This is a genomic window from Aetokthonos hydrillicola CCALA 1050 (assembly GCF_017591665.1).
GTDB lineage: Bacteria > Cyanobacteriota > Cyanobacteriia > Cyanobacteriales > Nostocaceae > Aetokthonos > Aetokthonos hydrillicola.
This window is the reverse complement of the sequence record NZ_JAAKGC010000064.1, coordinates 1-44,856: the sequence shown is the minus strand read 5'-3', so window position 1 is coordinate 44,856 and position 44,856 is coordinate 1. Positions and strand designations below refer to the sequence as shown.

At 40.1% G+C, this 44,856-nt stretch carries 36 protein-coding genes, 1 tRNA gene and 5 pseudogenes; 17 read left to right on the top strand and 25 right to left on the bottom strand.

The genetic code is table 11. The features are described 5' to 3' along the window. From G4P69_RS25575 to G4P69_RS25565, 3 genes and pseudogenes are all read left to right on the top strand, one after another. Positions 1-353: pseudogene (locus G4P69_RS25575) on the top strand (photosystem II D2 protein (photosystem q(a) protein)); the annotation flags it as partial. After that, positions 337-1,722: a photosystem II reaction center protein CP43 gene (gene psbC, locus G4P69_RS25570; protein ID WP_208342908.1), complete on the top strand. Its 1,386-nt coding sequence runs from the start codon at positions 337-339 to the stop codon at positions 1,720-1,722. The pseudogene G4P69_RS25575 and the gene psbC, both read left to right, overlap by 17 nt. 291 nt (positions 1,723-2,013) lie before the next feature. Next, positions 2,014-3,090, top strand: coding sequence for a fatty acid desaturase (locus G4P69_RS25565; RefSeq protein ID WP_208342902.1), 1,077 nt, complete (start codon positions 2,014-2,016; stop codon positions 3,088-3,090). A 144-nt stretch (positions 3,091-3,234) separates the two neighbouring features. Here the strand turns inward: G4P69_RS25565 and G4P69_RS25560 are convergent, their stop codons facing one another. Beyond that, positions 3,235-4,524, bottom strand: a complete 1,290-nt coding sequence (locus G4P69_RS25560; RefSeq protein WP_208342901.1) for a Glu/Leu/Phe/Val family dehydrogenase — start codon at positions 4,522-4,524, stop codon at positions 3,235-3,237. Positions 4,525-4,889: 365 nt separating this feature from the next. Here G4P69_RS25560 and msrB point away from each other — a divergent pair, with 365 nt between their 5' ends. The 3 genes and pseudogenes from msrB to G4P69_RS25545 form a co-directional block, all read left to right on the top strand. Next, a complete protein-coding gene (gene msrB / locus G4P69_RS25555) occupies positions 4,890-5,297 on the top strand; it encodes a peptide-methionine (R)-S-oxide reductase MsrB (protein ID WP_208342900.1) in 408 nt (135 codons plus the stop codon). A gap of 414 nt (positions 5,298-5,711) precedes the next feature. After that, positions 5,712-6,245, top strand: a complete 534-nt coding sequence (gene infC, locus G4P69_RS25550; protein WP_208342899.1) for a translation initiation factor IF-3 — start codon at positions 5,712-5,714, stop codon at positions 6,243-6,245. A 286-nt stretch (positions 6,246-6,531) separates the two neighbouring features. Continuing rightward, a pseudogene (locus tag G4P69_RS25545) lies at positions 6,532-6,809 on the top strand (hypothetical protein); the annotation flags it as partial. An 11-nt stretch (positions 6,810-6,820) separates the two neighbouring features. Here G4P69_RS25545 and G4P69_RS25540 read toward each other — a convergent pair. Then, positions 6,821-7,117, bottom strand: a complete 297-nt coding sequence (locus tag G4P69_RS25540; RefSeq protein ID WP_208342896.1) for a type II toxin-antitoxin system RelE/ParE family toxin — start codon at positions 7,115-7,117, stop codon at positions 6,821-6,823. Beyond that, a complete protein-coding gene (locus G4P69_RS25535) occupies positions 7,114-7,338 on the bottom strand; it encodes an addiction module protein (protein WP_208342895.1) in 225 nt (74 codons plus the stop codon). The genes G4P69_RS25540 and G4P69_RS25535 overlap by 4 nt, the downstream gene beginning before the upstream one ends. Positions 7,339-7,613: 275 nt before the next feature. On the opposite strand from G4P69_RS25535, the gene G4P69_RS25530 reads away from it, so the two are divergent. Together G4P69_RS25530 and G4P69_RS25525 are read left to right on the top strand one after the other, a co-directional pair. Then, positions 7,614-10,574 (top strand): MFS transporter, encoded by a 2,961-nt coding sequence (locus G4P69_RS25530; RefSeq protein WP_208342894.1) that lies wholly within the window; start codon positions 7,614-7,616, stop codon positions 10,572-10,574. Positions 10,575-10,645: 71 nt separating this feature from the next. After that, a complete protein-coding gene (locus tag G4P69_RS25525) occupies positions 10,646-11,020 on the top strand; it encodes a hypothetical protein (RefSeq protein WP_208342893.1) in 375 nt (124 codons plus the stop codon). Positions 11,021-11,046: 26 nt separating this feature from the next. On the opposite strand, the gene G4P69_RS25520 is transcribed toward G4P69_RS25525, so the two are convergent. The 3 genes from G4P69_RS25520 to G4P69_RS25510 all read right to left on the bottom strand — a co-directional run bounded on the left by G4P69_RS25520 (position 11,047) and on the right by G4P69_RS25510 (position 13,250). Further along, entirely contained in the window at positions 11,047-11,343 is a 297-nt protein-coding gene (locus G4P69_RS25520; RefSeq protein ID WP_208342892.1) for a type II toxin-antitoxin system RelE/ParE family toxin, read from the bottom strand. After that, positions 11,340-11,606, bottom strand: coding sequence for a ribbon-helix-helix domain-containing protein (locus G4P69_RS25515; RefSeq protein WP_208342891.1), 267 nt, complete (start codon positions 11,604-11,606; stop codon positions 11,340-11,342). The genes G4P69_RS25520 and G4P69_RS25515 overlap by 4 nt, the downstream gene beginning before the upstream one ends. A gap of 144 nt (positions 11,607-11,750) precedes the next feature. Further along, positions 11,751-13,250 (bottom strand): amidase, encoded by a 1,500-nt coding sequence (locus G4P69_RS25510; protein ID WP_208342918.1) that lies wholly within the window; start codon positions 13,248-13,250, stop codon positions 11,751-11,753. A gap of 90 nt (positions 13,251-13,340) precedes the next feature. On the opposite strand from G4P69_RS25510, the gene G4P69_RS25505 reads away from it, so the two are divergent. The 3 genes from G4P69_RS25505 (at position 13,341) to G4P69_RS25495 (ending at position 18,461) form a co-directional block, all read left to right on the top strand. After that, positions 13,341-13,931: a TetR/AcrR family transcriptional regulator gene (locus G4P69_RS25505; protein ID WP_208352083.1), complete on the top strand. Its 591-nt coding sequence runs from the start codon at positions 13,341-13,343 to the stop codon at positions 13,929-13,931. A gap of 82 nt (positions 13,932-14,013) precedes the next feature. Then, positions 14,014-14,829, top strand: a complete 816-nt coding sequence (locus tag G4P69_RS25500; protein ID WP_208346688.1) for an MOSC domain-containing protein — start codon at positions 14,014-14,016, stop codon at positions 14,827-14,829. Between the two features lie 137 nt (positions 14,830-14,966). Beyond that, on the top strand, positions 14,967-18,461 hold the full coding sequence (locus G4P69_RS25495) for a DUF7379 domain-containing protein (protein ID WP_208352079.1): 3,495 nt from the start codon (positions 14,967-14,969) through the stop codon (positions 18,459-18,461). 100 nt (positions 18,462-18,561) lie between these two features. Here G4P69_RS25495 and G4P69_RS40910 read toward each other — a convergent pair. From G4P69_RS40910 to G4P69_RS25475, 5 genes and pseudogenes are all read right to left on the bottom strand, one after another. Further along, positions 18,562-18,852: pseudogene (locus G4P69_RS40910) on the bottom strand (tetratricopeptide repeat protein); the annotation flags it as partial. Positions 18,853-18,861: 9 nt separating this feature from the next. Beyond that, positions 18,862-19,011: pseudogene (locus G4P69_RS40905) on the bottom strand (ATP-binding protein); the annotation flags it as partial. An 82-nt stretch (positions 19,012-19,093) separates the two neighbouring features. After that, positions 19,094-19,318 (bottom strand): hypothetical protein, encoded by a 225-nt coding sequence (locus G4P69_RS25485; RefSeq protein ID WP_208352072.1) that lies wholly within the window; start codon positions 19,316-19,318, stop codon positions 19,094-19,096. Then, complete coding sequence (locus G4P69_RS25480) at positions 19,315-19,701, bottom strand: GIY-YIG nuclease family protein (RefSeq protein ID WP_243903056.1); 387 nt, start codon at positions 19,699-19,701, stop codon at positions 19,315-19,317. Before G4P69_RS25480 ends, G4P69_RS25485 begins: the two co-directional genes overlap by 4 nt. Before the next feature lie 52 nt (positions 19,702-19,753). Continuing rightward, on the bottom strand, positions 19,754-19,891 hold the full coding sequence (locus G4P69_RS25475; protein ID WP_208352089.1) for a P-loop NTPase family protein: 138 nt from the start codon (positions 19,889-19,891) through the stop codon (positions 19,754-19,756). 416 nt (positions 19,892-20,307) lie between these two features. Between G4P69_RS25475 and G4P69_RS40900 the strand changes: the two are divergent. Further along, positions 20,308-20,472 (top strand): annotated as a pseudogene (locus G4P69_RS40900) (IS701 family transposase); the annotation flags it as partial. A gap of 227 nt (positions 20,473-20,699) precedes the next feature. Here G4P69_RS40900 and G4P69_RS25470 read toward each other — a convergent pair. The 11 genes from G4P69_RS25470 to G4P69_RS25420 form a co-directional block, all read right to left on the bottom strand. Beyond that, the gene (locus tag G4P69_RS25470) at positions 20,700-21,506 is read right to left on the bottom strand and encodes a DUF928 domain-containing protein (RefSeq protein ID WP_208352071.1); all 807 of its coding nucleotides are present in this window, start codon (positions 21,504-21,506) and stop codon (positions 20,700-20,702) included. 48 nt (positions 21,507-21,554) lie between these two features. Then, positions 21,555-24,065: a CHASE2 domain-containing protein gene (locus G4P69_RS25465; protein WP_208352068.1), complete on the bottom strand. Its 2,511-nt coding sequence runs from the start codon at positions 24,063-24,065 to the stop codon at positions 21,555-21,557. 361 nt (positions 24,066-24,426) lie between these two features. Then, entirely contained in the window at positions 24,427-24,927 is a 501-nt protein-coding gene (locus tag G4P69_RS25460; protein WP_208352061.1) for a hypothetical protein, read from the bottom strand. Between the two features lie 285 nt (positions 24,928-25,212). Beyond that, positions 25,213-25,521 carry a hypothetical protein gene (locus G4P69_RS25455; RefSeq protein WP_208352059.1) on the bottom strand — a complete coding sequence of 103 codons (309 nt, stop codon included), beginning with the start codon at positions 25,519-25,521 and terminating at the stop codon, positions 25,213-25,215. 165 nt (positions 25,522-25,686) lie between these two features. After that, positions 25,687-27,150, bottom strand: coding sequence for a DUF1822 family protein (locus G4P69_RS25450; protein WP_208352057.1), 1,464 nt, complete (start codon positions 27,148-27,150; stop codon positions 25,687-25,689). A gap of 50 nt (positions 27,151-27,200) precedes the next feature. Continuing rightward, positions 27,201-28,547, bottom strand: a complete 1,347-nt coding sequence (locus G4P69_RS25445) for a sigma-70 RNA polymerase sigma factor region 4 domain-containing protein (RefSeq protein WP_208352055.1) — start codon at positions 28,545-28,547, stop codon at positions 27,201-27,203. A gap of 288 nt (positions 28,548-28,835) precedes the next feature. Continuing rightward, the gene (locus G4P69_RS25440) at positions 28,836-32,171 is read right to left on the bottom strand and encodes a CHAT domain-containing tetratricopeptide repeat protein (protein WP_208352053.1); all 3,336 of its coding nucleotides are present in this window, start codon (positions 32,169-32,171) and stop codon (positions 28,836-28,838) included. 217 nt (positions 32,172-32,388) lie between these two features. Continuing rightward, positions 32,389-32,613, bottom strand: coding sequence for a hypothetical protein (locus G4P69_RS25435; protein ID WP_208352050.1), 225 nt, complete (start codon positions 32,611-32,613; stop codon positions 32,389-32,391). A 16-nt stretch (positions 32,614-32,629) separates the two neighbouring features. Next, on the bottom strand, positions 32,630-33,778 hold the full coding sequence (locus G4P69_RS25430) for a site-specific integrase (RefSeq protein WP_208352047.1): 1,149 nt from the start codon (positions 33,776-33,778) through the stop codon (positions 32,630-32,632). Positions 33,779-34,057: 279 nt separating this feature from the next. Beyond that, positions 34,058-34,130 (bottom strand) — tRNA-Phe (locus G4P69_RS25425). A gap of 202 nt (positions 34,131-34,332) precedes the next feature. Next, the gene (locus tag G4P69_RS25420) at positions 34,333-35,178 is read right to left on the bottom strand and encodes a DUF4231 domain-containing protein (protein ID WP_208352042.1); all 846 of its coding nucleotides are present in this window, start codon (positions 35,176-35,178) and stop codon (positions 34,333-34,335) included. A gap of 349 nt (positions 35,179-35,527) precedes the next feature. On the opposite strand from G4P69_RS25420, the gene G4P69_RS25415 reads away from it, so the two are divergent. Genes G4P69_RS25415 through G4P69_RS25400 form a run of 4 tightly spaced genes read left to right on the top strand, consistent with a single transcriptional unit; the run spans position 35,528 to position 39,163 of the window. After that, on the top strand, positions 35,528-36,532 hold the full coding sequence (locus G4P69_RS25415; protein ID WP_208352039.1) for a metal ABC transporter solute-binding protein, Zn/Mn family: 1,005 nt from the start codon (positions 35,528-35,530) through the stop codon (positions 36,530-36,532). 6 nt (positions 36,533-36,538) lie between these two features. Next, positions 36,539-37,378 (top strand): metal ABC transporter ATP-binding protein, encoded by an 840-nt coding sequence (locus G4P69_RS25410; protein ID WP_208352029.1) that lies wholly within the window; start codon positions 36,539-36,541, stop codon positions 37,376-37,378. Further along, entirely contained in the window at positions 37,350-38,255 is a 906-nt protein-coding gene (locus tag G4P69_RS25405; RefSeq protein WP_208352027.1) for a metal ABC transporter permease, read from the top strand. Before G4P69_RS25410 ends, G4P69_RS25405 begins: the two co-directional genes overlap by 29 nt. Before the next feature lie 29 nt (positions 38,256-38,284). Further along, a complete protein-coding gene (locus G4P69_RS25400) occupies positions 38,285-39,163 on the top strand; it encodes a metal ABC transporter permease (protein ID WP_208352025.1) in 879 nt (292 codons plus the stop codon). A gap of 65 nt (positions 39,164-39,228) precedes the next feature. Here G4P69_RS25400 and G4P69_RS25395 read toward each other — a convergent pair whose 3' ends face one another. Continuing rightward, positions 39,229-39,834, bottom strand: a complete 606-nt coding sequence (locus G4P69_RS25395) for a hypothetical protein (protein ID WP_208352023.1) — start codon at positions 39,832-39,834, stop codon at positions 39,229-39,231. 366 nt (positions 39,835-40,200) lie between these two features. Between G4P69_RS25395 and G4P69_RS25390 the strand changes: the two genes are divergently transcribed. Then, on the top strand, positions 40,201-41,961 hold the full coding sequence (locus tag G4P69_RS25390; RefSeq protein ID WP_208352021.1) for an iron uptake porin: 1,761 nt from the start codon (positions 40,201-40,203) through the stop codon (positions 41,959-41,961). 278 nt (positions 41,962-42,239) lie between these two features. Here the strand turns inward: G4P69_RS25390 and G4P69_RS25385 are convergent, their stop codons facing one another. Further along, the gene (locus G4P69_RS25385) at positions 42,240-44,453 is read right to left on the bottom strand and encodes an NACHT domain-containing protein (RefSeq protein WP_208352018.1); all 2,214 of its coding nucleotides are present in this window, start codon (positions 44,451-44,453) and stop codon (positions 42,240-42,242) included. 106 nt (positions 44,454-44,559) lie between these two features. Then, the coding region (locus tag G4P69_RS25380; RefSeq protein WP_208352016.1) for a tyrosine-type recombinase/integrase at positions 44,560-44,856 on the bottom strand (297 nt) is incomplete at its 5' end.

Here is a 44,856-nt window from a genome sequence, read left to right as displayed (position 1 = left end):
ACCCAACCCAAGCGGAAGAAACCTACTCAATGGTGACCGCAAACCGTTTCTGGTCACAGATCTTCGGTATTGCCTTCTCCAACAAGCGCTGGTTACACTTCTTCATGTTGTTTGTACCAGTTACAGGCTTGTGGATGAGCGCAGTTGGGATTGTGGGATTAGCGCTGAACCTGCGGGCTTACGACTTCGTATCGCAAGAATTGCGAGCAGCAGAAGACCCAGAGTTTGAAACTTTCTATACAAAGAACATTTTACTGAACGAGGGCATCCGCGCTTGGATGGCTCCTCAAGATCAGCCTCACGAACAATTTGTATTCCCTGAAGAGGTACTACCACGTGGTAACGCTCTCTAATAGATCCATAAATTTGGGGGGTCGCGACCAAGACTCCACCGGCTTTGCTTGGTGGGCTGGTAACGCCCGTTTGATAAACCTTTCCGGTAAACTACTGGGTGCTCACGTTGCCCATGCTGGTTTGATTGTATTCTGGGCTGGAGCGATGACTTTATTTGAAGTCGCTCACTTCATTCCTGAAAAGCCCATGTATGAGCAAGGCTTGATCCTCCTACCTCACCTTGCTACTTTGGGATGGGGCGTTGGTCCTGGTGGTGAAGTTATTGACACCTTCCCATACTTTGTCGTCGGTGTACTGCACTTAATTTCCTCAGCTGTACTCGGCTTTGGTGGTATATATCACGCAGTTCGTGGACCAGAAACCTTAGAAGAGTATTCCTCATTCTTTGGTTACGACTGGAAAGACAAGAACAAAATGACAACCATCATCGGGTTCCACCTGATCATCTTGGGATCTGGAGCCTTATTGTTGGTACTCAAAGCAATGTTCTTTGGTGGTGTATATGATACCTGGGCACCTGGTGGTGGTGATGTTCGTGTTATCACTAACCCGACGCTCAACCCAGCCGTAATCTTTGGTTATTTGGTGAAAGCTCCCTTCGGTGGCGAAGGATGGATCATCAGTGTAGATAACCTAGAAGATATCATCGGTGGTCACATTTGGCTTGCCTTGATTTGTATTAGTGGTGGTATTTTCCACATCCTCACCAAGCCTTTTGGTTGGGCACGTCGTGCTTTCATTTGGTCTGGTGAAGCTTACCTGTCTTACAGCTTAGGCGCTTTGTCTATGATGGGCTTTATCGCCTCTGTAATGGTGTGGTTTAACAATACCGCTTACCCAAGCGAATTCTATGGTCCTACTGGTCCTGAAGCTTCTCAAGCTCAAGCTTTAACCTTCTTAATCCGTGACCAACGCTTAGGTGCTAACGTTGGTTCTGCTCAAGGTCCAACAGGCTTAGGTAAATACTTGATGCGTTCTCCTACCGGTGAAATTATCTTCGGTGGTGAAACCATGCGCTTCTGGGATTTCCGTGGTCCTTGGTTAGAGCCTCTACGTGGTCCTAACGGTCTTGACTTGGATAAAATCAAGAACGATATTCAGCCTTGGCAAGCTCGTCGCGCTGCTGAATACATGACTCACGCTCCTCTAGGTTCTCTGAACTCCGTTGGTGGCGTGGCTACTGAAATCAACTCCTTCAACTACGTATCTCCTCGTGCGTGGTTAGCAACTTCTCACTTCGTGTTAGGTTTCTTCTTCCTCATTGGTCACCTGTGGCATGCTGGACGCGCTCGTGCTGCGGCTGGTGGTTTTGAGAAAGGTATCGATCGCGAAACCGAACCAGTATTGTTCATGAAGGAACTTGACTAAGTTTTAACAAAAGAACTCAGGAGACAGGAATCAGAATTCAGAATTACCCGAGAGCAACCAGCTGACTCGTCTTGTGGTTTAAATCCCCATCATCTTGATTCTGACTCCTGAATTCTTACTTCTGAATTCTTTTTTTAGATTTCTTTCATCACTGATGTTATAACGAAGCTCCTGTGTTAAAGCAGGAGCTTTTTTTCTGCGCTGCAATAAAGTTAACATAGCTGCCACCATTAATGGTATGTTAAGAATCTTGTCTTTTTATTCCAGTTGGCGGTAGTAGCTATAAATAAAATGTCGATTGATCTAACTCAAAATCAGAGGTTTGAACCCCCTCAGACTACACCAGAACTTCCCTTTACCCTTAAAGATTTAAAAGAAGCGATTCCTAGCTACTGCTTTGCACCTTGTGTGAGTAAATCTCTTGCCTACTTTTTTATTGATGTAGGAATCATTAGTGGACTCTATGCGATCGCCCACGCGCTAGACTCTTGGTTTTTTTGGCCTATTTTTTGGTTAATGCAGGGAACGATGTTCTGGGCATTATTTGTCGTCGGACATGACTGTGGACACCGTTCCTTTTCCAAATACACTTGGCTCAACGATTTGGTCGGTCATCTTGCCCATACCCCCTTGCTCGTTCCTTTCCACGGTTGGCGCATCAGTCATCGCACCCACCATAACAATACAGCCAGTCTCGAACATGATGAAAGCTGGTATCCAGTCAAACAATCGATCTATGAGAAAATGACCTGGTATGAAAAATTGCTTCGCTTTGAGTTACCCATGCTCATTGCCTACCCTATCTATCTGTTTACACGTTCACCTGAACGAGAAGGGGGAGGGGGTTCTCATTTTCTGCCCAGTAGTCCCCTATTTCGTCCTTCAGAGAAATGGGATGTGATCACCAGTAGCATCTGCTGGATACTGATGGTGACTTTACTGAGTTTCCTGACTTATCAATGGGGCTGGTTATGGCTGTTGAAATACTATTTGGTACCCTACATTGTTTTTGTCATCTGGCTAGACTTAGTGACTTTTTTACACCATACAGAGTTAGATATTCCTTGGTACCGTGGGAAAGATTGGTATTTTCTCAAAGGTGCTCTATCTACCATTGATCGCGATTATGGATTCATCAATCCCATCCACCACAACATCGGTACCCACGTCGCTCATCACATTTTTCTCAATATTCCTCACTACCATTTGAAGACAGCAACCGAAGCGATTAAGCCAATTTTAGGAGATTACTACCGAAAATCGGATCAGCCTATTTTCAAAGCTTTCTGGCACTCTAAAAATCATTGTCATTACGTCCCTAACTCGGGAGGAACCGTCTACTACCAGACAAAAACCCCCCTTGACTAATTGAAAAACTCCACCCTTTGTGGGTGGAGTTTTTGGGCATGGGGCATGGGGAAGAAATTTCCAATGCCTTGTGCCTAGGCTGCGGGGTTGCGTACAACCTGCACCCACAACCGAATGGATTCGAGCGCCGCTTTCAAAGAAAATTTAAGGATACAAGCCTCTGTCGAGAAGAGCTTGAGCCACACGACCAACACCTAAAGTGTAAGCTGCAAGCCTTATTGAAATTTGCCGTACCTTCGACTGTTGGATCACCTGACGGTAAGCTTGTACCATCAACTGTTCCAATTCCCTATTGACACGCTCCTCATCCCAAAATACATACGAAAGTCCCTGCACCCACTCAAGATAACTAACGACAACACCACCAGCGTTAGCCAAAATATCTGGCAGCACTGTCACACCTCGAGCTTCTAGAGCTTTATTTGCCTGGAGATTGATTGGACCATTAGCCGCTTCAGCAATAATATTGGCTTGTACCTGATTCACATTTTCCTCTGTGATCTGGTTTTCTAAAGCTGCTGGAATAAGTACATCGCAGGGTAAAGTTAGCAGTTCAGCATTACTAATTGGTTCAGCATTAGGGAAACCAACAACACTCCTATGATTATGTGCAGCATAAGCTTTCAAAGCAAGAATATCTAAACCAGCCTCACAAAAGACTCCACCAGAGCCTGTCGATACTGCTATTACTTTCGCTCCTGCTTCGTACAGTAATAAAGCCGCCGCACTTCCTACATTCCCGAAACCCTGAATTGCGACTCGCGTTCCCTTGAGAGATTTGCCTAAATCAGCAAGCGCCTCACGGACGATGATGAATACACCGCGTCCAGTTGCCATTTCTCGTCCTCGTGAACCACCAATCGAAATAGGCTTACCAGTTACAACTCCTGGAACGGCATGACCCATATTTACTGAGTAGGTATCCATCATCCAAGCCATTTCACGTGCAGACGTACCCATATCTGGTGCTGGAATGTCCACTGACGGACCAATATCTTTAATCAATTCACTGATGTAGCGACGAGTCATACGCTCTAGTTCGCCAACACTGTAAAGTTTTGGATCTATAGCAATACCTCCTTTTGCACCACCGTAAGGAATACCTAACAGCGCACATTTCCAGGTCATTAGCATTGCTAAAGATGATACCTCTCGCAACGTCACACTCGGATGGTAACGAATGCCACCTTTATAGGGACCTAAAATATCGCAGTGCTGTACACGGTGTCCGGCAAAGACTTGCACTTCACCGTTATCTCGTTTTACTGGAATCGAGACTGTGACAACTTTGCGTGGCTTGCTCAGTATCTCTACAATACTTCCATCAAGCTTTAATTCACGCGCTGCTTCCTCCAGATAACTACAGGCTTGATCAAATGGACAAATGTGCGCTGGAGAAGCATTCTCTAGCGGTAACAAGGAAGTTGACATCATAAAATTTTTCTGGCGGTATCTCCGCTCCCCGGATATGTATCCCTAGCGTAACTTCTTTTCTTTGAAAAAATTGAATTTTGTAGTTTTTGTTACATTTTAAAGAGCATTTACATGATATATAATTCACTCTTAGGAAGATGCTTATTGCTGCTTAACAAAATCTCTTTGTCAGTAATTGATTCTGACTTCTAACTCCTGACTCCTGAATTCTGTCTTCTGACTCCTTCTTCAATAGTTCGGTAATAGCGATTGAAATGTTCGGAAAACTGTTTGCGAAGTACGAGTGTTTTCGTTCATCCTAGTAGTTGAGCCAATTCACTGACTAGCTGGTGGTTAAGTATCGGCACTTTAAAAATAGAGGCTATATGACAACTTCAAAGAAAGAGTTTGAAATTAATAAGACCGAGCAAGAGTGGCGCGAAATTTTGACGCCAGAACAGTACAAAGTGATGCGTGAACACGGCACAGAACGCGCTTGTACTAGCCCACTGGATAAGAATTATGGTGAAGGTAGTTATGAATGCGCTGCTTGTGGGCAGAAACTTTTTACGTCAGAAACAAAATTTAACAGTGGTACAGGATGGCCTAGTTTTTACACTCCGGTAGAAGGAGCGATCGGCTCATCTGTAGATAAATCCTTTTTTATGACGAGAACAGAAGTGCATTGCAGCCGTTGCGGCGGACATCTGGGTCATGTGTTTGACGACGGTCCCGCACCTACTGGAAAACGTTACTGCATCAACGGTGTTGCTTTAAAATTTATTCCAGAGTAATTTCTATTGCTAGAGCATTAGTAAAGTCAATTAGGGGAGGGGTTTCTATATCCCCTGCCCTTATCAGGCACGGTAGTTGATTCATGTGCTATCATATGAGCAATCCGAAGGAGATACCCGTGCCTCGCTTGGAGGATCTGCGTCGATACGTAGCGTCTCCACCAGGAGACGGACTTTTGGCAACGCCCTCTTTGACGCATGTGGTCAGTCCTAGGACATCTAGAGATAGGAATGTTAAGGCTGATGAAGTCTTAAGAATCTCCGTGTATTTAGCCCGGAGAGTGTCAAGAATTAGCTACTCTAGAATATAGAGGCTCCTTTATTTTATCTCCTCAGCGATTTAACTATTTTTTTGCTGAGGTGTGCCATTCTAGATCAAGCCAAATTCTTAACAAAGAGCTCCCACAAATCATAATGTCTGTGATTGAGAAAAAAAGAAGTCGAGATCTCCCCCAAATAAACGAACGAATTCGCTTCCCAAAAATTCGGGTTATTGACACTGACGGTAGCCAGCTGGGGATCATAACCCCGCAGGAAGCACTCCAACTAGCTGAAGAAAAAGAGCTGGATCTTGTGCTGCTTAGCGATAAGGCTGACCCACCGGTTTGTCGAATCATGGATTATGGGAAATACAAGTTTGAACAAGAAAAGAAAGCGCGTGAAGCCCGCAAAAAACAGCACACAGCCGATGTAAAAGAAGTCAAAATGCGCTACAAGATAGAAGAACACGACTATAACGTGCGTGTTAAGCAAGCTGAGCGCTTTCTTAAAGATGGTGATAAAGTCAAAGCGACTGTGATGTTCCGTGGTCGAGAAATTCAACACAGTGACTTAGCAGAAGAGTTGCTCAAAAGGATGGCATCGGACTTAGAGGCTGTTGGGGAAGTTCAACAAGCACCTAAGAAAGAGGGGAGAAATATGATGATGCTCATCTCTCCTAAAAAGTAGGAGTTGCAAACAAAATCTGAGCTTATTAAAACAATAGTACCACACTTTAGCGTTCTAGTAAAGTGTGGTATTTATTTTAGGAATGTCAGTAAATCCCAAATTCCTAGCGAGGAAACCCTCCTGAATTCTGACTCCTGACTCCTTCTTTAAAGAATTTTCTCAAAATCAATAATCCTGAGTGCTGAGTGGGAACAATAAAAAATACTCAGTTACTCAGGATTTTTACCATTTCTAGGGGACTAGCACTCGACCAAACTTTTCAGCCAAAGGGTGACTACTCCAGCTTATGGAACTAAAAAAACACTGGTCTACTGGAAACAGAGGGGCTCTATCACGACTACTACAGTGGGTCAATCTTCGACCAGAGGAAAGCGATCGCACTCTACTAATGTTCGCTTTTTATGGAGCATTGTTAGTTTTTTCTATTCTTGGTTGCAAAAAGCTTTTCTCTTAAGTCAGGTGATAGTGGCGATCGCGCCAGCGATGTTCGTCCCATTGGTTTTATTAAGTTGGGGAATCCAAGTTTCACAGCGGACAGTCGTTGCAATCTTTCTATTAGGTTTAGTACTTTGCCCTTAGCTCCGTTTCTGCCATCCTTTTGGATTTCTGCTACCGTGGAAAACTGCTGTAACAATTACTCGACTCGAAATAATCCGGTAGTAGACAGCATAAGGGAAACGTTTCACAACTGCTCGTCTAACATCGCGGTAAACAACAGGATAGGATTCAGGAAGAAGGCAAATAAAATTTAGCGTCTCGTCAATGCAGTCTAAAAATTGATCGCCTAGTCCTAATTGTTGGCTTTCATACCAATTATATACCTCATCTAATTCGTCGCGTACTTCTGGACGAAATACTAATGCGTAATTCATTCTTGATTGCGGATAGAAGCTCTAATCTCTTGCCATGTCATTACATTATCAGGATTAGCTTGGCTATCAGTGATTCGGCGATCAAGTTCTTGCTTTTGCTGATCGGTTAGTTCGGGATATGCTTGCTCAGTCGCAATACTATCCCAGATTGCTTGTACTAAGAGAATCCGGTCTTCAACGTTTAAGGACATTATCTGGTTTAACGTAGCTGTGATATCCATACAACAAGATGTTTTAGGGTCAGCAAGCGTTTGATACATCTCAAATATAGCTTACCGCAAACTGCCTCCCCTACATTAAAATTTCTTAACATAGCTGTAAATATTAGCCTCGACTTATTTATCGAGTATTCCACCTTAAGAAGAATTGCAAGACTCAATAATTTTGAGTGCTGGGTGGGAACAATAATAAATACTCAGTTACTCAGGATTTTTACCATTTCTAGGGGACTAGTACTCGACCAAATCTTTCAGCCAAAGGGTGACTACTCCAGCTTATGGAACTTAAAAAACACTGGTCTACTGGAAACAGAGGGACTCTATCACGACTACTACAGTGGGTAAATCTTCGACCAGAGGAAAGCGATCGCACTTTATTAATGTTCGCTTTTTATACTTTCACGTCTATAGGGTTACGTTGGTCTGAAGATAGTACAGTGGCGCTGTTTTTGGATCAATACGGCGCTAAATTTCTCCCATTAATTTATATTGCCAATGCAGTCATTGGAGCATTGTTAGTTTTCTTATATTCTTGGCTGCAAAAAGTTTTGCCCCTACGTCAGGTGATAGTCGCGATCGCGCCAGCGATGTTCGTCCCATTAGTTTTATTAAGTTGGGGAACCCAAGTTTCACAGTGGACAGTCATTACAATCTTTCTATTACGGCTGTGGGTAGACGCCTTTTATGTCGTCAACGATCTCAATACCTCAATTGTCGCCAATCAACTCTTTAATATTCGTGAGATTAAACGCGCCTACCCACTAATTAGCAGCGGTATGTTGCTAGCTGACATTATTAGCGGTTTTAGCTTACCAATTCTTGTGCAATTTGTGGGACTTAATAAGGTTATTATGCCAATTTCTAGTGTGTTCATAGCACTAGGAGCAATCATTCTCTGGCATTTAAGTAACGACTATAAACAAGTTTTTCCCAATGCTCCACACAAAAAGATTTCACAGGTGCAGCATCTTCAGCCAAGACGCCAACTTTTAAATCCCTTATTAAAGCACTATGCATTATTGTTGTTTGTGTTTTTTGCTTTCCTACAAGTGCTAGGAGTGTTAATAGATTTTCAGTATCTGACTAAGCTAGAGACCAATTTTAACGACAAAGATATTGCCAGCTTTTTAGGTTTATTTGGTGGAATTGCAGGTGTGTGTGAACTGGGAATGCAATGGATGATCTCCAGCCGAGTACTTGAACGGTTCGGCGTATTTGTAACGATTACTGCTTTACCTGCTAGTGTATTTATCTTATTAGCATTAACAACTCCTTTATTAGGTTTATTTTCCACAAATCAATTGCAGGGATTATTGTGGGGTCTAGTCATTCTCAAATTTTTAGATGAGTTGTTACGTTACACCTTTGTCGCTAGTAGCAGACCATTACTATTTCATCCAATCCCAGAAAAAATTCGCAGCTATGTACAGACATTATCTGGAGGTGTTGCAGAAGCCATCGGTGCAGGGATAGCTGGTGCAGTTATTTTAGTTACTTTATGGTTTTTTAGGCCGTTTCCAAATTTTCTATTGCTTATAGAAACTGCAATTCTGGGTTTGATATGTACAGGAATAGTTTGGTTAATACAAACACGCTATGTTAACTTATTAGTCTTAAGTGCAGGACAGGGTAAGTTGAATGCAAAAGAAGTTGATTTACGAGCATTCAAACAAGCTGTTATCAAAACTCTTGGTGAAAAAGGCAATGAGGCTGAGCAACGTTCTTCTATTCAGATGTTGGCTGAAATTGATCCCAAGGGCGTAGGAGAATTTTTAGCACCTCTACTCATTAAATTACCGCCTTCTTTACAGCAAACTAGTTTAGAGGTGATGTTAACTAAAGGCGCAAATCCCGCTTATTTCCCTGAAGTTCGGACTTTGTTAGAACAGCAGCAATTCACCTTGACGCCGGAGGTTTTTGCTTTAGCCATACGTTATATATGGCTTTTTGAACAAAATCCAGATTTAGGGCAATTAGAAAAGTACCTCAAACAGCCTCAAAACTCACTTATCCGTGCTACCGCTGCCGCCTTACTATTGCGTCGAGGAACACCAATGCAGTCATCTGGTGCAATGCAAATTTTACGGCGAATGCTGACTCACAAACAAGAACGGGAAAGAGTCAATGCAGTTAAAGCTTTAACAGACGCAGTTTATTTGCAGGCGCTACGGATTCACATACCAAATTTGTTACAAGATGAGTCTTTACGAGTACGGTGCGCAGTATTGGAAATGATTGGTGCAAATCATTTGGAGGAATACTATTCAGCACTTATTAGAGGGCTTTATTACAAGTCAACTCGAATGACAGCTATGGGTGTACTAGCAGGACTGGAGAATGAAATTTTACCAAGGCTCACGAAATTAGCTACCAATATTTACAAACCGCAAGTTGTAAGGATGTATGCTTGGCGTACCATTGGTCAAATTCCCACTCTAGAAGCAATAGATACTTTGTGGTTCAACTTGGAAAGTTTTAGGGGTACAACTAGAGATCATATTCTTCGTACTTTACTTCAAAAACGTCAATATGAGGAAGTAACCAGTTTGGTAGATCAATTGCATAGTAAAGTAGAAGCATTAATTAAACAAGAATTCTACTTCTTGAGTGAGATCTATGCCGCTTATACAGAGCTTCAAGCAGAAAATTACCAATCAGGAGAGAGGTTTAATATTGTCTGTCAGTTATTGCAACGCGCACTTCTAGAAGTTGAAATTGATGTTAAAGAGCGATTTTTGCTTTTATTGAAGCTCCTTTATCCTCAAGACAAGATTCAAGCAGCAGCGCTTAATCTCCGCTCTCAATCAGGGGTAAACTTAGCACGAGGATTAGAAATTTTAGAACATACTGTTAATTTGCAAAGCAAGTCAGTGTTGCTGAATATTCTAGATCAGCGCCCACCCCGCGAAAAGTTACAAAAACTTATCGAAAAAGGTATCGCGAAATATCAACCGCTGAGGATAGGCGATCGCACCCGAAATTTAGTAAAGCAGAGAGAGTCACTTTCTGATTGGGGAATTGCGTGCTGTTTTCATTTTGCTCAAGTTGCCCATATTCGACTACCAAGCGAGCAAATTTTAGCAACTCTACGTCATCCTACAGGCTTTGTACGAGAAGCAGCAATTTCGTACTTAAGTGTAGCTTCACCGAATGTTCTACAACAACTTCTACCCCAATTACAAAATGATCCACATCCTTTAATAGTCAGGCAAGTTAGGGAGTTAATTGGGAAGTGTTAGTAGAAAGAATACAGGAGTCAGGAGTCAGAATTTTTGAAAAATCCGGAAAAAATTGTTTGGGAATATGTACTATGGCAGATTTAAATGGTGATTGGTTGGGAACTTACTGGCAAAGTGGAACCCCAACTCGCTTTGAGGCAACTTTCGTTCAGAGCAAGAATAGTTTAAGTGGTTCTATTTTGGATGATAACTATTTAGGAGAAGCTTCAGTCAGTGGTGAAGTAATTGGGCGTAGTATCAACTTTACTAAATGCTATTTAATAACATCACCTCATCCAGTTAAATACATAGGCACACTTTCAGAAGACGAAAATTATATACAGGGAAAGTGGACTATAAACCCTAGATGCTTTGGTGTCTGGGAAGCCAGACGAAGTGGAGAGAATCTGATTGTAGATTTGCAAACTCGACTCCAACAGCAATTTAAGGTGTCAGGAGTGCATTAACAGTCTAAGCGGCGTATCCCGTATGCTTACTCATCAGCAAATAAAGATTCTAAATCTTGACGACCGCTAATTATTCGTAAAATTTCAATACCATCATCAATATCTTTATACAAAATGATATATTTATCTAAGGGTAAGCCACGTAAATCAGCTCTAATATGAGCATAACTACGTCCCATATTAGGAAATTTGGCTAGATTATGACACTTTTTATTGAATTCTCGAAAAAGTTTTTCCCCAGCTTCAAGATTAACGTCCAGAAAGTAGTCTGCAATCTGATTTAAATCCCTGCTTGCCGATGGTGAAATAATGTAATTACTCATTCTTTTTCTTGACGAGCTTTCTTGAATCTATCGAGTATCTCCATTACGACAGTCTCACCGTCTAACCCTTCACCACGTTCTAGTTCTGCAACTGCAAGATCAACTTTTTGTCGTGTTTCTTCTACCCAATCCGTATATTCCGAATGCAATTTTTCAAATAATCTAAACGCTACATCCACTATTTCCTCGGGTGAATTATATTTACCACTTTCAATTTGCGATTGAATTAGTTTTTCTTGTTCAGGTTTGAGTTGAATATTCATATTCTTTTAATTTTGCTTATCTTGACATGATTCAGGAAGAAGGCAAATAAAATTTATCCTCTCGTCCTAATTGTTGGCTTTCATTCCAATTATATGCCTCATCTAATTCGTCGCGCACTTCTGGAAAAAATACTAGTGCGTAATTCATTCTTGGTTCCTGGCTAGTTCGTAACTTGATGGATTTTTGAATCCCCCGATTATATTATCAATCTTTTGAGCAATTGCTAACATTTCCATCTCTCTCCATCGCTTACCTACAATTTGCATTCCCATTGGTAAACCATTGTGAGTCTGACCAATAGGAATTACGATCGCAGGGTGTCCGCTAAGATTAAATGGCATTGTGTATGCTCCGTTAGCAATCCCGTGAGGATAAAGTTTACCGTCAATCTCAACTGCACTCCAAGCTGGGCGATGGGTAAACGCAGTGGTAGCTGCAACGGGAACGAGCCATACATCCCAGGGTTCTAATGCTTGATCCATTTGAACGGTTACGCGATCGCGTTCTGTAAGTGCTTCAAAATATCCCCTGAGGCTGGGATTTAATAACTCAGGTAAAAATCGGCTGAAGTCTCCCAATTTTCGTAATTGTTTGTCACCTTGGGTTGCAGTTCGAAATATTAACTCTAAACTCCGACGAATATTGTATCTATCCTTCGGTTGGGCATAATTGTTGACGTATGCTGCCATCCGAGAATAGAGGTTAATGATATAGGAAATATCAAAGTTCTGGGGAAGCCAACGTTCAATTTGCGCACCTGTTTGGGCTAATTTATTAGCGATCGCATTCATTGCCGTTTTTGTTTCCCTACTCACGGGAACCTCTGTCCATTGATCAATCCAAGCTATTTTGAGATTTTGCCAAGACTTACCTGAAGGTGTATCGAGAGGAATGGGCGGTACATCTGGACGACGAATATCCGCACCTGCAATTAATGAAAAACACAGTCGGATATCTTCCAAAGAACGGGCAAAACAACCCACAGTCATCATTTGTCGCAGACAGATTGGCATTACTGGTACCTCTGGAATTGTTCCCGCTGTGGAAATACGGCGATCAGTTGGTTTTAAACCGTATACGCCGCAGAAATGAGCTGGCTGACGTACCGAACCCGCGAAATCGTTACCTAAATCTAACGCTGAAAAACCAGATGCAACCGCAGCAGCGCTACCTCCAGAACTACCGCCCGGCGTGTATTCAATATTCCAAGGATTATTCACCCTTGGGAAGAGGGAATTGGTACTTTGATAATCACCCGCCAATTCTGCCATATTTGTTTTTCCCACAATTACTGCTCCTGCAGCTCGTAATCTAGCAACCGCAGTAGCATCTTGTTGCGGAACATAATCTTTAAGGGGAATATATCCCGCAGTAGTACGTAGTCCTTCTGTTTCAAAAATATCTTTAATCGTGATAGGAACGCCATGTAAAGCACCCCAATTCTCTCCCCTCGCCAAAGCTTCATCTGCAAGCTTGGCTCTACTGCGAGCATGACCTTCATCCAAGGTGCAAATGGCATTCAATCTGGAGTTATGTTTGGCGATTTGAGCTAGGTAAGCATCGAGAACTTCCACAGACGAAACTTCCCTCTCTCGAATCATCTGGGCTAATTGATGAGCATTTGCAAAGGTTAAGTTAGTCATCATCGAATTTTCGATTTGTGATAAAGTTAATTATATTCACTTTTAGTTAATTGTGTTAACTAATTTGATTAGTTAATTACGAATCCTTCTATGGGTCGTCCAGTTAAAGAAAAATCGTTAACACAGCAGGATGTGATTAATGCTGCGATCGCGTGCTTAGATAAAGAAGGAGAAACTGCTTTAGGTGTAAATCGGGTAGCACGGGAATTGGGGATTAAACCTCCTGGGATCTACAAGCATGTTGATGGAAACACAGGATTGCGACGATCTGTGGCTTTGGCTATTTGGCGTAGCTATTTGGTGGAGTGCAAACAACAAACTATTGGGATTACAGAACCTCGCGATTTATTCCGTACAGCAGCGATCGCAACCCGAAACTTTGCGCGATCGCATCCCTCCAGATACGCTGTAATGATGCAGTATCAAATGAGACCTACTGATGCAGAAGAGGCAGAAATTATCCAAGAGTCCTTGCAGTTGTTCCAGAAGTCGCTACAACTATACGAATTGAATGATAATGCCTTAATTGATGTGATGCGAATGGTTAATGCGGCAATTTATGGTTTTATTATGAGAGAACAGTCGGAATTGATGACACTTAACCGTTCTGCGGATGAAAGCTATGAAGTTATGTTGGATGCGCTAATTGTGGCGATCACACATATTCAGGGTAATATATGATGTCTCTCTGCTTTGGGCGGCTAGCACCTAACAACGGAGGAAATCAAATAAGGATAATAAATGAATGTCTCATGAGTTACTTATGACTGATGTGATTCCTACAGTTTCAAGATTATTAATTTATCCAATTAAATCTTTAGATGGAGTTTGCGTTGAGAACATAAATGTTCTTAGAAGTGGTGCTTTGAAACATGACCGCGAGTTTGCTATCTTTAACAAATCTGGTCAATTCGTAAATGGTAAGCTTGATGCTCGAGTTCATGCCTTACGCTCTAAGTTCGAGATTGAAACCAATACTGTTGCTCTGCAGGCTCAGGGAACAGATAGTACACACATATTTCATATTGAAAAAGATCGGGAAGCACTTGAAGAGTGGCTTGGTGAATACTTTGGTTTTGCAGTAGAAATAAAACAAAATGTCGACACGGGCTTTCCAGATGATACCGTATCTCCTGGTCCAACCATCATCAGCACAGCAACACTAGAAGCGATCGCCTCCTGGTACCCCGGACTTGACGTTGAAGAAATTCGCTCACGTTTTCGCGCCAACATCGAAATTTCAGGTGTCCCTGCTTTCTGGGAAGATCGGCTTTTTGCAGAACCAGAAGAAACGGTTAATTTCCAGATTGGAGAGGTAAAGTTTATGGGTATCAATCCTTGCCAGCGCTGTGTGGTAATTACTCGTGATTCCCAGACTGGAGAGGTTTATCCAAACTTCCAAAAAACTTTTGTGGCACAACGGCAAGCAACTTTACCCGAATGGGCACAGCGTTCACGATTTAACCACTTCTACAGATTAGCAATCAATACGCGGCTACCAGCTTCTGAAGGAGGAAAAACGATCTCTATAGGTGATCAAGTTATATTCCGAAAAACGGCAGGCTCAAGATGTATCTAAGGATAGATCATAATATCTGCCGGTTCAGCCATTGCTTTACAACTCCTCACACGCCCACAAGCGTTGCGACAGGGATGGTACACGAGCCGTGGGTGTCGCCTATCTCATTACCCATTCATTCAGCTAGGAGAACAACTGTGACCAAAAAAATTTATGCGTTATTAGTTGGTATTGATAATTACCATCCTCAATCGAGAGGGGTGAATTCGCTTCAGGGTTGCGTCAATGACATTGTAGCAATAGAAAAATACTTACATCAGCGAATAGCTACTGATAAAAAATGGGAATTAGTTGAAAAGAAGCTAACTAATGATTTAGCAACACGTCAAGCGGTTATCGACGGCTTTTTGCAACATCTATGCCAAGCTGGCAGCGAAGATGTCGTATTGTTTTATTATGCGGGTCACGGTTCCTACGAAAAAGCGCCAGATGTTTTTCGGAGCCAAGAACGAGATGGTAAAATTGAAACTTTAGTTTGCTATGACAGCCGTACACCACAAGGTCGAGATTTAGCAGATAAGGAATTAAGCTATTTAATAGAGCAAGTAGCAAAAAACAACCCCCACATCCTGATTATTTTGGATTCTTGTCACTCTGGTACTGCAACAAGAGATCCAGAAGTTGTGGAACGTCAAACAAATTCAGATGGAACAGTAAGAGATTTAAAAGATTTTATTTTTCCCGAAGAATGGGCACGTCATCGATTAAGCGATAGTTACCAGGTACCCAGACACGTAGCAATTGCTGCTTGTCGTGACATTCAAACAGCGAAAGAGTATAAAGACTCAAATGGTCAACGTCGTGGTGCTTTTTCTTATTTTTTAACTGAAGCTCTACAGCGTACAAATGGTAGTTTATCCTATACGAATTTAGTTCAAGATATTAATGCTTTGATAACCGGTAAAGTTAAAGACCAGTCACCCCAAATAGAAGCAATATCTGATGACTCAATACAACCTTTCTTAGGAGGTGCAGTAGGAGACCCTATAAATTACTTTCCTTTTGTCTATGATAGCAATACTCATAAAAATTGGGTAATTAAGGGCGGTCTTTTACATGGTATTCGTTCCACATCTGATGGTGAGACTTTTTTAGCTATTTTTCCTCAAGGAACTGAACTAGAAAAGTTACGGGAATTTGACAGTGCTATTTGCAAAGCAAAGCTTACTCAGGTATTTACAGAAGTGAGTATTGCTGAAATTAGCGGTGACAGCAGCAAATTATCTGAAGATCGACCTTATTGGGCAATTGTAACCGCAGTACCACTACCCAAGTTAAAGGTATATTTTCAAGGTGATGCTCAAGCTGTTGAACTAGCTCGTAAAGAACTTTCAACAGCTAATGCTAGTGAACCTTCTTTATTTGTTCGAGAGACCCAATCCTTGACTGATGCTGATTATTATATAGAGGCAATTAATAGTCAGTACTGGATTAAGCAGCCTACTGATAAACAGGCATTAGTAGCACCAGTTCCAGATGTACCCGATAACCAAGGTTATACCCAAAAAGCAGCAAACACAACAATCAAACGTTTAGAGCATATTGCACGTTGGAAGAATATTCTGGAATTGAAAACACCACCAACTAGTCAAATTAAAACTGGTGATGTGGAAATGGAAGTGATTATCACTTCAGGAGATAACAAATATTCATCAAAAACAGAAACTTCTGCGCTGCGAGGAGAATATACTTGGAAAGATAATAAGTGTGAACCACCACGGGTAGAAATCAAAATTAAGAATAATAGCGAGGAAGACTTGTATTTTCAAGTCCTAGAATTAGCTCAGAGCTTCCTAATAGGAAATGCTGGCTTCTTTGAGGAAAGAAGCAGTATACTTATACCTAAAAAATCTGAAATTACTAATGCTAAAAAATTAAAGATAACAATTAATAAAAAATATTTGGGAAGTGGAGTGACTGAATATGATACGATCTTAAAACTAATTGTCAGTACTAAAGAATTCAATCCAAGTTTACTAGAACAACCTGCATTAGATTCTCCACCTCCAGTAAACCGCTCATCAGGTTTATCTGGTACTCTCAACCGTTTGATGAACAACGTTTATACTCGTGAAACTGAGTCAGAAGACGACGAATATATCGATAATTGGATGACTCAAGAAGTTAAAATTACTCTGCTAAAACCACCTGGTGGAGTGGAAATAAAAGAGTCTCAATCAACTAATTTACTACCCGGTGTCGAGTTACACGGACATTTAGATTTTAAGGGTAAATTTAGTTTTAACGCTTTACCTCCAATTAGTCGGGATGTGAACAGTAACTTAATACCGCCTATTTTCTTACAAGACCAAACTAGTCTTCAAAGAGACGGAAAGAAGCAATTTGAACCCTACGAATTTAACATAACTCGCAGCCTTGATTCCTTCCGCGTTTTAGAAATTGCTGATGTGCAAAATCACAAAAGTGTAACTTCGGAAAACCCGATAAGATTATTGATTGATAAACCATTATCATCAGACGAACATATCTTACCCATAGCTTATGATGGAGAATTTTTCTTACCTTTGGGTAAAGCTGAGACAATAAATGGTAAGACACAAATTACTATAGAACGTTTACCCGAACCAACAGTTAATAGTCGCAGTTTGCAAGGTTCAATTAAAATACTTTTTCAAAAAGTATTTTACGAAAGTGGGGGTAAGCAATTGGGTGTAAAATTTGACTACCCACTTTTAAGAATTGCAAACGTCTCCGACAGCGGACGGGTGAAGTATAATGCCAACACTAAGGAAATTCAAACACAAATTGCCTCAGCCAATAAGATTCTGCTTTATATTCATGGTTTTATCGGCAGTACAGAAGGCTTGCTTCCTAGTGTTTTGGCAAAAACTACAGAGAATGGACAACAGAAAACTCTACAAGATAAGTATGACTTAGTTTTGGCTTTTGATTACGAAAATCTAAAGACGACAATTCAAGAAAACGCCAAACTACTTAAGCAAAGATTAGAGGAAGTTGGTTTAACTGCAAACAACGGGAAACAATTAGATATTGTTGCTCATTCAATGGGCGGTTTAGTGGCTCGTACTTTTATTGAGCAAGAAGATGGAAAACACATTGTCCAACACTTAGTAATGTTGGGTACGCCTAACGCTGGTTCTCCTTGGCCTAAAATACAAGATTGGGCTTTTACTGCTCTTGGTATAGGGTTAAATCAACTTTCTAGGGTTGCTTGGCCTGTAAATATTATTGCTGGATTAGTGGCATTTTTGGCAGCTAACGATCATGCTTTAAAGCAGATGGAACTGGACAGCGATTTTATTCAAAGCATCGCCAAAAATATTGACCCCAATATCCAGTACACGATAATTGCTGGCGATCGCTCAATTCGTCCAGAGGCATTACAAGTTGAACCCGGAAAAAACTCCAGTCAAATACAGCGACTCATGCAGAAATTATTTGGCTCTGCTGTAGATAGTGTCGTAGATAAGGTGTTTCTCCAACAACCAAACGATATCGCAGTCACCCTAGAAAGCATTAAACGTATCAGCCTAGAACGAAACCCTAAGCCAAGAATTATATCACCAGATGCTGCTTGCGACCATCTGACCTATTTCAGCACTCAAGCTGGTTTAGATGCTTTAGTACATGCACTGTGTGACGATTTGTAAATTTCGTAGGGTGGGCATTGCCCACCTTATAACATACATTCCGCACTTCACTTTGAAACACGCAATTATATACTTTGACGGATTGCTTAAAAATTAAGAATTATCCCTCACTGTTTTGCATCTGTGTGTGTAAATATTCCAGGTTTTTCCGAAAAGTCACTGTATTTGGATGATTTATACCCAAAGTGCGATCAGCAATCTCCAATGCTTGGATGTAAAGAGGTTCTGCTTGTTCATATTTTCCTTGAGATTCGTAGAGTCCAGCTAAATTGTTCAAGCTGGCTGCAACATCTGGATGATCGTCTCCCAATAGCTGTTGTTTTAACTGCAAAGCTTGTTCATAAAGAGGCTCCGCTTCTTCATTCCTTCCCTGGTAGTTGTAGAGTAGCGCTTGCCCTTCCCCAATATTAACGTTATACTTGCCAATTTGTACCGTACCTTGGATGGATCTGGTGCTAATTGGCTGACGCAATAATGCTAAATCTGCCTCAGTATGTTGGTAACCGAGAACACGCTCAATAATAGCTAATAAATCGTCAGAGGCAGGCATTACTAAGACTACTTCTAAATAATTTCACTATAACTTAAGGAACTTCAATGAAATATTTATCGATGCCGGAGAAACTATAATTTTATTCATTCCCATCTTTCAGACGTTGAGCAAGTAGACAATCCTCAAAGCTAAATGCTTCTTCATCTAGAAAACTAGATATTGCCATTTCGATAGTCGCTTCGAGCGAGCATTCAAGTTCAGTGGATTTTTTTAAGAGTGCAGCTTTTATATAATCAGGTAAGTGGTTAACGAGCTGATTAATTGCTTCCGGGGAAAGGTGTTGGGTGCTAATGGTTTTAGTCATAATTCTCTGGGAATTTTAACGTTGTAAGGAGGATGGCTAGCTTGGAGAATAAGGGTTTCTAATTCATATAATAACCCTGGTTTTTGCCACTGGTTGAGACTGACGAAGGTAATCCGTACATCTTCTGGATTGTAACGGTCAAGCCAGCCCCAGAGAAAGGCTTTGTGTCCCCCGCGTAACCTGTCTCGTAAATTTTTAGCTTTGCCGATGTAGAGTAAACCTTCGGAGGAATGTCGAAATGCGTATAAGCCTACTTTAGCAGGTATGTCTAAAAAATCGCGACTGAGAGGATGACATTGCTCGAAACTAGTGAAAGCAAGAGTATCAAGGATTTGCTGGGCTTCTTGTTGGATAGAGTCGGGCATAATTACAGGAAATAGCATTTGCCAGATTTTACCTTGACTGTAGAGCAACAGTTGAAGCTTTGCGTTTGAATTACTTTGATTTTGTTAATTTACGTCCTTTGTTGAGGGCATCTAATCGATTGAGAGTGGCGATCGCAAACACTGCACTTGTTTTATCCTGCAACCAAGTCAACAGCGTCCCCAAAATTTGCCGCTCACTTATTCCCACATTCCGCACCCAAAACTGTCACAACCGGTTATTACGGAAATAAATAATCATAAAAAGAATAAAATAATACATAAAAAGATATTTGGAGGTAAAAAGAGGTAGAAATCTTATTCTCAATAAGAAGCAATAAAGAATCAAAGTAACTCACAACTCAATTAATAATTTAATTGCTGATAAATTTGATTAACCGATAAATTAAATTTATTAATTTAAGGCAGTTTAAGTATAAAAAAGCATGGTGTGTACAACGATGTAAGTTTTCATTTTGACATTTTTCCTGACATTTGTACCAAAACTTTTATACTTCATCGAATTATAAACACAGCAGAAGAAAGAGGCTGTTTAAGACAACCTTTTTTGCATGAGAATAATTCTCGTTTTTGTGTAACCCATATCAAAGTTCTATTACAGGACTTCGCCTTCAACGAAATCATATTGCTTGTGCTATGTTGGTTTGGGTAAGATTAAAGAGTTTAGCCTATCAAACAGGTCTTACTATTTATCAAATCAAGCATAACTTGCTTTCTAATTACGCAGGTAGGCAACTAAAATGCCCAGATATTCGTATGTGCCCCTTTTGATTTAAAATGCTGCGTGCCACGGCTGCGCCCTGCCTACCATTTGTGCCAGTTGCGTAAGTCTTGAATAATTTTAGCAAGCCCCTCTGGGTAAGTTACTCCTTTATAGTACTTACATACAAATAATGGCGATCAGCGCTTCGCGATCGCGTCGAGTCAGTTGCGTTTATTATGTAATACATATGTCCTATAATTGAGCGATCGCCTGTGCAAGTTGCGTAAGTCCTGTTCTACTTAAATTTACAGCAGAAAACAACCAACTCTGGGACAATCTTGTCCAAATCAACCTCATCCGATTTCAAAAGTTCTTCCCAATCAATCTTCAATTCTTCATCCTGGGGATTTTGACGACGTAGTTCGATTAGTTGCGTCAGCATATCAAACCAAAAACCATTTTCCCCGAAAACAATTGCGCGATCGCGTCCTTTATTTGCCTGCAATTGCTTTCTCACTTCCGTATTTGGTTGTATTCGCTTAATTCTTAAGCGCACCGCATCAATTCGCGAGGCACAATTAATCGATAAAATCACATCGTAGCTTTTATTATTTTCTAAAGCTGGTGCGTTTTTAGGTAACTTCAGACCAATAACGCCGGGTGTGTTTGCCAGTTCGAATTCCTGTTTGAAAACTTCTTTTTCCTGCGAGTCGATGACTTTTAATACCACCGGAGTTTGAGAGTTCGCTGCGTAGGGTGAATAAAACCAAAATGTTGGGTGATCGCTAACTGTTAAACCCATATTTACCTTGGGAATCAAAAACGTCAGAGGAGGTTTCTTGATGTCGTTAGGACAGGATGCATCGCGAGTATCCCCTCCTTCCCGTCTCGAAGGAGCGCTGATATTTGGATCTTGTACTAATTTGAGTGGTGTTCTTGTTTTTCTAAAACGTTGGGATGGTTTGGGTTGGGAAGTTTGTTTCTGAGGGAGTTTTGCTTCCGATTGTGAAATAATGCTTCCCTCATTGTGATTGCATCCGATTAATAAAAATAGCATTAATGCCAAGGCAAATTGCGGAGATTTGTATTTTTTTAAGTCCATTATTATAAATTTATTTTGAAATTATAATTAGTAATTTATTTAAAATTATCAATTGTGAATTAATTTTTTATACACTGTCGATATATTTAATTGGATTTTTCTGATTTTTTGAGAATAAACATATAAAATTAGAAATCCAGTTGTAGTTAATAATATCAACGCAAGAGGTACGAAGGGAACCCAAAGCCCTAGCCAATAGAATAAAGCGAAGCAGCAACCATATAAAATGATTATGACTAGACCAGTCATTAAAATAACTGCGATCGCACTCCGAAATCGCCAGATGATAAATCCTGCCAATAAAAACCAAACACAAGACAAAGCATAAATCCAAGTAATATTTTCCCAACCAAACCAAGGTTTTAGAAACGGACGGCTATCTATAACCCCACTGAGAAGTTGGCTAATCATTTGTGCGTGAAGCCAAATAGGAGTAATTTCTTGTTGGTAGGGAGTTTGAAAAAGTCTACTGTTGGGTTTATTATTTTTGGCGAATTCCTTGTCTACAACTCCGATAAGAACGATACGGTTTTTGACTAAATTTGCAATTTGATTTGCATTTCTGGGATTTTGAGAAGGGTTGATAAAATATTTAATGGCGATGCGATCGGCAATTCCATCCAGTCGTCTTAAGTTGGTAATTCTATCTTTGGAGGTACGATAATTAAGCAGCATCTGCAATCCATCTGCATCAAAGCTTTGGTACCCTCCCACACGTTTATCTTTGGTTGGGAAACGTTTATCTTCAGTTGGGAAAGTTGGCAGAATCAAATTACCTATTTTTATTTTTCCGTTGGGTAGTGATTCATAATTTAATCCTTGTGCTTCTTCTAGATATTTCAATGCTAACACCAAGCTAAAAGCATAAGGAATTTCACAGCTAGGGTTTCTGGATTCTTCTATACCCAAAGCCAATAAAGAACGACGGAGAATTGTATCATCATCTCTGGAAACGTCGTTAAATCCGAAAGCATTCTCTGTGGCAGGTAAATGTCCTAATTCTTCGCCTTCATGAATTTTTTTACTAGTGTTGCATGAAAAGTATAGATTAGGATTTTCTCCTAATATTTTTTCTAATTGTTGTTTGGATACTTCTTTCTCGCGTGTGTCTAAATCTTGAACTAAACCGATCAACTTAGGTTGATATTTTTGGATTTCTCCGACAACTTGTTTGAGGGTAGAAACAGTTATTGAAGATTTTTTATCCCCTTGTTTCTGTTCGTGTTCGTATTGAATATCATCCGCATCAACTTCAACAACCAAAAGACGATTGTCTTTTGGTTCGTCGGGACGCAATTCCATCATATGGTCGTAAGCTGGCAATTCTAGCTGCTGCAACCAACCGAGATGACGCATCCCTAAAAAAGAAGAAGCTACCAAAAAAGTTGCGATCGCAATAGTTTTTAGTTTGGGATACTCAACAGCAGGAGGTTGAATTTTTTCCTCCAATTTCCCTAAAATTAGTGGTTTACAACTAGGATGTTGAAAAATCACAGGCTGCCAACTAGCACATGGAAAATCATGCTCAATGTCTTTTAAACGTTCCCGCGCTTCTCGAACTGCTAAATTTAATGGCTGACCTTGAGTAAAACCAGCTAGAAAATATTCCAAAAAACGATGTGCCACTTTATCATCAATCTCTTCCCGCATCACAATCATTTGGGGAATATTCAATTTATTTAATTCTGCTGCTAATCCCAAACCATTGCAACAGTTAAAAATTGCCAGAGCAAGTCCTTTTTCAATGGCATTCTTGAGGGCGTATTTTAAATCTTCAATACTTAAACTGTCTTTCTCATTAATTCTGATATAGCCTTTACTAGCATTATTTTTATCTTTCCTTCCATGTCCAGCAAAAAAGAGTATATTCCACGTCTGCTCCCTGAATTTTCGGAGAAGTTCTTGGCTAGTTGGTTCTTTTAAAAATTCAATTGTGGCATCAGGAAATTTATCTTTTAATTGCTGTTCATCCTTTTCAATATCTATTCCTTGGCGACCCCCAAAAATTGCCAGTATCTTAACTTCTCTTATAGTTTCTTCGTATACTTCTGTGGGAGGCTCGTAATCTCTAGGACTCAGTACTATTTCCGTTTTTTTATACTTTTCTAAAATATCCCATAAATTCCAAGGTAACCGTTGCAGGGGTGAATCGTTATCAGCTTGAATAATAATTCTAATATCTTCCTTAGAATCTAGTTTATGTAACAACTCGTCTCTTATCTTTCCAAACCCAGACATAGGTTGTTGTAACCAGTCGTTAAACTGACGTTGGAATTCTTCACTAGCTTTTTTACATCTCTTTATCCTGTCATCAACGGGAGTATGTGTTATCTTATTACGCTCGATTTTTACGCCCCTCCAACCACCCGTAGTTGTACCGTTGAGACTGCGATAGAGATTTTGCAAATCCATGTAGTTTGCTTCAATGTCGCAATCCGCTAGTAATTGTGCCACTTTTTCCGAACTTGGTTGCTGCCCTTCTTCCCCGATTCGCAACTTAACGGGAAAACCCTGATCGAAATCCCCTTTTCCTAGCTCTAAGACAACTAACTTACCCATAGTTCTGATGTAAATTGATTTGTCAGCATACTAGATAATCATTTCACATCATCCCAGAAGGTACTTATACTTGTAAAGCTGTTTAATCTTTTTGTAACAATAATTGCTACTTGAGGATTACAGGTTTGCGGTTGAATACTGAGGCAAAGTGTTGTATTTTGAACTTGTACCCAGAAATGCGATCGCATCTCCTGTATTTAGGGATTGGAAGTGCGATCGCGTATGTAATTACTAACGTGACTCTTCAATGTCATTTCTTGGAGAAATTCAAAAATCCTCTGACGCAGGGCATCCTTAAAAGCACAAGCCGAAGCCTATTCTAATTTCTGCTGACCTCGCAAGTTTTGCCACTCTAGCCTTTTCAAGATGCTCTATTCTTGAAATAAGCTACAGTAGTCCATCCAATAGTTTCTGTAACACTGGAAGCTGTGCCCATATGCACTAAATTTCCTAAACCTGGCATCCATCTTACAATTCCATCTATAATTTGTGTACCGATAGCGGTTGCTAAAGCACTTTGGGTAATGGCTATAGCAGCACTTTTGTCTATTTCTTCACCATATTCTGCTGCTATTTCAATGACCATATTTATCTGTACTGCGCCAATTACCAATCTATCACCTGGTATTTGTGCAGTATTTAATCCAGTAATGCCAGCTTCAATTGCTGCTGAGTGAATGATGGTCTGGAGTCTAGCCTCTCTATCAGTCATTAAATATTTGAAATTATTTAGAAAAATCATCACAATAGGTTCGGGTGCAATGTAGCTGTAATTATTAGCAGCCAAAGCTGGAGCCGCAAACCCATTTAAAGCAAACGCAACAGCCAAAACTATGACAATTAAATAGTTTCTGATTTTCATGAGTTTATATCTTCCCTGATCAATAAGTATTCATCTTGCTAACCAAAATCTTGAACAAGTGTGACTAAAGCTGTTTCAGACATTGTAAAGACTCCAAATATTAAAGACGAGGCGAAATTTGATTTGCTAGATATTTTATCTGGAGCAGATTTGGGAAATTATGCAATTAAGTGAAGGGGAATTTAAAATTGTGGTTCAGATGCGATCGCAGCTGCTATGATTCAGAATTTCGATTTTAAATTCCCATATCTAAATTTTCAGATGGGCGATGCGATCTCATTTTTCCTATTGACCAATTACTCTTCGTTGGGCAATGTAGGTATCGAGGTTGGCGATTAAGTTTTGATATTGCAAAGACTGAGCATAGCAAATCGACCTATCGATATACGGACTTCGGTAGCAACTGTTAACAACAATCTTTGCTTGTCGTGCTTGCTCGTTCCGAAAAATTATCACCTCTTGGATCGAAAGGCGATCGAGTTGTGCGCGAGTAATTCGCTGTGCATTTGCGGGGAACTGTACGCTGAAAGATATTCCAAAAATAGCTAGAGGAAGTAGGATTTTTTGGCAATGCTTGAGAGGGTTGAATAACATTTTATTCTCCTTGTGCTTCGCAAAATTATGGTGCTAGCAGGTCAATCAACTACTGGAATGCGATCCGATTGGCTTGGGTTGTTTTTTGTCTGCTAATAAGTACATCTGGAAGCAGTCGCATAAAATATGCAGGAAAATTAAAAATATGGGCAGAAAATTATATATCTATATTTCAAAATCTTTGCCAATACAGTTCTCTCCCAAAGATACTTTTATGCTAAACCTATCTCCTCGTTGACCGCTCAAATAATCTGAAATAGCTGCATGTGCTTCTCCAGCAGTTAATTCGCTGAGGATTTCACCACCTTCATCGAACACACTCATTTTTAAATCGGGAGGTAAAGGTTCTTCTTCTCCAACCGTTTGGATTTGGGCTAAGATAGAAAAATACCCATCACATTTTTCTAAAATCCCGACAACTAAAGCTAATTGGTGTCCGGCTAAATGAACTCCTAAATCGTCGAGAGCTTGGAAGGCGATCGCAGTATTATTTTCTTCTAACTTTGTTAAACTTTTAACACCAACTGCAATCATCGAACTATGAGGGTCTAACTTCTGCAAGCTTTTAACCGCAGTCCATAGAGTGTAACCCTCTATTGATGTTTTAATTAAGTTTACTAACGCATCAATCGCATCGGTTATTTCTTTACCCGTGTAACTCAGATTCCCCAATCTTTCAGCAACTATTTGTTTTTCTGCCTCGTCGGGGTTATCTTGAAGGCGAGCGATTAAGTTTTGGACTTCTGCTTCAGCTTCCGAATTTAGTTCTGTAGGAGAAGTATCACTCCTAAAAGCAAATTTCCTCTGGGATGCAGGAAATTCCTCCAAATCTTTCCAGCCAGTATCAACGATATTTCTCAACCAATTTGATAATTTAATAATTGACATTTCTGATTGTACTCTCTTGCTATAGAGCTTTTGCCTCCACTCATCGTTTTCTAAGATTGCCAAAAACTTTTGAAAATCTATATCCGAAATACCTAAACGAGGTAAATAGGGAGAAGTTACACTAAACTTTTCGATAAAATAATCCGCTTCATTCTCTGAAATTCTTGGTAAATCTGGTATAATTTCTCTTTGTTGCGGGCAAAATTCTAAAGCAACTAAAAATGCATTTATATCCCTAAGCAAATCTTCTCTAAGTAAAGTATATGTGCGATCTATGGGATCAAATTCTCCGTGATTTTTTAGTTCGAGATGGGTTGTATATCCCCAAATACACATAATTCTTTCATCTGGGATAATCTGCAAAGCTAGATAATAATCGGCAATAATACTCGAAATATCTACCCATTCTTGAGGCACGCAAATTTCTGTGTTGTCAATTTCTTCTGAAACAATTATCAATATGCACTTATCCCCAGCATCCAGGAAAATCCCATTTACAAATTCCCAAAAATTCAGATTATTCCAAGTTATCTTTTCACAGAAATTTAACTCTTCTAACCATTTGACTATTCTCTTTAGACAAATAAGATTCAGAAATGCATTCCAACGAGCCTTATCGTTAGAATACTGTTGTTTATCTATTTGTAGCCACGCTTTTTCTTCATCATCTTTTGTGTAGTAAAAAATTATAGCATCTGGGTTGTTTTCAATTAATTCCAATCTATTATTTTCCAACATCATTTTACTCTCTCCAAACATTGTTTACTTATCCTTAGTCTTCACTTAATTACTTAGATATTAAATATTAAATATTTATAAAACATCAACATTTTGGGAAGTAAAATATAATAAGTACTCAACATTCCTGAGAAATGAGATGTCAAATATGGTTCCAAACAATCATGCACTATTGCCGCAATATTTTCAATATCTTCAGGAGTTAAACTCTTAGAGTCACTAAAACCAAATTCTGTTGAATTCGGCTTAATTTTCTCAGCTACTTCTTTTAAAATCGCTCCTTTAGCTTTTTTTAAATCCTTAGATACTGTAGGCTGATCTATATCAAGTACATAACCAATGTCAGTTTGAGAAGGAATGGATAATCCTAGTTTAACTAGAAGTATATTTTGTGCGCGTTGGGGAAGCTTGCGATAGTAATCGATCACAATTGATGTTATTTGCTCGTTGCGTTCTTGTTTCAGTATGCGATCGCGAGGGTCGGAATCTTCATCGGGTAGATTATCGATAAAATTTACCTCTTCTCCTTCTTTATTTATATAATTTTTATTGACATGAATGTGAGAGAAAATTTCTCTCGATATATCTTGTCTCAAAGCTTTTACACAAGTGTTGAGTAGTTCTTCAAACTCTTCGACACTAATAGTGTAATTTGATGACTGAATATATTGCCTGTATTTTTGTTCGTATAATTTTGCGATTTCTGTCAATTTATCGCGATTAGGCCATTCTAGCCTTCGCGTGTTAGAATCAGACCTTATAGGTACATAAATATCATTGAAACAAGATAGTGATAGCTCGATTGGGTAAACATCATTAATTCCTAATTGCTGTAAAGAATATTTCAGCGAACTATTACTTGTTTTCCGTAATAATGCAGCATTAGAATATTTAGCTCTTTCAACACCAATCCGTAAAAAGCGAAAAATTTTATCACTAATTTTCTTGGCAACAAATGTTCTTAATGAAGATTTTTTTTGGTTAAATTTATCTAATATTTTCTGCAAATTTTGAGCAGCAGTTATACATCTAGCTTCATGGACACAATCTTGCCATGAATATATGGGATGGGTGCTGCAAGAATAATCACTACAAAATTTTTGGTACTGGGTTTTAAATGGCCAAGTGATTGCTTCTTCTAAGTATGCTGCTAGATGTCTATAAGCCATAGAATTTATGCCTTCTCGCTTTGCTAGTTCGACGAGATGATTTACTAAAGATGTTTCACTATCTCCCTCTAAAAAATCTAAATTTCTGGCATAGTTTCGTTCTAATCTGGAATCATGTATCCAGATAGGATTATATATACTATTGCTTTTATTTGTATCGATAAACGTGATAAACTTCTCTCGCAGACTTCGCCTGTTTAGCATGACTTTTATACCTGTTGCTGATATCAAGATAATTGTCGTGAATAATTTTAACTCTTATCTTTAATTTCGCTTTTTTCTAGCCAACCTGCAACTTTGCTTTAGTACCATGTTCATAAATGACCCCCTTTTATCTGATCTTGCTTCGAGCTAAGTAAACTATCTGGAAAACTCAAGAAGAAATTATGCATTTTTTCAGATAATTCTTATTTGCTCTGGTGCTACAGCCATAACTCCTTGTGATTTATGATCGCTCGGTAATAATCACCCTATCTGGAGCATCGAGAAGAAAATATGCACGCGATCCAAAAAAAGTTGTTATTTTGCTTCCCCAATTAACGTAAAAGCCGCCCAGTGCTGGGGGTCTGGGTTTTTCTCCATCGTTGTCAGCATTGCCTGACGCAACGCCGAAGCCTTATCATTTCCTTGCTGCAACTTGTAAAACTCGGTCATTAGCAATGCGGTAGAATCATCGGGAATTGACCACAGGGAAACAATAACGCTGGGAACACCCGCACTAATAAACGATCGCGATAATCCAATTACCCCATCTCCAGTAATTTTTCCCCTTCCCGTATCGCAGGCACTCAGGACGACCAATTCGGTATTATTGAGTTGTAAATTGAAGATTTCGCTCGATCTTAACAATCCGTTGGTTCGTTCGTCTTCACCTTTATTAAGTGGTTCGGGAGCCAAAGCTATTGCACCGGGTATAGTTCCACCAGTAATATCGTCGAGTAAAGCGTGGGTTGCTAGGTGGATAATTCTGGCTTTGGGAAATAGGGGTAAGATTGCAGATTTAGTTGCGCGATCGCCAGCGATTGCGTTGGTTTTGAACATCTGTGCTACTTGTTTGGCTTCTTCTTCCGAGTGGGGGAGAGGTTTTAATTGCTCTGCTGTTTTTCCAGGAAAGGGGGATACCTTTGGCATAGTAGGATTACCGACAACCAGCACTTCTTTAGGCTTATTTTGAGGGGCTATAGATAATTTTTGTCGCTGTTGCCGGGTTAAATCGAGTACCTGGATGGATGGTGCTGTTTGGATTGTATGTTTCTGGATGAGGTAATTTCTGTTAGCGTCCTGTAGTGCGGGGAAGGGAACGAAAAATAGCGAACCTTGGGGAATAAAGATGACGCGATCGCGCTCGTTTTTTGGTAATGAGTCTGCAATGGGTTCGATGAGGATTTTGTTTAGTTGCTGTAGGTAGGTGTTGGCTGCGTAAGTGTAGGAAACTTTTGTCACATCGGTAAATTTTCTATTCTGTTCCTGTTGGTGATTGCTTGATTGAATTCTCACAGTTCGGTTTTGAATATCGACTGCAACTACTTTCCAAGGTGGATCGCTAGGGAATTCATTAAGTGTCTCATTCGGTTTTACAAAGTCCCCAACCTCAAAATTTTCGCGATCGCTTGAACTGCTGGAGCGAGAATTGAAGTTACTACCAAGAGATTTGAGGGTTTCGGTAATGATTTGTTCTAGCGAAGTCTTTTGTTTTTGCCACAGGGGTTTGAGGTCAACCGGTTGAAATTTAATTTCTCCTGTCGGTTTGATAACCCAAATATACAATTCTGATTCTTTGCTTTGTAGCTTATTCTCGGTTTGGAAATCATCAACAATGATTGAGTATTGAACGAGGGTGGCATTTTGTTGTTTGGCAGTTTGTTTGAGAAGCTCGATGGTCGGTCGAGAATTTATATGCTCTGTTTTTGGGTTTGATTGTAAACGGCGTTGCAGTAAATCAACAAAGGCTCTTGCCCTTCCCCTCTCAGCAATTTCGAGTGATGTACCTATTTTATTTTGAGCGATGAGGACTTGTTGTAATATCCTATACGTGCGGGCTTGTTCCTCAAAAATGGAAATTTTAAAAGAATCATTACTGCCCAATCTTTGCCGTTGAGATTCCCAAACTCCAATCCCCTGAAATAAGATTTTTTCAGCTTCTGAGATTTTGCCTGATTTTTGCAGAGCCACGCCTAAATTGTTCAGCGCCAAACCTTCGGTTTGAGGGTCTTTAATTTGGCGTGCAATTCTCAATGACTGTTGGTGATACTCAATTCCCTTTGTATAGTCTCCCAGATTAATATAAGTATTTCCCAGATTACCCAGCGCCGCACTTTCACCTTGGGGGTCTTTGATTCGCTGTGCGATTATCAACCACTGTTGTGTATACTCGATTGCCCGAGTATAATCCCCCTGATTACGGTAGACAATCCCTAGATTACCCAGCACCCGACCCTCAAAGTTCGGGTCTTTGATTTTCTGTGCGATCGCCAACGCTTGTTGTTCGTAATCAATTGCTATAGCATAGTTCCCCAACGAAAGGTAAGCCAATCCTAAATTTCCCAATACCTTACCCTCAAAGTTTGGGTCTTTGATTTTCTGTGTGATCGCTAACGATTGTTCGTAGTGTTTAATTGTCTCGGTATAATTCCCCAAAAAAAGGAAAGTAAGTCCCAGATTACCCAGCGCTCGACTCTCGCTTTGTAGGTCTTTGATTTGGCGTGCGATCGCTAAGGATTGTTGATTGGATTCAATCGCCTTGGCATATTCCCCCAAAGAATTGTAGGCGAGTCCCAGATTACCCAAAGCCTGACCTTCGCTTTGTAGGTCTTTGATTTGGCGTGCGATCACTAAGGATTGTTGATTGTATTCAACTGCGTTGTCATAGTTACCCAACCCAAGGGAGGCAAGTCCTAGACCAACCAGTGCTTTCGCTTCGCTTCGAGGGCTGTTTATTTGGCGTGCGATTGTCAATTGCTGCCGATAGTACTCAACTGCCTTTTGATATTCCCCCAAAGAATTATAGGCATTACCTAAACCACCCAGCGCTTGTCCCTGACTTGGAGGGTTGTTAATTTGGCGTGCGATTGTCAATTGCTGTTCATGGTATTTAATTGCTTCGTTGTACTTTCCCCAAGCATGATAGACATTTCCCAGTCCACCCAAAGCTTGAGCCTCCCCTAGAGGATTTTTGAACTCGCGTGCGATCGTTAACGATTGTTGGTAATATTCACTTGCCTTAGTATAGTCCCCCAATGAATTATAGGCAATTCCCAAATTCCCCAACACCTGAAACTCGCTTTGTCGATCCTTGATTTGGCGTGCGATCGCTAAAACCTGTTGATAGTAATCAATTGCCTCTTTATATTTACTCTGGTCGTTATAGGCATTTCCTAGATTACCCAGTGCCCATAGTTCGCGTTGAGAGTCTTTGATTTGACGTGCGATTGTCAATGCCTGTTGATGGTACTCAATTGCTTTGGCATAATTTCCCAAGTCGCGGTATGCGGCTCCCAAGTTTGTTACAATCTGTGCTTCTAAGTCGCGCTTTTTTATTGCTCGAAAAATAACTAATGCTTGTTGGTAATAGGTAAGTGCTTGTTTCGCGTTCCCTCTATTATGGTACGCGTAACCTAAATTCGTTAACGATTTTGCTTGAACTGAGCGATCGCCTATCCTTTCAGCAGTTATCGCCGCTTGTTGACAAGACTGCAACACAGCTTGAAATCGATTCTTCTGAAAATTTTCTTTACACGAGTTCCACAGACGCTCTAACTCAGAGTTGCTAGCTTCCGGGCTTTGATCTAAAACCTGTTCCCGCAAAAATGGTGTTAGCAAATTAAACGCAAAACCAGTAGAAACGGCTGTCGCCATACCCAAAATACCTAGAGCAAGCTTTTTGAAGAGCATAGCAAAGATAACAGATAGAGCAATAATTTCTTTCGTGCTTTTTCAAGCGTACCGTATAAAAGCTACTGCCTTTAAATAATTTCTCCACAATTGGCGCGATGAGACTTTTTAGTTCTTGAGTATATTTATAGGTTTCTTGCATAAATTTATTCTCAATTTTACAACATAACCACTCGCAAGGTCATATATGCTGGGACTGCTGACGCACAGCTTTAATTTCAGCCCTAATGTCATCGTCTGTAATCTTGTCTATTGGGGGTTCAGCATAAAGTTCTTGAATTAAAGCCTGCAAATCTGCACGTAAATCTAGTTGAATCAAGACTTTAGCAACTTGCGCCCGTTTCTCTGGCTGCAACTGTTGTACTCCCGTAATCAGTTGTTCTAAAGTGATACGGATTGACACCATATCAATAAGTATTCCTTCAGATCAGGCTAGGAGGTCTTAAATTTGTAAAGTTTGTCGCCCCATAATGATTATCGATCATTTTCGAGCTAGTTCCTGTCCACCTACTTATAGCTGTACTATTTATGTGCGCTTCCACACACAAACTGATGAAAGTATGTCTAGTCTGATAAGCCTTACGATAAGGAATCTTACATTCTTCTAAAATAGTCTTCCATGCCCTGTTAGCAAAATTATGTTGGTCAATGAATTTACCTTTAGGGCTTGTAAAAATGAAATCTTCAGGATTAATTGTTTCTGGTCTTGTGTCGTTTAATATTAATTGAACGTCAGTATTAATAGGAAAGTCACGCTTTCTTTGAGTTTTAAGCCCCTCTTTGAGTACTAAGCCATTTTCTGAAATAACTACTGATTGTTGAAATTTAATGACTCCATTTTCAATGTGTTTCCATTGTAATGCTATTGCTTCTGATGGTCTACAACCTGTAAAAAATAAAAACCTAACAAAATTAGTGTAATAACTGTAGTGTTTGTTTGCTGCGAAAGTTTTAATGATTAAATCTCTTTCCTCTTTGGTAAATGGATAAATATCACTGTCCTCAGACAACCCTTGAGGTGTTTTAATCTTCATTGTATGAAAGGGATTTGTAGGAATCAGCTTTTCTGCTAATGCCCAATCACAACAAGCTTTCAACTGAGTTAATACCCTTCTAGCAGCATCAGGGGACAGGTTAGCTAGTAAATAATCTCTGATTAGCTCTGCTTCCTCTAAAGACTTGCTAGGTAGCCTATTAATGTGATTTCTATGCTTAGTAAAGTCCTTGGCATAGGTGGAAGGGCTAACTTGTGGTTTTTTAAACTCACTATACTTCTCCCAAAGTTGAGCCAAATCGAGAGATGCTTTGGGCTTGATAGCCTCTACAATTGCCAAATGAGTATGAGGCTTGTACTTACCTAGAGTACTATCCCAGTTACCTGAAAGCATATCCAAATGCATCTCACGGGCTATAGACTCCCCTTTTAAGCGATTCTCAGCATTATCAGCTAATCCAAGTGAAAATGCCTTCTGCTGACCGTTGATCCTGAATCTGATTCTTAACCGTCCTTGGAAAGACTCGAGAGAGGGAGTTCCTTTAGTGTTTTTGCCCGTGGGTGTTTTGCTGTACATGATTTTCGAGTATGATTTGTCCTCTCATCTAGATTATCATACTCAATTCATACTTAAAACAAGTCGAAACTGATAGAAAATAGCCCCCTCGATAGCATAAATGCCTTTGTTGATTGATGTGAAGACTAGCCAAAAACCTCCACTAGACATCTGGTGAAAATTAATTATGCATTCCTTGAAATCCTTGCTAAGGGCGAAAGCCATTCGCCCCTACATCAATTTCTGGAGATGTCTACTAGTCAAGGATTCAAGCTTAACTAAAGTTTACTTGTTTAAAAATGCCAGGAACCAGACTTGAACTGGTGACACGAGGATTTTCAGTCCTCTGCTCTACCGACTGAGCTATCCCGGCGGGCGCGTTTTGTGTGCAACGAGTATTCAGTGTAGCAAACTAAAAATGAATTGGCAAGTGTTCAGCGTAAAAATTTTTTTGAGGATTGTACTACCAGCTTGGGAGCTTGATAGTACAATTATCTTAAATCCTGCAGTCAGGCGAAATTGGTCTTAAAATAACTGGTATACGGCTTTTAAGCAATGATTTATCAACTTTGCCCCTAGCTGGTTTGGCTTGATTGTTCTGGTGATGCTGTTTTTTCCGTCTTTGCTTTTGTGTCACCCTGTATCTGCTTGAGGTGAATGTTGTTGACCTGAATCATAAAGTTTTCTACTGCTTGTTTTGCTTGTTTTTGGCGTTGAGCTTCATCGTCAATGTCATAGGCACGATAGAGTTCAGTCACTCCCAGTATAAACTTCTCTTGTTCTGCCTCTAGTAATTCAACGGTTGTGTTAGCGGCAACAGCATTTTCCTGAAAAGGAAATGAGGTCGCTATACTGGCAACGATGGACGCGATCGCAGGGAATATAACTGGTAGCCACTTTAACCACGGAATATTTGACTCCAATTTGTCTACCAAGACGAAGATTGGCGTTATTCCTGAGAGAATAACGGTTATCAACTGCAAACTATAGTAAAAAATTCTGGCACTAGTACGAGTTTTTTTGTAATCCTCAATTAAATCTTGGCAATACTGTAGAGCCTTTTCTCTTGCAGGAAGGAGGGAACTATTCTCTAAAGAACTGCTATTACTAGACGCTAAGTAATTATACAGTTCTGCTTTTTTAGAGATACTTAGCTGATTTGAAGTTTGTGTAACATTGTTGAATACTTGCTTATTGACTAAAGCAAGAAAAAGCCAAAGAGAAAGAAAAGCTACTACCCAAACGGCTAAAACTTGCTTGTCTGGGAAAACAAAAGTCATGAGGCTAACACACACCAAACTAGACAAAAATAAGTACTCAGCGGTTTTGAGAGGTAGCGACATATTTGAACTTGAGGAAGGAGATAATTTTGCTTGCGTATTGAAATTCCCTTTCTGGTTTATAGTTTCAGAATTAGTCATTGCCTCTTATTCACTTCGGTTATCACTTAAAATATTATAATATTCCGTCTTTTTTGTCACATATAATTCAGAAAATCTGATTTTAAATGGTGATGCCCTATACCGGAATAATTCTAACTAAATTGCCATCCCAAACGTGTAGAGGTTTCTCAGTTCAGTAAACTGCTTCGCTTTGAACTAGTTTAATAGTATTACGAATTATGGGATTCGTTATTTAACTTTAATAAATATATTTTTTAGTCCTTTTCTTTCCTAAAGTTAGATTGACAAGGGTAATAGAGTTCGATATCTTATGGCTTGTGATACTCTTTGAGAAAGATTATCATTATCATAAAATAGATGAACTATAATGCTAAAAAGCAATGTAATACAAGGACTCAGAAGCTTTGAAGGTGGGCAAACCCCATACCCGTTAGGTAGAGGCTTGCTACTGTCTTGTCTTATGCTTCCGTTTCTTATAAGCTGTAGTGGAAACACTAGGACTCGTCCCAATCTTGATAAAAATGCTAACCCTAACCTTTCAAGTAGCCCAAATACATCATTGCAAGTTGTGGCTGCTGAGAATTTCTGGGGTAGTATTGCCACCCAAATTGGTGGCGATCGCATTAAGGTCGCAAGCATCATTACTAATCCCAATACTGACCCTCATAACTACGAACCCAAACCAACTGACGCACGCACCATCGCAGATGCCCGTTACATTATCCTTAATGGTGCTGGGTACGATCCTTGGGGAGAAAAACTCCTCGATGCCAACCCAGTTAAAGAGCGTAAAGTACTAAATATTGGTGATCTAGTGGGCAAAAAATCTGGGGATAATCCGCATTTCTGGTACAACCCTGAATACGTGATGCGTGTTGTCGATCAGATAACAGATGATTTGAAGAAACTTGATCCTCAAAATGCGACCTATTTTGACGAGCAGCGCAAACAGTTTGTGAGTCTTAGTCTTAAGGACTACAATAGTACTATTAATACAATCAAGCAAAAATATTATAATACCCCCATCGGCTCAACAGAGAGCATATTTGCTTACATGTCTCAAAGCTTGGGGTTAAAGGTGATCACACCGCCCAAATTTATGACAGCAATCTCTGAAAGTCAAGAGCCGACGGTTGCTGACAAAGTAACTTTTGATAAACAGATCACACAGAAACAAATAAAAGTTCTTGTCTTCAACTCACAGAACTCAACCCCAGACACAAACACATTGAAGCAAAAGGCTCAAACAGCGGGTATTCCAATCGTTCCCATCACAGAGACGCTTACTCCAGCCACGGCTACTTTTCAAGATTGGCAAGTTGGACAACTGAAAGCACTACAGCAAGCATTAGCTAAGTCTACAGGGAATTAACTGACGATGTACAACGTCATTCAATTTGAACATGCTGGAATTAGACGCGGTGGTCGTCTTCTATGGAGTAATTTGCATAACTCAGTGCAAAAAGGCGAGTTTATTGCCATCCTTGGACCAAATGGCGCAGGTAAATCGACCCTGCTCAAAGTCCTTTTGGGCTTCTTACCTTTAACTGAAGGTCAAGTTACTATTCTCGGGTCGCCAGTTCGGCGCGGAAATCCTTCAATTAGCTATCTTCCTCAGCGGCGAAACTTTGACGTGGATATGCGTATAAGAGGGCGAGACATCGTGCAACTAGGTCTTGATGGTACAAAATGGGGAGTACCGCTACCACTGCTACGGCGACTTTGGGGAGGTGATGTAAAAGCCCGCGAGTCCCAACGCTCAGTACAAAATGTTATTGATCTGGTTGGTGCTACTAGTTATGCAAATCGACCAATTGGTGAACTCTCCGGTGGTGAACAGCAGCGGCTGTTAATTGCACAAGCACTTGTTACTAAACCACGTATCTTGCTGCTCGACGAACCCCTTGATAGTTTAGACTTGTACAATCAGCAGTCTGTCTCAGCATTAATTCGCCACATTAGTCAAAAGCATCAAGTAACAGTTCTGCTTGTTGCTCATGATGTCAATCCAATTCTGCCCTATATAGATCGGGTACTCTATATGGGAGGAGGACAAATCGAGATTGGCAAACCGGAGGAAGTGATCACCTCAGAGACCCTTTCCCGACTCTATGATGCTCCAATCGATGTACTGCGTACACGAGATGGGCGGATTGTTGTTATCGGTCAGCCTGAGTCAGTCACTTATCATGTCAACCTTTCCCATCACGCTCATTAACGTATCCATGAGCGATGTTCAACTTTCGTGGAATCTTGGAACTTCTATCCAACAGCTTTTTGCTTACCACTTTATGCAAACTGCCTTTTTGGCGGGAACACTGATCGCACTAATTGCCGGATCTGTTGGCTACTTTATGGTACTACGTGGGCAGAGCTTCATTGGACACACACTGGCGAATGTTGGTTTTGCTGGTGCAGCAGGTGCAACACTTATTGGTTGGTCGCCAGTTTTAGGGTTGCTTGTCTTTTCTGCTGCAGGTGCTATTGGGATTAGTTTGCTAGGTGGTCGATATAAGCATACACAGTTGGGACAAGGGGTGGCTATTGGCACAGTTCAGACTTTCACTCTCTCCCTAGGGCTGCTGTTTGTTCATCTTTCCTCGTCATCTAATGCAAGTTTGGTCTATACAATTCTGTTTGGCGCTGTTCTTGGTATTAGCGATCGCGACGTAAGTGTGATTGCGCTAACAACACTAGTGACTTTAGCGGGATTAATGGCGATCGCCCGCCCTTTGCTTTTTGCTTCCATCGATCCGGATGTCGCACTTTCTCGTGGTGTCCCTGTGCTACTACTTGACAATATCTTCCTTGTTTTGCTCGCATTTGCTGTAGCTCAATCTGTACAAGTTGTAGGGGTCTTGCTCATCTTTGCACTCTTAGTTACACCCGCTGCTATCGCGCAACAGCTAACCTCAAATCCAGCCGTTACAGTTGGACTCTCAATATCATTAGCCGTATTGTTTACTTGGGCTGGACTCGCTATTGCTTACTATACTCCATATCCTGTTGGTTTCTTCATCACCAGTTTGGCATTTGCGACATATGCTTTAGTCCGGTTGTTTAAGTTAGTGCGTCGGATAGTATTAAGAATATGACTTTACTCTTAGAAACTCAGCAATTCTCTATGAACCTATTACAATCTATAGGAGAAATGCTGAGCGTAGATTTCATGCGCTATGCATTCTTAGCAGGAACCCCACTAGCTGTTCTATCAGGGTTAATTGGCTATTTTGTTGTACTGCGTAATCTGGTTTTTGCGAGCGAGGCGCTAGCACACGTCACTTTTACAGGAGCATTAATTGCCATTATTGTTGGAGGTGATGCTTTGCTAGGATTATTTGGAGTAACAATGCTAGTCGGGCTAGCTATGGGTGTATTGGGAACCCTAAAGCAAAGCAAAGATGTGGAAATAGGCACTGTGCTAGCGTGGGTACTGGGATTAGGCTCATTACTATTAAGTATTTATACCTCAAAATCTAGCAAAACGAATAGCAGAGTTGGCGTTAACTATCTGTTCGGCTCAATTCTAGGTTTACAAGCGCAACAAGCAGAGTTAATTGCTGCGATTGGTGTAGTTATCATTGTGGTATTCCTAATAATTGCGCGCCCATTGCTATTTGCATCTGTTGATCCTGAAGTTGCAACAGCGCGAGGGTTACCAGTGCGAGCAATTAATACTGTCTTCTTCGTCTTGCTTGCATTAAGCATAGCTGAAGCCGTTCCCGCTGTAGGAGCGTTGTTGAACTCTGCATTGCTAATTACACCAGCGGCGATCGCACAACGCTTAGTCACACGTCCTTTTGTTGCGCTTTGGCTCTCTGCTGTGCTATCGCTAACTTTTGTATGGGTAGGGTTAACCATTGGCTTTTACGCTCCTTACCCAGTTAGTTTTTTAATCAGTACATTGGCTTTTGTAACCTACGTTACAGTTATTGGTTGGGAAAAGCTTCATTCTTTTTTTAAGAAGAATATCACCAAGTCCCTTAGAGGAGGGAACTATTAACAGCGAAGTGCCCTGACTTTAATCATGAGAATTTCCCTGTTAACTGTTCCCTATTCTCTCTCAATTCATTCCAAAATTCCTAGTAAAATCTTCATCAAATCTTCCAAATCATCCGGAATTCTATATAGTGCGACATCCTGAAAAATCAGCTGCTTTGTTTTTTCTAACCGTCCAAAGCGCCATGCATCACCGATAGTCACTGCACCATAAAACACATCACCTTCTTCAACTTGCGAAATTGCAATAAGCTCTGTTGCAAGCTGTGTAAATCCTCTTGTCAGATCGTCATTTTTCGCTTCAACTACCAACAATCCTGTATTAAGTTTGAGAAAGTAATCCAAATTACCCTTTAGCCAGTTATTTACTGACAAGGGGTACTCAATTCGCAGTTGACATTGACAATATCGCGCGACTTCTAGTAATGTAGGCGCTACCAGGGTTTCTCGTCGTGCAGTCTCGCTACTCAAACTAACTAGCTCTAAAGACTCATCTATTCGCAGTCGCAATTCTTGCAAGCGTTCTAAATGGCGATCGCTACGTGGTAATTCAAGACGTTTTCTCACTAAAGCGTAGCCCAATTCAGCCAATATTTCGTCTGCCTCATAAGGCATCTCAAAATAGGAACGAAATGTATAAGATTGCCCCTCTTGCAAAATAGGACGGCGAGTCATAACATTCTTTGTTTTGCAGCTACACATGACATTACATATTCAATTTTAGCTTTAACCAGTTAAAGAAGCCTCGCGACTCACCTTGTTGTTAAGCTCGCTGTTAGTAGGGGAAATAGACTTTTACGCTCCTTACCCAGTTAGTTTTTTTACCAGCACATTAGCTTTTGTAGCGTATATTACAGTTATTGTTTGCCAAAGGGTTCATTCTTCTTTTACAAGGAGTATTATAGACAACAATCGCACTGATACTCATTCCTAAACTTTTTTATAATTCCTTAGTAAAAAAGTTACTCAATGCTGATATATTAATTGAGAATACTTTTTAATAAGAACTGCTTCTCAAAAGCAGAGTGTGGAGAGGAAAAAATGAGAAAAATATGGAAATTTCTGTTGGTGAGCCCAGCAATCTTTAGTAGTATCGTATTTGCTGCGTCTACGTCTATTGCTGGAGAAATACCTGCCTCTTCGCCTACAACAGTAGCTCAAGTTCTCACAAATTCTAACGGCAGAGTTGAGAATAATAGTCAAAACAATTCAATGGAGCAAGTGAACTCTGTTTCTCAATTATCCGATGTGCAACCCACAGATTGGGCATTTCAAGCGTTGCAATCATTAGTCGAGCGTTATGGTTGTATTGCTGGATACCCAAATGGGACATACCGAGGCAATCGAGCAATGACGCGATATGAGTTTGCTGCTGGGTTGAATGCTTGTCTTAACCGAGTCAATGAATTAATTGCGACTGCAACAAGTGATGTAGTTAAAAAACAAGATTTAGCGACATTACAAAAACTCCAAGAAGAATACGGAGCAGAACTTGCAGCACTACGTGGTCGTGTGGATGCTGTAGAGGCAAAAACGGCTGAACTAGAAGCACATCAATTTTCTACTACTACAAAATTAAATGGTGTTGCGATATTTGCGCCTGTAAGTATTTTTGCAGGCGATAATGCTAGAGGTGACAGAATAAACAAAAATACAATCTTTGTTGATAGAATACGTCTTAACTTCGATGCTAGCTTTACAGGTAAAGACCTGTTGAGAACTCGAATCCAAGCAACAAATTTTGATGCTTTATCTGGGACTTCTACCTTCACACCAGAGGGCGATCTGCGATTCGGTGGTTCAACTTATGGCACGGGCAATAATAATAGAGCTGGTTTAGATGCATTGCTGTATAGTTTTCCAATAGGTGAAAACACAACAGTTATCCTTGAAGGAAATGCTGGAGCGGCTGATGACTTTACCAACACTGTGAACCCGTTCCTAGATGGTGATGGTGATAGTGGCGCTCTGTCTAATTTTGGGACACGCAATCCTATCTACTTCCCAGTAGCAGGTTCTGGAGCAGCTATCAAACACCAGTTCAACAAAAATTTAGAACTCTCTTTAGGCTATTTAGCGAGTTCACCTAGCAATCCCTCCTCGGGTAATGGTTTGTTTAATGGACCTTATGGTGCTATTGGTCAATTGACGGTCAAGCCAATAAATGGTCTGACAATCGGCTTAACTTACGTTAATGCTTATAACTCTGACCTCACGGCTGGTAGTAATCGTGCTAACCTTCGTTCTGCATTGCTCAGCGAGAATGGTTTTCTCCCTTCTGTTGCTGGGGGTCCAAGTCAAGGTACAAATCCTCCAGGTGGTAGTAACGCAGCTTTGCCCACAAATACTTTAGAAGCGCTTCGGGGAGAGAGCCTACCGGTTATTAGCAATTCTTACGGTATAGAAGCATCATTTCAACTTAGCCCCAAATTTGTAATCGGGGGTTGGGGTGGATACACCAACGCGCGTACCCTATCCACGCTTGGTGGGAGAATTCCTCGTGGTGATCTTGATATCTGGAATTACGCTGTCACTCTTGCTTTCCCAGATCTCGGTAGTAAGGGTAGTGTTGGAGGTATTATTGTTGGGATGGAGCCTCGCGTCACTGGTGTAAGCCGTAGTCTGCGAAATGTCATCGGCAAAGATCCAGATATTTCACTGCATGTGGAAGGGTTGTACCAGTATAAGCTGAGTGACAATATCACTATCACTCCAGGAGTCATTTGGATAACAGCACCGGATCACAACACTAACAACAGTGGTGTGGTGATTGGTACTGTGAGAACGACTTTCACTTTTTAGGAAATTTCATAAAGAAGAATTCAGGAGTCAGGAGCCAGAATTCAGCATGAATTCCGCGCAAGTGGCGGATGAATATTGCTTTAAAACCTCGTCCTTAAAACACCACCCATAAAGGGATGGTGTAATTCTGACTCCTGTATTCTGAACGCCAGTTGCTTTATACCAGGAAACCCCTTCTCCTTACAGAGACGCTACGCGTAGCTTGCTTCCCCGGAGGGGTACGGGTGACGCTCGGGGCGCTGCGCTAACACCAGTTATTGTGACCTCTTTGTTCACCACTAGCTGTTTTGTTTATAGGACTTAGCAAAGTGCTGACGTAGTAGATCATGCATAAAACGATAACCACCGCCTACTCTTTGTAAAAATAAGCGGTCAGTACAGTAGTCAAGAAATTTGGCATAGTTCCAAGGTGCATAATCACTAGACCAGAGAATTACGCGCAATACGAAATGTTTAATGGCTGGTGTTCCACTTTTAGATATTCCAATAAATACTCCAAAAAACAATCCCATCAATAAGCTAAAACTAGCAATATTATCAGGTTTTCCACCAATGACTATTAGACCTATAAAGACTAATATTGAAACCAATAAAAAAGTTGATAATGATATAATTATAGTATTAACAAATGATTTACGAATGCTTTGATTAGGAATAGTCTTATCTACTGATTCTGTCCCGTTAAGCTCATAAATCAGCCCGTAAATCAGCCCGTAAGTCAGCCCATATATCAGCCCTCCACTCAGCCCGTAAATATTACCTACAGCCCACCATAATACACTCCCTGTAATCAATCCAAGAATCAGCCAAGTAATCAATATCTTGAAAAAATTATTAATAGTATTAATAGAAATGTCGATAATTTCTACGGGTTGAATTTTATATGTAATCAGCTCATGACTCATTTGATCAAATAGCTTATCAAACATTACTAAATCAATAAAAATTAAACTTCCCGAAATCAATGCGAACAGCTTGTACAGTAATAAAATAGGTTTAAAAATTCGTGAAATTCTCTCTAAAATTTGTGTTATTAAAGTTATAATTTGCCTTAATGTCCAAGCATAAGCCAGTACAGTACCCATCGTAGCAATTACTAGAATTGCTACTAAAATTAGCGTTCCTATAGGTATCCATACAATCACAGTATAAACAAATTTCATAAAATTATTGTTCAACCAATCTGGCTGAATTTTTTCAATAAAGAACTCTGTTGTGTTCTCTTCAATTAAACGCTGTGCTAACCAAGATAACCATTTCTTAGTTTTTTCTGGTTTCGGTTGTCCACCTTTATATGGACGTTGTAGCATCGTGTTAACATAAGCATCAAATAGATGATTTAAACGCTCCTTAGAACATTTGAAACGCTGCCATTTTTCTAGAGAAATTTCTTGAGCAGATATTACAATAATATTTAGAAAAAAGGGTATTTTAGCTAACTCATTTAAATAATCATCTTGACTAATACTATGCAGTAATTGTAAGTTATTTGTACTTTCTAAATATTGATAAACCTGTTGAGAAGTGAAAGAATGTAATTCCAACGAGTTATTTAGTTGCAGTAACCGTTTATAAATCTGATACTCTTCTGTCCGGCTACAAACCACCACAGGATTATTCCAATTGGTGGGATGTAAAAACTCATTAATTTTGAGAATACATTTTTCTTGACATTCAGCGGCTATTTCATCTAGACCATCTAGAAGAGGGATGATGTCTTGATTTTCTACCCATTGTTTACTAATATCTTTTCGGAGACCATACTTGTCATTTAACTGGACAACTAACCAATCTTTTATATTTTGATTATCATTCTTCCAAGAAGATAAAGAAAATAATACAGGTATTGGAGATGTAAACTCATCTTTAGCCCGTTCAACTAACGCTTCTGCTAGTTTAAGGAGCATGGTTGTTTTTCCCGATCCAGGTTGCCCTAAAATTAATAATCTACCTTCAATATCTGGTTCGTCAAAAACTGTAATAATATCCGTATCCTTTAAAAGGATTTTTGGTTTATTAGGTACTTTGATTTCGCCTTCCCAAGGTAATTCAATTCGAGATGGGTTTTGCTCTACATCTAAAACAACATAAACTTGGTTATGAAGAGAACTTTTTATCCGCCCTTTAACTTCTGAGTTAACCCGTTTTAATAAATCTTGTCGAATCCGAGAATGCTCTGCTGATGATAATGCTTCACTACTACCTTTAAGATAATTTGGAATCAACTCTCGAGCTACATCACGCAATCTTGCGTTTCTTGGATTCAAGTTAAGCGCAGCACAAATCAGGTCTTCAAGCCATCCTTGAGATTCTGCTACTTGTATTAATCTAAAAACAATATCTTGTAAACTCCCCTCGCCTGCAATTGCTCTTAGATTTCTCTCTAATCCAAATGATAACATCCGCTCTAACTTTAGAGTAGTAGGAAAAGCATCAATTAAAGCAGATTCTAGTTCTTGACGCTGCTTACCGGATAACTCTATATTTTTCATACAATTTATTCATATTTAGAAGCTGGAATGATCTGGGAATTGTTATCGTAAGCTTCAGGCTATCCCTGATTGAGTCTATCATAGGAAAGTTAAAGTATAAATTACCTTAGAAAGTCAGGGTAGATACTGCCGACTCCAAGTCCTCATCTAACACATCCAAATATTTCTGAAGCGCCCCTAATTTTTTATGCCCAGAAATTTTTTGAATAACTTTCAACGGCACACCTGACATGTGCATCTTGGTTAGGCAAGTACGACGAAAACTATGAGTACTAGCTCCCTCAATGCCCAATTCCAAAAAATCAGCACGAAGTATCTTGTCTGCTGAGTCGGGGTGAATATGCCCTAGCCCGTGGCGACCAGGAAACAAATATACCTTAGATGACGAGTAGTTTTCAAGAAG

Coding starts and splice junctions, on each gene's coding strand:
- G4P69_RS25565 (WP_208342902.1), top strand. CDS start 2,014: ATGTCGATTGATCTAACTCAAAATCAGAGGTTTGAACCCCCTCAGACT.
- G4P69_RS25560 (WP_208342901.1), bottom strand. CDS start 4,524: ATGATGTCAACTTCCTTGTTACCGCTAGAGAATGCTTCTCCAGCGCAC.
- msrB (WP_208342900.1), top strand. CDS start 4,890: ATGACAACTTCAAAGAAAGAGTTTGAAATTAATAAGACCGAGCAAGAG.
- infC (WP_208342899.1), top strand. CDS start 5,712: ATGTCTGTGATTGAGAAAAAAAGAAGTCGAGATCTCCCCCAAATAAAC.
- G4P69_RS25540 (WP_208342896.1), bottom strand. CDS start 7,117: ATGAATTACGCATTAGTATTTCGTCCAGAAGTACGCGACGAATTAGAT.
- G4P69_RS25535 (WP_208342895.1), bottom strand. CDS start 7,338: ATGGATATCACAGCTACGTTAAACCAGATAATGTCCTTAAACGTTGAA.
- G4P69_RS25530 (WP_208342894.1), top strand. CDS start 7,614: ATGGAACTTAAAAAACACTGGTCTACTGGAAACAGAGGGACTCTATCA.
- G4P69_RS25525 (WP_208342893.1), top strand. CDS start 10,646: ATGGCAGATTTAAATGGTGATTGGTTGGGAACTTACTGGCAAAGTGGA.
- G4P69_RS25520 (WP_208342892.1), bottom strand. CDS start 11,343: ATGAGTAATTACATTATTTCACCATCGGCAAGCAGGGATTTAAATCAG.
- G4P69_RS25515 (WP_208342891.1), bottom strand. CDS start 11,606: ATGAATATTCAACTCAAACCTGAACAAGAAAAACTAATTCAATCGCAA.
- G4P69_RS25510 (WP_208342918.1), bottom strand. CDS start 13,250: ATGACTAACTTAACCTTTGCAAATGCTCATCAATTAGCCCAGATGATT.
- G4P69_RS25505 (WP_208352083.1), top strand. CDS start 13,341: ATGGGTCGTCCAGTTAAAGAAAAATCGTTAACACAGCAGGATGTGATT.
- G4P69_RS25500 (WP_208346688.1), top strand. CDS start 14,014: ATGACTGATGTGATTCCTACAGTTTCAAGATTATTAATTTATCCAATT.
- G4P69_RS25485 (WP_208352072.1), bottom strand. CDS start 19,318: ATGACTAAAACCATTAGCACCCAACACCTTTCCCCGGAAGCAATTAAT.
- G4P69_RS25480 (WP_243903056.1), bottom strand. CDS start 19,701: ATGCTATTTCCTGTAATTATGCCCGACTCTATCCAACAAGAAGCCCAG.
- G4P69_RS25470 (WP_208352071.1), bottom strand. CDS start 21,506: ATGGACTTAAAAAAATACAAATCTCCGCAATTTGCCTTGGCATTAATG.
- G4P69_RS25465 (WP_208352068.1), bottom strand. CDS start 24,065: ATGGGTAAGTTAGTTGTCTTAGAGCTAGGAAAAGGGGATTTCGATCAG.
- G4P69_RS25460 (WP_208352061.1), bottom strand. CDS start 24,927: ATGAAAATCAGAAACTATTTAATTGTCATAGTTTTGGCTGTTGCGTTT.
- G4P69_RS25455 (WP_208352059.1), bottom strand. CDS start 25,521: ATGTTATTCAACCCTCTCAAGCATTGCCAAAAAATCCTACTTCCTCTA.
- G4P69_RS25450 (WP_208352057.1), bottom strand. CDS start 27,150: ATGATGTTGGAAAATAATAGATTGGAATTAATTGAAAACAACCCAGAT.
- G4P69_RS25440 (WP_208352053.1), bottom strand. CDS start 32,171: ATGGCGACAGCCGTTTCTACTGGTTTTGCGTTTAATTTGCTAACACCA.
- G4P69_RS25435 (WP_208352050.1), bottom strand. CDS start 32,613: ATGGTGTCAATCCGTATCACTTTAGAACAACTGATTACGGGAGTACAA.
- G4P69_RS25430 (WP_208352047.1), bottom strand. CDS start 33,778: ATGTACAGCAAAACACCCACGGGCAAAAACACTAAAGGAACTCCCTCT.
- G4P69_RS25420 (WP_208352042.1), bottom strand. CDS start 35,178: ATGACTAATTCTGAAACTATAAACCAGAAAGGGAATTTCAATACGCAA.
- G4P69_RS25415 (WP_208352039.1), top strand. CDS start 35,528: ATGCTAAAAAGCAATGTAATACAAGGACTCAGAAGCTTTGAAGGTGGG.
- G4P69_RS25410 (WP_208352029.1), top strand. CDS start 36,539: ATGTACAACGTCATTCAATTTGAACATGCTGGAATTAGACGCGGTGGT.
- G4P69_RS25405 (WP_208352027.1), top strand. CDS start 37,350: ATGTCAACCTTTCCCATCACGCTCATTAACGTATCCATGAGCGATGTT.
- G4P69_RS25400 (WP_208352025.1), top strand. CDS start 38,285: ATGAACCTATTACAATCTATAGGAGAAATGCTGAGCGTAGATTTCATG.
- G4P69_RS25395 (WP_208352023.1), bottom strand. CDS start 39,834: ATGACTCGCCGTCCTATTTTGCAAGAGGGGCAATCTTATACATTTCGT.
- G4P69_RS25390 (WP_208352021.1), top strand. CDS start 40,201: ATGAGAAAAATATGGAAATTTCTGTTGGTGAGCCCAGCAATCTTTAGT.
- G4P69_RS25385 (WP_208352018.1), bottom strand. CDS start 44,453: ATGAAAAATATAGAGTTATCCGGTAAGCAGCGTCAAGAACTAGAATCT.